Annotated in this window: 50 protein-coding genes (1 of these 50 running past the window's edge); 19 read left to right on the top strand and 31 right to left on the bottom strand. The window is 72.2% G+C overall.

Annotated elements, in window-relative coordinates; genetic code table 11:
- The 4 genes in view from ACWD68_RS19895 to ACWD68_RS19880 are tightly spaced (at most 36 nt apart) and all read left to right on the top strand, a layout consistent with a single transcriptional unit that may run on beyond the window.
- On the top strand, positions 1–534 hold the end of the coding sequence (locus tag ACWD68_RS19895) for an aliphatic sulfonate ABC transporter substrate-binding protein (protein WP_451807782.1). The gene continues 576 nt to the left of window position 1, outside the view; 534 of the gene's 1110 nt are visible here — the last part of the coding sequence; the start codon falls outside the window, past its left edge; it ends in the stop codon at positions 532–534.
- 36 nt (positions 535–570) lie between these two features.
- Positions 571–1359, top strand: coding sequence for an ABC transporter ATP-binding protein (locus tag ACWD68_RS19890; protein WP_451807730.1), 789 nt, complete (start codon positions 571–573; stop codon positions 1357–1359).
- Positions 1346–2248, top strand: coding sequence for an ABC transporter permease (locus ACWD68_RS19885; protein ID WP_451807729.1), 903 nt, complete (start codon positions 1346–1348; stop codon positions 2246–2248). The genes ACWD68_RS19890 and ACWD68_RS19885 overlap by 14 nt, the downstream gene beginning before the upstream one ends.
- Positions 2249–2255: 7 nt before the next feature.
- Positions 2256–3002 (top strand): sirohydrochlorin chelatase, encoded by a 747-nt coding sequence (locus ACWD68_RS19880; RefSeq protein ID WP_266763613.1) that lies wholly within the window; start codon positions 2256–2258, stop codon positions 3000–3002.
- 22 nt (positions 3003–3024) lie between these two features.
- Here ACWD68_RS19880 and ACWD68_RS19875 read toward each other — a convergent pair whose 3' ends face one another.
- From ACWD68_RS19875 to ACWD68_RS19855, 5 genes are all read right to left on the bottom strand, one after another.
- On the bottom strand, positions 3025–3642 hold the full coding sequence (locus ACWD68_RS19875; RefSeq protein WP_451807728.1) for a mycothiol-dependent nitroreductase Rv2466c family protein: 618 nt from the start codon (positions 3640–3642) through the stop codon (positions 3025–3027).
- Between the two features lie 202 nt (positions 3643–3844).
- Positions 3845–4438, bottom strand: a complete 594-nt coding sequence (locus ACWD68_RS19870) for a TIGR03086 family metal-binding protein (RefSeq protein WP_451807727.1) — start codon at positions 4436–4438, stop codon at positions 3845–3847.
- Between the two features lie 10 nt (positions 4439–4448).
- On the bottom strand, positions 4449–5486 hold the full coding sequence (locus ACWD68_RS19865; protein ID WP_451807726.1) for a ketopantoate reductase family protein: 1038 nt from the start codon (positions 5484–5486) through the stop codon (positions 4449–4451).
- A gap of 47 nt (positions 5487–5533) precedes the next feature.
- Entirely contained in the window at positions 5534–5905 is a 372-nt protein-coding gene (locus tag ACWD68_RS19860) for a nuclear transport factor 2 family protein (RefSeq protein WP_451807725.1), read from the bottom strand.
- Positions 5898–6446 (bottom strand): DUF1697 domain-containing protein, encoded by a 549-nt coding sequence (locus ACWD68_RS19855; protein ID WP_451807724.1) that lies wholly within the window; start codon positions 6444–6446, stop codon positions 5898–5900. The genes ACWD68_RS19860 and ACWD68_RS19855 overlap by 8 nt, the downstream gene beginning before the upstream one ends.
- 297 nt (positions 6447–6743) lie before the next feature.
- Between ACWD68_RS19855 and ACWD68_RS19850 the strand changes: the two genes are divergently transcribed.
- Entirely contained in the window at positions 6744–9026 is a 2283-nt protein-coding gene (locus tag ACWD68_RS19850) for an MMPL family transporter (RefSeq protein ID WP_451807723.1), read from the top strand.
- Positions 9027–9144: 118 nt separating this feature from the next.
- Here ACWD68_RS19850 and mgt read toward each other — a convergent pair whose 3' ends face one another.
- A complete protein-coding gene (mgt, locus tag ACWD68_RS19845; protein WP_451807722.1) occupies positions 9145–10344 on the bottom strand; it encodes a macrolide-inactivating glycosyltransferase in 1200 nt (399 codons plus the stop codon).
- A 119-nt stretch (positions 10345–10463) separates the two neighbouring features.
- Here mgt and ACWD68_RS19840 point away from each other — a divergent pair, with 119 nt between their 5' ends.
- Positions 10464–11252 (top strand): MBL fold metallo-hydrolase, encoded by a 789-nt coding sequence (locus ACWD68_RS19840; protein WP_451807721.1) that lies wholly within the window; start codon positions 10464–10466, stop codon positions 11250–11252.
- 81 nt (positions 11253–11333) lie between these two features.
- Here the strand turns inward: ACWD68_RS19840 and ACWD68_RS19835 are convergent, their stop codons facing one another.
- Positions 11334–12299 (bottom strand): CDP-alcohol phosphatidyltransferase family protein, encoded by a 966-nt coding sequence (locus ACWD68_RS19835; protein ID WP_451807720.1) that lies wholly within the window; start codon positions 12297–12299, stop codon positions 11334–11336.
- Positions 12300–12894: 595 nt separating this feature from the next.
- On the opposite strand from ACWD68_RS19835, the gene ACWD68_RS19830 reads away from it, so the two are divergent.
- The gene (locus ACWD68_RS19830) at positions 12895–13758 is read left to right on the top strand and encodes a phosphotransferase enzyme family protein (protein ID WP_451807719.1); all 864 of its coding nucleotides are present in this window, start codon (positions 12895–12897) and stop codon (positions 13756–13758) included.
- 454 nt (positions 13759–14212) lie between these two features.
- Here the strand turns inward: ACWD68_RS19830 and ACWD68_RS19825 are convergent, their stop codons facing one another.
- From ACWD68_RS19825 to ACWD68_RS19810, 4 genes are all read right to left on the bottom strand, one after another.
- Positions 14213–14935 carry an exonuclease domain-containing protein gene (locus ACWD68_RS19825; RefSeq protein ID WP_451807718.1) on the bottom strand — a complete coding sequence of 241 codons (723 nt, stop codon included), beginning with the start codon at positions 14933–14935 and terminating at the stop codon, positions 14213–14215.
- Positions 14936–15040: 105 nt separating this feature from the next.
- A complete protein-coding gene (locus ACWD68_RS19820) occupies positions 15041–16279 on the bottom strand; it encodes an SAV2148 family HEPN domain-containing protein (RefSeq protein WP_451807717.1) in 1239 nt (412 codons plus the stop codon).
- Positions 16280–16398: 119 nt separating this feature from the next.
- Entirely contained in the window at positions 16399–17715 is a 1317-nt protein-coding gene (locus tag ACWD68_RS19815; RefSeq protein WP_451807716.1) for a copper amine oxidase, read from the bottom strand.
- Between the two features lie 56 nt (positions 17716–17771).
- Positions 17772–18587, bottom strand: a complete 816-nt coding sequence (locus tag ACWD68_RS19810; protein WP_451807715.1) for a Tat pathway signal sequence domain protein — start codon at positions 18585–18587, stop codon at positions 17772–17774.
- Positions 18588–18764: 177 nt separating this feature from the next.
- On the opposite strand from ACWD68_RS19810, the gene glgX reads away from it, so the two are divergent.
- The gene (glgX, locus tag ACWD68_RS19805; RefSeq protein ID WP_451807714.1) at positions 18765–20873 is read left to right on the top strand and encodes a glycogen debranching protein GlgX; all 2109 of its coding nucleotides are present in this window, start codon (positions 18765–18767) and stop codon (positions 20871–20873) included.
- A 174-nt stretch (positions 20874–21047) separates the two neighbouring features.
- On the top strand, positions 21048–23576 hold the full coding sequence (treY, locus tag ACWD68_RS19800; protein ID WP_451807713.1) for a malto-oligosyltrehalose synthase: 2529 nt from the start codon (positions 21048–21050) through the stop codon (positions 23574–23576).
- On the opposite strand, the gene ACWD68_RS19795 is transcribed toward treY, so the two are convergent.
- Positions 23536–24699, bottom strand: a complete 1164-nt coding sequence (locus ACWD68_RS19795; protein ID WP_451807712.1) for a cytochrome P450 — start codon at positions 24697–24699, stop codon at positions 23536–23538. The genes treY and ACWD68_RS19795 overlap by 41 nt on opposite strands.
- Positions 24700–25281: 582 nt before the next feature.
- Between ACWD68_RS19795 and ACWD68_RS19790 the strand changes: the two genes are divergently transcribed.
- Positions 25282–26532, top strand: a complete 1251-nt coding sequence (locus ACWD68_RS19790) for a M14 family zinc carboxypeptidase (RefSeq protein WP_451807711.1) — start codon at positions 25282–25284, stop codon at positions 26530–26532.
- A 1-nt stretch (position 26533) separates the two neighbouring features.
- Here the strand turns inward: ACWD68_RS19790 and ACWD68_RS19785 are convergent, their stop codons facing one another.
- The 3 genes from ACWD68_RS19785 to ACWD68_RS19775 form a co-directional block, all read right to left on the bottom strand.
- Positions 26534–26953, bottom strand: coding sequence for a subtilase-type protease inhibitor (locus ACWD68_RS19785; RefSeq protein WP_451807710.1), 420 nt, complete (start codon positions 26951–26953; stop codon positions 26534–26536).
- The gene (locus tag ACWD68_RS19780) at positions 26950–28290 is read right to left on the bottom strand and encodes a M14 family zinc carboxypeptidase (RefSeq protein WP_451807709.1); all 1341 of its coding nucleotides are present in this window, start codon (positions 28288–28290) and stop codon (positions 26950–26952) included. The genes ACWD68_RS19785 and ACWD68_RS19780 overlap by 4 nt, the downstream gene beginning before the upstream one ends.
- A gap of 331 nt (positions 28291–28621) precedes the next feature.
- Complete coding sequence (locus ACWD68_RS19775; protein WP_451807708.1) at positions 28622–29173, bottom strand: FHA domain-containing protein; 552 nt, start codon at positions 29171–29173, stop codon at positions 28622–28624.
- Between the two features lie 194 nt (positions 29174–29367).
- Here ACWD68_RS19775 and treZ point away from each other — a divergent pair, with 194 nt between their 5' ends.
- Positions 29368–31113 (top strand): malto-oligosyltrehalose trehalohydrolase, encoded by a 1746-nt coding sequence (gene treZ / locus ACWD68_RS19770; protein WP_451807707.1) that lies wholly within the window; start codon positions 29368–29370, stop codon positions 31111–31113.
- A 225-nt stretch (positions 31114–31338) separates the two neighbouring features.
- Here the strand turns inward: treZ and ACWD68_RS19765 are convergent, their stop codons facing one another.
- The 5 genes from ACWD68_RS19765 to ACWD68_RS19745 form a co-directional block, all read right to left on the bottom strand.
- Positions 31339–32283 (bottom strand): aminoglycoside phosphotransferase family protein, encoded by a 945-nt coding sequence (locus ACWD68_RS19765; RefSeq protein WP_451807706.1) that lies wholly within the window; start codon positions 32281–32283, stop codon positions 31339–31341.
- A gap of 63 nt (positions 32284–32346) precedes the next feature.
- Positions 32347–33471, bottom strand: coding sequence for an aminopeptidase P family protein (locus ACWD68_RS19760; protein ID WP_451807705.1), 1125 nt, complete (start codon positions 33469–33471; stop codon positions 32347–32349).
- Positions 33472–33567: 96 nt separating this feature from the next.
- Entirely contained in the window at positions 33568–34188 is a 621-nt protein-coding gene (locus ACWD68_RS19755; protein ID WP_451807704.1) for a LysE family translocator, read from the bottom strand.
- A gap of 304 nt (positions 34189–34492) precedes the next feature.
- Positions 34493–35149: a PDZ domain-containing protein gene (locus tag ACWD68_RS19750; protein WP_451807703.1), complete on the bottom strand. Its 657-nt coding sequence runs from the start codon at positions 35147–35149 to the stop codon at positions 34493–34495.
- A 76-nt stretch (positions 35150–35225) separates the two neighbouring features.
- Positions 35226–36122 carry a LysR family transcriptional regulator gene (locus ACWD68_RS19745; protein ID WP_451807702.1) on the bottom strand — a complete coding sequence of 299 codons (897 nt, stop codon included), beginning with the start codon at positions 36120–36122 and terminating at the stop codon, positions 35226–35228.
- Between the two features lie 95 nt (positions 36123–36217).
- On the opposite strand from ACWD68_RS19745, the gene ACWD68_RS19740 reads away from it, so the two are divergent.
- Positions 36218–36961, top strand: coding sequence for a CTP synthase C-terminal region-related (seleno)protein (locus ACWD68_RS19740; RefSeq protein ID WP_451807701.1), 744 nt, complete (start codon positions 36218–36220; stop codon positions 36959–36961).
- Between the two features lie 116 nt (positions 36962–37077).
- Here ACWD68_RS19740 and cyc2 read toward each other — a convergent pair whose 3' ends face one another.
- Positions 37078–39255 carry a germacradienol/geosmin synthase Cyc2 gene (cyc2, locus tag ACWD68_RS19735; RefSeq protein WP_451807700.1) on the bottom strand — a complete coding sequence of 726 codons (2178 nt, stop codon included), beginning with the start codon at positions 39253–39255 and terminating at the stop codon, positions 37078–37080.
- A gap of 409 nt (positions 39256–39664) precedes the next feature.
- Between cyc2 and ACWD68_RS19730 the strand changes: the two genes are divergently transcribed.
- Positions 39665–40894 (top strand): cytochrome P450, encoded by a 1230-nt coding sequence (locus ACWD68_RS19730; protein ID WP_451807699.1) that lies wholly within the window; start codon positions 39665–39667, stop codon positions 40892–40894.
- Between the two features lie 66 nt (positions 40895–40960).
- Here the strand turns inward: ACWD68_RS19730 and ACWD68_RS19725 are convergent, their stop codons facing one another.
- Positions 40961–41854, bottom strand: a complete 894-nt coding sequence (locus ACWD68_RS19725; protein ID WP_451807698.1) for a hypothetical protein — start codon at positions 41852–41854, stop codon at positions 40961–40963.
- Between the two features lie 317 nt (positions 41855–42171).
- Complete coding sequence (locus ACWD68_RS19720) at positions 42172–43368, bottom strand: damage-control phosphatase ARMT1 family protein (protein ID WP_451807697.1); 1197 nt, start codon at positions 43366–43368, stop codon at positions 42172–42174.
- Positions 43369–43777: 409 nt separating this feature from the next.
- On the opposite strand from ACWD68_RS19720, the gene ACWD68_RS19715 reads away from it, so the two are divergent.
- Positions 43778–44737 carry a lytic polysaccharide monooxygenase auxiliary activity family 9 protein gene (locus tag ACWD68_RS19715; RefSeq protein ID WP_451807696.1) on the top strand — a complete coding sequence of 320 codons (960 nt, stop codon included), beginning with the start codon at positions 43778–43780 and terminating at the stop codon, positions 44735–44737.
- An 18-nt stretch (positions 44738–44755) separates the two neighbouring features.
- On the opposite strand, the gene ACWD68_RS19710 is transcribed toward ACWD68_RS19715, so the two are convergent.
- Positions 44756–45421, bottom strand: a complete 666-nt coding sequence (locus ACWD68_RS19710) for a Tat pathway signal sequence domain protein (protein WP_451807695.1) — start codon at positions 45419–45421, stop codon at positions 44756–44758.
- A gap of 710 nt (positions 45422–46131) precedes the next feature.
- Here ACWD68_RS19710 and ACWD68_RS19705 point away from each other — a divergent pair.
- From ACWD68_RS19705 to ACWD68_RS19695, 3 genes are all read left to right on the top strand, one after another.
- Positions 46132–46806 carry a DUF6230 family protein gene (locus ACWD68_RS19705; RefSeq protein ID WP_451807694.1) on the top strand — a complete coding sequence of 225 codons (675 nt, stop codon included), beginning with the start codon at positions 46132–46134 and terminating at the stop codon, positions 46804–46806.
- Positions 46806–47219 (top strand): DUF6114 domain-containing protein, encoded by a 414-nt coding sequence (locus ACWD68_RS19700; protein WP_451807693.1) that lies wholly within the window; start codon positions 46806–46808, stop codon positions 47217–47219. Before ACWD68_RS19705 ends, ACWD68_RS19700 begins: the two co-directional genes overlap by 1 nt.
- Before the next feature lie 167 nt (positions 47220–47386).
- Positions 47387–48628, top strand: coding sequence for a cytochrome P450 family protein (locus tag ACWD68_RS19695; RefSeq protein ID WP_451807692.1), 1242 nt, complete (start codon positions 47387–47389; stop codon positions 48626–48628).
- Between the two features lie 13 nt (positions 48629–48641).
- Here ACWD68_RS19695 and ACWD68_RS19690 read toward each other — a convergent pair whose 3' ends face one another.
- From ACWD68_RS19690 to ACWD68_RS19670, 5 genes are read right to left on the bottom strand one after another with little or no spacing between them, the layout of a single operon-like run.
- Positions 48642–49982 carry a cytochrome P450 gene (locus ACWD68_RS19690; protein ID WP_451807691.1) on the bottom strand — a complete coding sequence of 447 codons (1341 nt, stop codon included), beginning with the start codon at positions 49980–49982 and terminating at the stop codon, positions 48642–48644.
- On the bottom strand, positions 49979–50581 hold the full coding sequence (locus ACWD68_RS19685; protein ID WP_451807690.1) for a GTP-binding protein: 603 nt from the start codon (positions 50579–50581) through the stop codon (positions 49979–49981). Before ACWD68_RS19685 ends, ACWD68_RS19690 begins: the two co-directional genes overlap by 4 nt.
- On the bottom strand, positions 50559–50921 hold the full coding sequence (locus ACWD68_RS19680) for a DUF742 domain-containing protein (protein WP_451807689.1): 363 nt from the start codon (positions 50919–50921) through the stop codon (positions 50559–50561). The genes ACWD68_RS19685 and ACWD68_RS19680 overlap by 23 nt, the downstream gene beginning before the upstream one ends.
- Positions 50918–51331, bottom strand: a complete 414-nt coding sequence (locus ACWD68_RS19675) for a roadblock/LC7 domain-containing protein (RefSeq protein ID WP_266763573.1) — start codon at positions 51329–51331, stop codon at positions 50918–50920. The genes ACWD68_RS19680 and ACWD68_RS19675 overlap by 4 nt, the downstream gene beginning before the upstream one ends.
- The gene (locus ACWD68_RS19670) at positions 51328–52824 is read right to left on the bottom strand and encodes an ATP-binding protein (RefSeq protein ID WP_451807688.1); all 1497 of its coding nucleotides are present in this window, start codon (positions 52822–52824) and stop codon (positions 51328–51330) included. Before ACWD68_RS19670 ends, ACWD68_RS19675 begins: the two co-directional genes overlap by 4 nt.
- 206 nt (positions 52825–53030) lie before the next feature.
- On the opposite strand from ACWD68_RS19670, the gene ACWD68_RS19665 reads away from it, so the two are divergent.
- The gene (locus tag ACWD68_RS19665) at positions 53031–53996 is read left to right on the top strand and encodes an AraC-like ligand-binding domain-containing protein (RefSeq protein ID WP_451807687.1); all 966 of its coding nucleotides are present in this window, start codon (positions 53031–53033) and stop codon (positions 53994–53996) included.
- Positions 53997–54155: 159 nt separating this feature from the next.
- The gene (locus tag ACWD68_RS19660; RefSeq protein WP_451807686.1) at positions 54156–55025 is read left to right on the top strand and encodes a LysR family transcriptional regulator; all 870 of its coding nucleotides are present in this window, start codon (positions 54156–54158) and stop codon (positions 55023–55025) included.
- An 81-nt stretch (positions 55026–55106) separates the two neighbouring features.
- On the opposite strand, the gene ACWD68_RS19655 is transcribed toward ACWD68_RS19660, so the two are convergent.
- Both ACWD68_RS19655 and ACWD68_RS19650 read right to left on the bottom strand, forming a co-directional pair.
- On the bottom strand, positions 55107–56513 hold the full coding sequence (locus ACWD68_RS19655) for a YhgE/Pip domain-containing protein (protein ID WP_451807685.1): 1407 nt from the start codon (positions 56511–56513) through the stop codon (positions 55107–55109).
- Between the two features lie 226 nt (positions 56514–56739).
- A partial coding sequence (locus ACWD68_RS19650; RefSeq protein WP_451807781.1) for a DUF6233 domain-containing protein occupies positions 56740–56894 on the bottom strand: 155 nt, incomplete at its 5' end.

Raw genomic sequence — 56894 nt, 5'->3', positions numbered from 1 at the left:
GTCGTCCGCACCGACAACAAGATCACCCCGGACGCCTACAAGTCCGGCTCCATCGACGGCGCCTGGGTGCCGGAGCCGACCGCGTCCAAGCTGGTCGCCGAGGGCGGCAAGGTGCTGCTCGACGAGTCGGACCTGTGGCCCGACAAGAAGTTCGTGATCACGAACATCATCGTGTCGCAGAAGTTCCTCAAGGAGCACCCGAAGGTCGTCGAGGCGGTCCTGAACGGCTCGGTCGAGACCAACAAGTGGATCAACGCCAACCCGGACGACGCGAAGGCCTCGGCCAACAAGCAGCTGGAGGCCGACTCGGGCAAGGCGCTGCCGGCCGACGTCCTCGACCCTGCCTGGAAGTCCATCCAGATCACCAACGACCCGCTGGCCTCGACGCTGAACAGCGAGGCGGACCACGCGGTGAAGGCCGGTCTCCTGGAGAAGCCGAACCTGACCGGCATCTATGACCTCACGCTCCTGAACAAGGTCCTCGCGGCCGCGGGCGAGAGCAAGGTCGACGACGCCGGTCTCGGCGTCAAGTAAGCCCGGATCCCAGTGAGTTCCCAGGAGGTGACGACCATGGCCACGACGCTCGCCAAGGCCGCCGACGGCGCCGACACGACGGAGTACGCCGCCCGCATCGAGCACGTCTCGAAGTCCTTCGCCGGACCTGCGGGACCCCAGCTCGTCCTCGACGACATCACCCTCGATGTCGCTCCGGGCGAGTTCGTCACCCTCCTGGGGGCCTCGGGGTGCGGCAAGTCCACACTGCTGAATCTGGTGGCGGGGCTCGACAAGCCCTCCACCGGCGGCATCACGACCAACGGGCGCCCCGCTCTGATGTTCCAGGAGCACGCCCTCTTCCCGTGGCTGACCGCGGGCAAGAACATCGAACTCGCCCTGAGGCTCGGGGGAGTTCCCAAGGCCGAGCGGCGCGGCAAGGCCGAGGAGCTGCTCGAACTCGTCCGGCTGAACGGCGCGTACGGCAAGCGGGTGCACGAACTGTCCGGCGGCATGCGCCAGCGCGTGGCGCTGGCGCGGGCGCTCGCCCAGGACAGCCAGATCCTGCTGATGGACGAGCCGTTCGCGGCGCTGGACGCGATCACCCGGGACGTGCTGCACGACGAGCTGACCCGGATCTGGCGGGAGACGGGTCTGTCCGTCCTCTTCGTCACGCACAACGTCCGCGAGGCGGTGCGGCTCGCGGAGCGCGTGGTCCTGCTGTCCTCGCGCCCGGGGCGCATCGCCCGCGAGTGGACGGTGGACATTCCGCAGCCGCGCCGCATCGAGGACGCCCCCGTGGCGGAACTGTCCATCGAGATCACCGAAGAACTGCGTGGGGAGATCCGCCGCCATGGCCAGCACTGAGACGAAAGCCGACGCGGCCGTCAAGGACAACGGCGGGCTGGGCGGTCTGGAGGCCGGCCTCGACGCGCTCGAGTCCTCCGTCGCCGGCCGCAAGTCCTTCGGCACGACGTTCCGGCAGAAGGTGCTGCCGCCGCTCGTCGCGTTCGTGGTGGTCCTGGTGGCCTGGCAGGCACTGATCACCTTCAAGATCGTCGATGACCCGACCAAGCTGCCCTCACCGTCCGACGTCTGGAGCGAGGTCCAGGACGCCTGGCTCCAGGGCACGCTGGTCGACTACATCTGGACCAGCGTCTCGCGCGGTCTGCTCGGCTTCCTGTTCGCCCTGGTGATCGGCACGCCGCTGGGCCTGGTGGTGGCCCGGGTGAAGTTCGTGCGCGCCGCGATCGGCCCGATCCTGTCGGGCCTGCAGTCCCTGCCGTCGGTGGCGTGGGTGCCGCCGGCCGTGATCTGGCTGGGCCTGAACAACTCGATGATGTACGCGGTGATCCTGCTCGGCGCCGTCCCGTCGATCGCCAACGGGCTGGTGTCGGGTGTGGACCAGGTGCCGCCCCTGTTCCTGCGGGCGGGCCGCACGATGGGCGCGACGGGCCTGCGCGGGACCTGGCACATCGTGATGCCGGCCGCGCTGCCCGGCTATCTGGCCGGTCTGAAGCAGGGCTGGGCGTTCTCCTGGCGCTCCCTGATGGCCGCGGAGATCATCGCTTCCTCCCCCGACCTCGGCGTGGGCCTCGGCCAGCTGCTGGAGAACGGCCGCAACGCCAGCTCCATGCCGATGGTCTTCCTCGCCATCTTCCTCATCCTGTTCGTCGGTATCGCCATCGACCTGCTCATCTTCAGCCCGGTGGAGCGGCGGGTGCTGCGCAGCCGCGGACTCCTGGTGAAGGGCTGACCCCGTCATGAGCAGGCCGGAGCGCCCCGTCCTCGTCGTCATCGCCCACGGCAGCCGCGACCCGCGGCACGCCGCGACGGTGCACGCCCTGGTACGGAGGGTGCGCGCCCAGCGCCCCGGCCTGCGTGTGGAGACCGCCTTCCTCGACTTCAACATCCCTTCCGTACAAGGGGTGCTGAACTCTCTGGCGGCGGAGGGCGTTCGCGATGTGGTGGCCCTGCCGCTGCTGCTGACCCGCGCCTTCCACGCCAAGTCGGACATCCCGGCGGTGCTGCGGGAGGCACCGTCGCGGCTGCGCGTACGACAGGCGGAGGTGCTCGGTCCGTCCCCGCTGCTGACGGCGGCGCTCGAGCGCCGACTGTACGAGGCCGGGCTGACGCCCGCCGACAAGTCCTCGACCGGGGTCGTGCTGGCCTCGGCGGGGTCCACCGACCCGGAGGCGATCGCAGTGATCGCAGAAATCGCGCGGGAGTGGCGGCACACCGGTTGGTGCGCCGTGCGGCCTGCGTTCGCCTCCGCATCCCTTCCCCGCACCGAGGACGCCGTCCGGGAACTCCGCGCCCTCGGCTGCGAGCGCGTCGCCGTCGCCCCGTACGTCCTGGCCCCCGGCTTCCTGCCGGACCGGATCGCCCGGGGTGCCGCCGGGGCCGACGTCCTCGCCGATGTCCTCGGTCCCGCGCCGGAGGTCGCGCGGGTCCTGCTGGACCGCTACGACGAGGCCCGGATGCCGTCCTTGCAGGCGATCGGCGCCTGATCCCCGGCTGCCGGGGGCGGGATCAGTCGAAGGCGAGCCCGCCCGTGCGGGTCCTCTTGAGCTCGAAGAAGTCGGGGTGGGCGGCGAGGACACGGAAGCTGTCGAACAGTTCGGCGGCCCTCTCACCGCGCGGGACGGCCCTGAGTACCGGGCCGAACCACACCGTTCCGTCGACATGGATGGTGGGAGTCCCCACATAGGCCTCGGAGTCCCGCTCGGTCCCGGCGTCATGACTGCGGCGCACCGCCTCGTCGTACGAGGAGTCGTGGGCCGCGTCGGCCAGTTCGGCCGGGAGTCCGAGCTCGGCGAGCGACTCGGCGACCACGGCGTCGAAGTCCTTCGCCCCGCGCTGATGGATGCGGGTGCCGAGCGCGGTGTAGAGATCGCGCAGCACCTTCTCGCCGTGCCGCTCGGCCGCGGCCACCGCGACCCGTACCGGACCGATGGACTTGTCCACCAACTCGCGGTACCAGTCGGGCAGTTCATTGCCGATGTTGTGCAGGTACAGGCTCATCGCGTGGAAGCGGAGGTCGAGCGGACGCTCCCGCTCGACCTCCAGCATCCAGCGTGAGGTGATCCAGGCGAAGGGGCAGGCGGGGTCGAACCAGAAGTCGACGCGGGTGGGCGAGGTGGTCGTCATGCCGTCGAGGCTAGTCACGCATTGGCGCAGTGTCCCGGCCCAATCAGCTGCCGAATTCCTGGTCCAATCGACCGTCGAACCGACGCCCCCGCCGCGCCGGACCAGCGGCGGCCGGCCGTGTGCCCCGCTGTCCGCCCACCGGGCCGACAGGGGTCTCCTCGCACGGCCGACCAGGGTCTCCCGCCGCGCCGGACCGGGCTTCCTACGCCGTGGACCAGCGCGGATCGCGGCCGCTGTGCGCGAGGGCGCGCTCGAACAGGGGCACGTCCTCGGGCACCTCCACCGGGTCGGCGAAGCCGTCGTAGCGGCGGTAGAGCTCGGCATGGGTGTCCACCACGTCCAGGACGAACCGTGCCGCGCCGTCCGAGACACGGAACGGCTGACCGGTGGCCGCGGCGACGTCCCAGCCGTGCACCGCCATCTCCTTGACGACCATCGAGGCGATGTCCGCCGCGGGCATCTTCGCCACACCGATGTCGACCTCGCCGTCCCACACGGCGGGGTCGTCCCAGGCGGCGACCGCGCGGTCGAGCTGCTCGGCGTAGGCCTCGGCCCAGCCGGGTTCGGCCGTGAAGTCGCGCGCGGTCAGCTCGTCGGGGAGCTGCCGGCGCAGGGCCCGGTGCTCCAGTCCGTGCGCGGTGTAGAGGACCCAGTGGTTGACCAGGGTGCGGACGTCCCAGTCCGTGCAGTGCGAGGACTCGGACAGCTGCGCCGCCGTGACACCGCGGGCCACGCGGGCGGCCTCGGCGGCACATTCGACCATGTGCGGATACACGTTCTCGTACGGATCGTTCATGGGTTCCACGCTAGGGACGCGGCGCCCGTTCCTCTTGAACAAACGCGACAGCCTCGTCGGCCAGACGTACGAGCTCCGTCACCGGCATCGCCCCCGCCTCCCGGCGTTCGCGCGCGAAGGTGTTGGCCAGCCGCTGGAGCAGATCGTTGAGCGGGGTCGCTACGCCGTGCAGCCGGCCCAGGAGCGCGATCTCGCCGTTCAGGTAGTCGGCCTCGATGGTGCCGGTGCCGCGCTGCAGGGACTGCCAGGAGGAGCCGGCGCCGCGCTCGGAGCCGTCGAAGGACTTGAAGGTGATCTTGCCGGCGCGGGCCCGGCTCTGCTCCTCCTCGCCGGCGTACGCGATACCGGCCGCGTCGAGCACCGCCGTGCCCTCCGCCCGTACCCGCGCGAAGAGCGCCAGGCCCTCCTCGCTGGTGAGGACCCCGCTGACCGCCTCGATCGCGTTGGCGAGATTGCCCAGGAGCTTGGCGTACTGCCAGCGCGCGACGTCCGGCACGACCGGTGCCTCGAAGCGTGCCGTCTCCAGGTCGGCGGCGATCCGGCGGACCGTGTCGTCGGTGCCGTGCGGAACCCGGCCGAGGTGCAGGATGCCGGTGAGCGGGGTGCCGGCAGCCGCGACGACGCCGGGTTCGACGAAGGTGGCGGGCAGCCAGACGCAGACGCCGTACACCCGGCGAAAGCGGCGCAGCGCCAGACGGCGGCTCTCGACGCCGTTCTGCGCGCAGACCACCGGCAGCCGCTCGGCGGCCGTGCCGCCGCCCGCGACCGGGCTCGGTCCCCAGTCCCGCAGGGCCGCCTCGCTGTCCTGGGTCTTCACGGTCAGGACGAGTACGTCGTCGCCGCGCAGTTCCCCGAGCGTCTCCGGTCCGTCGACGGCGGGGAGCCGGTGGACGCGGGGGCCTTCGGGGGTCATGAACCGCAGCCCGTCGGCGCGCAGCGCCGCGAGATGCGCGCCCCGCGCGACGAGGACGACCTCGTGCCCCGCCTCGGCAAGCCGACCGCCGATGGCTCCGCCGACCGCCCCTGCCCCGATGATGATGTAGCGCATGCGACGAGCCTCGCACAGAAGGGTGTAGCGGGCAGCGGGTTCGGGGGTCACCCTTCCACGGGGCCGAACGGGGTGCCCTGGTGGAAGTACAGGAGCCACGCGTTCCCGGTCAGCCGCCACAGTGAACTCCGGTGTGCCCGGCGGCCGTTGTTGTCGGTGTCGAAGGTCAGATGGACCAGGTCGGCGGCGAGCTGGACGCCCTTCATTCGCGAGGTCGTGCTGCGGCTCCCGGTCTCCGTCTCCGCGGCCAGCGCCGCGAGGATCGAGGCACGGTCCCAGATGCGTCCGGACAGGCCGAACTCGTAGAAGTCGGGGTGCAGCAGCGCGCCGACGAGGTCGGGCGAGCGGCGGACCGCCGGGTCGAGCAGGCGCAGTTCGCCCTCGATGGCGGCCTCGACGGCGGCATTGCGCTCAGGCACCGGTCAGTTCCTCCAGTTTGACGACGGTGTTCCAGTTCCGTGTGGTGGCGAGGACGCCCTTGAGCAGCTTGGGCTTCGCCAGGGCCTCCGCCAGCTTGGAGCGGCCGAGACCGTCGGGTGCGTACAGGTAGAGGGCACGGTCCCCGAGGCGGAACTCCTCGGGGAGGAAGGCCGCGGGCTCGACGGAGGCGAAGCGTCCGGCGTCGACGGGGTCCGAGAAGTACGTGACGTGCACCTGCTTGCCCTCCAGTTCGGCGGCCGGGAACGGGCACGCCTCCCGGACGGCCCGCAGATAGCCGCGATCACGGACGAGCACGCCGACGCCGAAGCCGAAGTGCTTCTCGATGGCCTCGGAGAGTTCCCCGGCGAGGGAGTCCTCGTCACCGTGATCGCTGCTGAACACCGCGTTCCCGCTCTGGAGATACGTGCGGACGTCGCCGTACCCGAGTCCTTCCATCAGGGTGCGCAGCTCGGCCATCGGCACCTTCTTCGCGCCGCCCACATTGATGCCGCGCAACAGCGCCGCGTACGTCGTCGTCATCCGCCCACCTTAAAACGGGCGTCGTGCCCCGCGGGGTGGGCACGACGGCCGGGGTGCCACCGGGCCGCCCGGCGGCCTTCATGACGTGGCCGCCCCTGAGCGGCGTCCCCGAGAAGCGCCACTACGTGTAAGGGGCCTCTGTCCTCCCCAGTGCGGAGACCCCGGGGTCCGCGGGGAGGAGCCGGAGTGCCGAGGGTTCACCAGGCAGCACGAGGAGACGCGCTTATCCGCCCCATACCTTCAATACCAAAGGTGGCGACAGGGGGTTGCCACCGCGCACAAGGGGGCTGGCCCGTCATGGGGAACGGAGACACACGGGTGCGGGGCATCGCCGCGCGAGCAGGCGGCTGGAGCGCCCGCCACCGATGGGCGGCCGTCGGAATCTGGGTGCTGTTCGTCGTCCTGGCGATGGGCCTCGGCTCCGCGGCGGGCCGCGTCGACGTCAAGGAGAGCGACCAGCTCAAGGGCGAGACGCACACCGCGGCCAAGATCATCGAGGACGCCGACATCAAGGAGCCGGCCAGTGAGACGGTCCTGATCCAGGCGAAGGACGCGGGCACGAAGGCCACGGACGCCGAGTTCAGGAGCGCGGTCGCCGCGGTCGTCGAGGCGGTCGACGCCACCGGCAAGGTCACGGACGTGACATCGCCGTACGACACGAAGACGATCTCGAAGGACGGCCGCAGCGCGCTCGTTCAGTTCGACATGCGCGGCGACTCCGAGACGGCGGGCGAGCGCGTGGAGCCCGTGCTGAACGCCGTCAAGGGCGTACAGAAGGACCACGCCGGGTTGCGGATCGAGGAGATCGGCGGCGCCAGCATGATGAAGCAGTACGACGACGCGTTCGGCGACGACTTCCAGAAGGCCGAGCTCTCCGCCGTGCCCGTGGCGCTGGGCATCCTGCTGATCGCGTTCGGCGCGCTGGTGGCGGCGCTGCTTCCGGTGGCGCTCGCGGTAACCGCCATCATGGCGACGATGGGCCTGATGGGCGTCGTCAGCCACCTGATGCCGATGAGCGACACGGCCAACTCCGTGATGCTGCTGGTGGGTCTGGCCGTCGGTGTCGACTACTGCCTGTTCTATCTGCGGCGTGAGCGCGAGGAGCGCGAGGCGGGCCGTGACGCCGCCACCGCGCTGCGGATCGCCGCCGCGACCAGTGGCCGCGCCATCATCGTCTCGGGTGTCACCGTGTGCGTGGCGATGGCGGGCATGCTCTTCACCGGGCTCGCCGAGTTCGAGGCGATGGGCCTGGCCTCGCTGATGGTCGTCGCCGTCGCCATGGTCGGTTCGGTCACCGTGCTGCCCGCGCTGCTCTCCCTGCTCGGCGAGCGGGTCGAGAAGGGCCGTCTCCCGTTCCTGCACCGGGCCAAGCGGCGCGGCGCGAACGGCGGCCGGAGCAACCGTCGTCCGGCCGACGAGGGCAGCCGGTTCTGGAGTGCCGTCCTGCGCGTCGTGCTCGCCCGGCCCGCGATCTCCCTGGTCGTCGCGACGGGCGCGCTGCTCGCGATCGCCGCTCCGGCACTCGGCATGAAGACCCAACAGCTCACCCTGGACAAGGAGTTCGGCAACTCGCTGGCGATCGTGGGCACGTACAACCGGGTCAACGACGCCTTCCCCGGCGGCTCCGAGCCGGCCGAGGTGGTCGTCAAGGCGCAGGACATCAACGCCGCCGATGTGAAGGCGGCGCTCACCGACTTCCGGGCGGCGGCGATCAGTTCGGGCGCCTCGCGCGGCCCGGTCGACATCAAGGTGCACGCGGAGCACAACGTCGCCTTCGTCTACGTCCCGCTGGTCGGCGGCTCCGACCAGGACAAGGCGGAGAAGAGCCTGGAACTGCTGCGCGACAAGGTGCGCCCGGAGACACTCGGCAAGGTCGACGGCGTACAGGCCCCGATCACCGGACAGGTCGCGGGGTCACATGACTTCAACGACCAGCTGGTCGGCTCGGTGACCCCGGTCTTCGCCTTCGTGGTCGTCTTCGCCTTCCTCCTGATGCTGCTCTCCTTCCGCTCGCTGACGATCGCGATCACCTCGATCGTCCTCAACCTCCTCTCCGTGGCGGCCGCCTACGGCATCCTGGTCGCGGTCTTCCAGCACGGCTGGGGTGCGTCCCTGGTGGGCGCTGAGGGCGTCGGCGCCATCGTCACCTGGCTGCCGCTGTTCCTCTTCGTGATCCTCTTCGGGCTCTCGATGGACTACCACGTGTTCGTGGTCTCCCGGATCCGTGAGGCACGGCTGCGGGGCCGCAGCACCAAGGACGCGATCCGGCACGGAGTGGTCACCACGGCCGGTGTCGTCACCAGCGCCGCCGTCATCATGGTCGCCGTCTTCGCGATCTTCGGAACGCTGTCCATGCAGTCCATGAAGCAGATGGGTGTGGGCCTGGCGGCCGCGGTGCTCATCGACGCGACGATCATCCGGGGCGTGCTGCTCCCCGCGGTGATGGCGCTGCTCGGCGAGCACAACTGGTACCTGCCGAAGTGGCTGAACCGGATGCCCGACTTCACGCACGACGAGTCGTCCGAGGCCGTCGCGGCCCCGGTGCCGGTGACGATCGAGGGTGAGCGGGCCGGGGTGTAACCGGCCACCGGAACGACCTGCCGGGGTGCAACTCCGCACCTTCCAGGGCCTGTCGGTCCCTCAGGGCCCGTCGGTCTCCTCCTTCGGGGAGGGGGCCGACGGGCCCTTCGCGCGCGGTTCAGGTCCCCGCGCGCAGTTCCGCCTCGATGAGGTCGGCGGCCCGCCGGGGGCCTCCCTCCAGCGCCATCCGCTCGCGGATCTCCCGGAGCCGGCGCGCCACTTCGGGATCGTCGGCCACCGCGAGGACGGCCTCGCGCAGCGTGGCGGCGGTGGCCTCCTCCATGGGGAGGTACCGGGCGACGCCGAGCGTCCGGAGCATGTCGGCGTTGCCGAACTGGTCGACGGCCTGCGGTACGGCCACCATCGGCGTGCCGGTGGCCAGTCCCTCCTGGCTGCCGCCCGCGCCCGCGTGGGTGATGAACGCGTCGGCCTGCCGGAGGACCGAGAGCTGCGGCACCCACGGGCGCACTTCCACGTTGCCGGGCAGCTCGCCCAGCTCCGCCGGGTCGACGAACTTTCCGATCTGCAGCACGACATGCCAGTCCGGCAGGTCTTCGAAGGCCTCGGCGCACGCGCGGTAGAAGGCGGGCTGCTTGGTGAAGCTGGAACCCAGTGACACGAGCAGCACCCGCCCGGCACCGGCGGGGCGCTGCCACTCCCCCTGCGCGGCACGGTCGCCCTGACAGGCCCCGACGAAGGAGTAGCGCCGCTCGTCGACGCGGTCGGCGTTCGGCTGAAGGGCCCGCGGGATGAGGACGAGGCAGCGGTCGGGGCGGCCCATGAAGTCCTCGACGCTCAGGTCCATGCCGTTCTCTGCGATCCAGCCGGCGAAGGTCTCGTAGAACGCCTTGCCGCGTGGGGTCTGCTTGAGCGGTTCGAACAGCGGCCTGCCGACCTCCTCCTCATAGCCCTCCCAGGCCACCAGGTTCGGTGAGAGCTGCACGATGGGGACGCCCCAGCGATGGGCGAGCACCCGGGCGGGATAGGCGGTGATGTCGTACAGCACCAGATCCGGCTCGTCCCCCGCGTACGCCGCCGCGAGCTGCGGCTCGGCCTGCAGGGCGTCCGTCAGGAACGGCTCGATGTTGTCGATCAGCTCGGTCCCCCACGCGTCCGGATCGTCGTCGGTGGGCAGCGTCGAGTTCCACGGCTTCGGCTCCGCGCCGGCCTCGGCGATCCGGTCGGCGAAGGCGGGCGGAATCGCGTACGTGACACGGTGGCCGCGGTCGACGAGTTCCCTGATCACTTCGATGCTCGGGTTCACATGGCCGTGGGCGGCGATGGAGAACATGGCGATATGGGCGGGTCGCGTGGTCATGCACTCAGGTTAAGCGAGACGATACGTCTCGTCCAGCGGATAGGCACCAGCGGTCGCGGCCCACCTGGGGATCGGGTACTACGGAGAGCGGGGCCACCGCGACGAAGGGACGGCTCACCGTGCAGACGCGTCTCGACGAGATCGCCGACGGCATCTACCGGATCTCCACCCACGTCCCCGAGATCGCCCCGCCGGCGGGATTCACCTTCAACCAGTTCCTGGTGGCGGCGGAGGAACCCCTGCTCTTCCACACCGGGATGCGCGCCCTGTTCCCGTCGGTCTCCGAGGCCATCGCGCGCGTGATGCCGGTGGACCGGCTGCGCTGGATCACGTTCGGGCATGTCGAGGCCGACGAGTGCGGCGCGGTGAACGAGTTCCTGGCCGAGGCCCAGCACGCCGAGGTCGCGCACAACACCCTGGGCTGCCTGGTCACGCTCAACGACCTGGTCTCCCGGCCGCCGCGGCCGATGGGCGGGGGAGAGCGTCTCGACATCGGCGGCCACGAGGTGCGGCGGGTCGTCCGCAACATCGACACCCCGCACGTACCCCACAATTGGGAGGCTCGGCTGCTCTTCGAGGAGCACACCCGCACCCTGTTCTGCGGTGACCTGTTCACCCACCTGGGGAACGGGCCCGCCGTCACCACCGACGGTCTCGTCGAACTCTGCCTGGAGGCGGAGGAGTTGTTCCGTCAGATCTCGTGCCTGACCGCGACGACGGCCACGCTGCGCTCGCTCGCGGAGCTGCGGCCCGCCACACTCGCCGTGATGCACGGCTCCTCGTTCAACGGTGACTGCCCCCGCGCGCTGAACGACCTCGCGGACGCCCTCGACTCCCGCTTCGGCCCCGAGGCGGCGTTCGTGTCCCGGCCGAGCGTGCTGGCGGGGCCCCATCCCGGGCTGGAGTGACCCACGCCCGTACGGCGAACCTCGTATGTGGCCGGGGTGTGTGCCGCCCCGGCCACCATGCCGTCCACCCGGAGAGGGGGCTCAGGCGGCCTTGGTCACCGCGTCGCGCTCGAACGAGTTGATCGTGCGCGTGAAATCCCGGGTGGACAGCAGAAGCTTGTAGATGATGGCGAGTTCGAAGACGAGAAGCAGGACCCCGGAGACGACGGTCGCCTCCAGGACGGCGTCGAGAAGCGGACCGATGATGAAGGCACCCATCTGGAATTCGATTCCGCTCACCAGGTGGGGGCGAATCCGGTGCCGCAACAGGAGAGAACGCATCCGCAGATAGGCCGGAAAGCGGCTGCGGAACTCCCGCTGCAGATCGATGACCTGCGGCGACGGAACGGTCGTCGCGCCCTCCGCCCCGGCGGCCGCCTCGGCCCTGCCCATGTCCTGCTCGATGTCGGCCTCGGGGTTGTCGCGCAGCAGGTCCTCCATGAAGGCCAGTTCGGCCTGGTTCTCGGCACGGCGCGCCTCCCGGAGCCGGGACTTGATCTGCTTCCGCATGGAGTGACGGATCTTGAAGATCTCCAGGGAGTTGATGTAGCGCAGGGTGTCGAGTCCCACGACGGCGAGGGCCAGCCAGATGTACAGCGTCTCCCCGCTGCGGTGATACTGCCCGGCCATCAGCGCGATCGCGCACACGGCCACCCGGATGCGGTCGAAGACGAAGTCCAGCCAGGCGCCGAACACCGAGCCCTGACCCGTGAGCCGGGCGAGCTTGCCGTCCATGCAGTCGAAGATGAAGCTGACGTGATAGACGACCGCACCCGCGACGAGCCAGCGCCAGTCGCCGAGCGCGAAGAAGGCCGCCGAGACCAGGCCCAGCAGGAACGCGCCCCAGGTGATCTGGTTCGGCGTGACCCTCGTCCGCATGGCGAGCTGCCTGACCAGCGGTGTGGCGACCGGGTCGACGAGCAGCACGGTCCACCACGCGTCGCGCTTCTTCTCCGTGATGCGCCGTACCTCGGCGAGGTCCGGAATGTCTCGACGTATGAGTCGCATGGGTCAACTTCCTGATGTTCGACTGGAATTAACCTCACGCTAGGAATCCCCTTACCTGAGTTACAAGATCCCCCGCGTGCAACCTTTTCAGGGGGGTAACGGTCCAATCAGAACCCGAGTCCATGGGATTTCCCGGCAGGCCCTGCGTTATCCGAGCGTTATGCAATGACCCGACCGTTATTCAACGTGCGCCAGGACTTCACTGTCTGGGCGCAACCGTGACGGAAGGGCGTCGCGGGACTCGTGGACGGTGACATTCCGGCGGCCCCCTGCCCCCCTTTGCGGCCCTCGGCCGCGCGGTTCCGCTTCGCTGGGATCCGCCTCCCTCACATGCCGTTCCCCTGGCGACATCCGCGACCGGCTGCCGTCGGGCCGCCGAACCGCCCCGGGCCCGCCGACCAGTACCGCGGCCGCTTCGCGCAGGACCGGCCGGCGCCTCCGGCATCACGACCCGCCGGGCGGCACCGCGCGGCTCAGGGCACCACGCACCGGGTCCGACCTGTGGGAATGGGACACTGGCCGACGGATGGCGTGAACCCCACGCCGTCGTACGCGAGGGCAGCGCGGGCGGCGCGCGAGGACACGGAGGCGAGCGATGGACGAGGCACGGGCGCGGGACGTACTGGCCGCGGCGAAGGTGCTGCCGGGGCCGGCGCGGGACGCGTCGCTCCTCGCCCTCGGCGAGAACGCGGTGTTCGCCGCCGCCGACCTGGTCGTCAAGGTGGGGCGCGATGCCGAACTCCTCGATCGCGCGCGCCGGGAGCTGGACATCGCCGTATGGCTAGCCGGGGCGGGGGTCCCCGCCGTGCGGGCCGCCGAGCCGGAGCCGCTGCTGGTCGACGGTCACCCCGTGACGGTGTGGCACCGGCTGCCCGAGCCCGTCCGTCCCGCCGAGCCGCGCGATCTGGCCGCCCTGCTGCGGATCGTGCACGCGCTGCCGTCACCCTCCTTCACCCTGCCGCCCCGCGAACTCCTCGGCGGTGTGGAGCGCTGGCTGCGTCTGGCGGGCGACGCGATCGACCCCGTGGACGCGGCGTATCTGCGGGAGCGGCGCGACGGGTTCGCCGCGGCCGCCGCCGCGCTCGCCCCGCATCTGCCACCGGGCCCGATCCATGGCGACGCGCTGCCCCGCAACGTCCATGTCGGCCCGGACGGACCGGTCCTGGTCGACCTGGAGACCTTCTCCGCCGATCTGCGCGAGCACGACCTGGTGGTCATGGCCCTCTCCCGCGACCGTTACGGGCTTCCCGCCGAGGCGTACGACTCCTTCACCGCGGCGTACGGCTGGGACGTCCGCGCGTGGGAGGGCTGCTCCGTCCTCCGGGGCGCCCGTGAGACGGCCAGCTGCGCCTGGGTCGCCCAGCACGCGCCGGCCGACCCCAAGGCGCTGGCGGAGTTCGAACGCAGGGTGGCGTCCCTGCGGGACGGCGACGAGACGGTGCGCTGGTACCCGTTCTGACCTGACGCCCGGTCGGCCCCGAGACCGACGGCATCGCCCTCCACGCCGACGGCCGCCTCGTCGGCGAGGATCGCGGGTCCCCCGGTCTCGACCCGGCGCGGGCTCCCCTGCACCCGGCGCCCACCAGGGATGTGCCCCGGTGCCGGCTCCCACCGGGTGAAGATCGCGAGTCCCTCCGGTCCCGACCGGCGCGGACTCCCGTGTACGCCCCGGCACCCGCCAGGGACGTGCCCCGGTGTCGGCTCCCACCGGCCGAGATCGCGAGTCCTCCGGTCCCGACCCGGCGCGGACTCCCGTGTACGCCCCGGCACCCGCCAGGGACGTGCCCCGGTGTCGGCTCCCCGTGGCCTCCGGTGGCCGCTCCCCCGCTCCCGGTCACGCGCCGCATCCGCTCCGGGCGGGGCCCGGTGATCCCGGCACCGTGTGCCGCGGCGGGCTGTGTGCGCGGGTCGGGTCAGACTCTGTCGTCCGCCAGGTCCCGCAGTGGCCAGGTGCCGTCCACCACCGCGTCCGCGTCGCCCTTGCGGCGCAGGAAGCTCTGGAAGTCGGCCGCCCATTCCGCGTACCAGTCGATCTGGCGGCGGTGCAGCTCGGCGGGGCCGAGGGCCGCGACCTTGGGGTGGCGGCCGGCTATCGCGCAGGCGAGCCGGGCCGCGGCGAGCGCGTCGGCCGAGGCGTCGTGGGCGGAGTCCAGGACCACTCCGTACTCGGTGCAGACCGCTTCGAGGTTGCGCTTGCCCCGGCGGTAGCGGTCCACGGAGCGGTCGATCGTGTACGGGTCGATGACGGGGGCCGGGTCGATGCCGCCGAGCCGCTCGCGCAGCGACGGCAGTCCGTGACGCCGCAGTTCGGCGGAGAGCAGCGTGAGGTCGAAGGCCGCGTTGTAGGCGACGACAGGGACGCCGGTCCGCCAGTAGGTGACGAGGACGCCCGCGATCGCGTCGGCGACCTCGTCGGCGGGCCGGCCCTCGGTGGCCGCCCGCTCATTGGTGATCCCGTGCACCGCCACGGCGTCGACCGGGATCTCCACGCCCGGATCGGCCAGCCACTCGCGGCGTCCTCCCGGCTCTCCGTCCTTGACCTCGATCACGGCGCCCGTGACGATGCGCGCCTCGCGCGGATCGGTCCCGGTCGTCTCCAGGTCGAAGCCGATCAGCAGCTCCCGGTGCCAGCCCATGGGCGGCCCCCCTTCTTCGTGGTGCTTTCCCCCAGTGGTCTCCACGATCCCATGAGCCACTGACAATCCGAGGACCGCGTTCCGCTCGACCGGAGGGAGAGCCCTTCAGGAGACAGGCCGCGAATCGGCCCAAGCCACCTCGAACTCCTCGCGATAGGTGGGGAAGAGTCCCTCTTCATTGCTTTCGTCCGGTTTGACGAGCCGGCTTCCGCCGCGCAGCACCAGGACCGGCGCCTCCATGCCGCGCGTCCGGCGCAGATACGACTGCACGACCGCGATGCCGTCCGAGCCGTCCCCGTCCACGAGGTAGGCGGTGAAGCGCGGCGTCTCGTCGTAGACCTGGATCTCGAAGGCGTCCGGGTCGCGCAGCCTGGACCGGACCCGTCGCATGTGCAGAATGTTCATCTCGACGGCACGGCTCAACTCACCGCGCCTGATGCCGAGTTCACGCTCCCGCCGTTTGACGGCGCTGGACGCGGGGTTCAGGAACAGCAGCCGCGTCCTGCACCCGGACTCGGCGAGGCGGACCAGCCGGCGTCCGGAGAAGTTCTGCACCAGCAGGTTCAAGCCGATGCCGATCGCGTCGAGCCGGCGGGATCCGCCGAAGAGGTCCTCTGCGGGGAACTGGCGCAGCAGCCGCACCCGGTCGGAGTGCACCCCGACGACGTCCGCGTACCGGTCGCCCACGAGGTCCTCGACGGCGTCCACGGGCAGCCGACGGGCGGAGGGCACATCGCTCCCGGCGCCGAGGATCTCCAGGAGCTTCGACGCGGCCCGCTCGGCCTGGCCCAGCACGGCCTCGGACAGAGCGCGGTTGCGCGACACGACGTTCCGGGTCACTTCCAGCTCGTCCAGGGCCAGTTCGACGTCCCTGCGTTCGTCGAAGTAGGGCTCGAAGCACGGCCAGTGCTGCACCATCAGCTCGCGCAGCTGGGGCAAGGTGAGGAAACTGAGCACATTGTCGTCGGCCGGGTCGAGCAAATACCCCTTGCGGCGGCTGACTTCGCGGACGGCGACCGCGCGCTGCACCCACTCCTGCCCGGCGGGACCCGCGGCGGCGACCACCCAGTCGTCGCCGTGGACGGGTTCGTAAATGGGACGGAGAACAGCGGCCACGACCGCGCGCAGCCGCTGTTCGACCAGGTTCAGCCAGATGTAGGCGCGCCCGGCTCGCTGGGCGCGCGTACGCACCTCGCGCCAGGCGTCGGCGCCCCAGTCCAGTTCCGGTCCAATGGATCCCATTTCCATCGGCCGCGCCAGGGACACCGCGCCGGGCGGGACATCTGTGGAGTTCCCCTCGTGACCCTCGTCACCAGGAGGCAACTCCAGCCCTCCCGAGCCCACCCGCGCACCGCCTTCCGCTCCCCCGAGCACTCCCCAGGGGCCAGGCCCCAATCAACGATCAAGGAAGGGTACTCCGGGAGCGGCGAGCGGTGCAGCCCGATGCACAGGTCGTTTCCCAACTACCTTGGTTCGACATGCCCGTTCTGGTCCGCCAGCTCCGGCGGAGTGAGCGGATTCATAGCGGTGACATCACGCGGGGCGATGGAGAAGCCCTGCCAGTGGACCGGCATGGGCTGCTGGTCCTCGTCGCGTGCGATGTGGTGGAAGCCCACGTTGACCCAGACGACGGGGTGCGTGAGCGTCTGCCCGCCGACCCACTTGTCGACGGATTTGCCGTGCCCGGCACCGCAGTTGCGCAGGTTGTCGCTGGCGAACTGCTCGCACTTGTTGTACTCGGTGAAGTAGACGTCGTGCTTGGTGAAGGCACGGCCGAGGTACTTGGTGGTCGCGCCCGGGACGAGCTCGTAGCTGCGGGCGTGATTGTCCTTGTTCTTGCCGGAGTTGCTGACGAGGCGCCACCAGCGCATGTTCTTGGCGTCGCCCGCGAGTTCCTTGGTGACCTTGGTGACCTTGGTCTTGTTACTCGGCGCCTCGGCACCGCTCGCGGGCGGACTGACCGTGGAGTCGTACTGCTCGACCTTGGCCTTGGACGAGCCGTCCAGGCCGAAGTTGAGCCGCCAGAAGACGTTGTGGCTGTGGCTGGTGGCGTAGTCCTTGGCGCCCTTGCCCAGCGGCCAGCCGCGGCCGTCACCCGCGTCGTAGTCACCGGGCGAGAGGCTGCCGGTGGCGCCGACGTTCATGTTGACGGTGCCGTCGTCCTGGAAGCGCCACTCGGTGATGTACTCGTACCAGCCGACCTTGTTGACGGTGTAGACGAGCAGGTCCTTGCCCTGCTTCTGGAAGACCTTGTTCCCGGTGTCGGCCTCCATCCGGTAGGCGTGACCGCGGGTACGGGTCGTGGTGCACAGGCCCTTGACGTTCGCGTGCTGCGGGTCCCACGCGTCGGGGACCTTGACCGTCTTGATGGCGCCGCCGGGGCATTCGGCGGGGACCATGTCGACCAGGCCCTGACCGAAGCCGGCGCCCGTCAGGTCGCTGTACTCGACCGAGCCGTCGTCGTAGGGGACGTCGATCTGGGCGAGCTTGCCGCTGCTGAGGACCTTGATCGGGGCGGCCTCGCCGGGGGGCTGGTAGGAGATGTCCTCCAGGACGAGCCCGGCCTCGCTCTCGTAGTGCCAGCACATCCGCCACGTGGTGCCGGTGGCGAGCTTCTGCTCGATCCGGTACGCCGCGCTGCAGTCGGCGGCCGGGGCGGGAGCGGCCTTCGGCTGGGCGACGGCCGGTCCTGCGGCCGTCGTCGCGCCGGCGGCCAGGGCGAGCACCGAGAGGCCCGCCGCCGCCCGGCTGCGGGCACGGTTGTTTCTGTTGACGCGCATGAAGAAGTGACTCCTTGCGGAAAGCAGTGAAGGTGGGAAGGAGAGGAGGGCGGCGCTCAGCCGAGCTTGCCGACCTTGCGGGCGCTCAGGTCGATCACCAGGTCCCGGCTGTCGATCCAGGGCCCGTTCTTGACCTTCGGGAAGAGCCGTACGCAGCGGTGCTCGCCGCAGGCGTCGAGGACGGCGGGCTGGGCGCCGGGCGTCGCGCGGTAGACCATGCTGTTGAGCATCAGCTGGTCGGGCGAGGCGAGTTCCTTGCCGGTGGCGTCCTTGAAGTCGGCCTTGAGGCCGGCGCCGAGCGGGTCGGCGATCAGCAGTTCGGCCGCCTCGGTCATCTCGTCGCGGCTGATCGGCGGCTGCACGTCGTGCTGGGTGCCCGTCTTCTCGACCTTCCCGGTGTCGAGGTTGACGGTCTTGGTGACGAGCGTGTCGTCCTTGTAGTCGTAGAACGTGACGTCGGCGCGGCGCGGCGCGTTCGGGTCGTCCAGTTCGGCCGTCTCGGGTTCGGCGAGATCGACGCCGATCCGCTGCGGACCACGCTCACCCTCGACGTTCTCGGTGGCGTTGAACAACTGCCGGTTCACCGCGATCCGCTCGACGCGCTTCATCTCGTCGTCGGTCAGCGGGTCACGGCCCTTGCCCTTCTCGCCCTGGGCCGGAGCCCGCTCGACGACGCCGGGCCGCACCGCTCCGCCCTGCTCCCGCTGCGCCGCCCGCTCCTGCGCGGTCGTGCCGGCGGCCAGGCCCCCACCCTGCTCGTCGGCCCCCGCCGACCCCGGAAGGGTGATACCGACCATCACGGCCGTCCCGGCCACCGCGATGGCCGCACCCGCCACCACCTTGCCCAGATGGCGGTGCACTATCTTGCGCACATTTCCCCCACTCCCCCCGCGTTTTCAGGAGTCGCTCGAGTCCCACTGGTTCGGCATACGAGGTATGCCTGGTCATGGGGTAAGAGGGATGTAAGTCATAGGAGGTTCCATCACTTTCGGGGAGACTCGGCTCGGACTCGCCCCCAGGGGCACGGCACTACTGGAAGAGTCATATCCATGCAGGTCTGGCCTGGAGAGGCATATCCACTCGGTGCCACGTACGACGGTGCCGGTACCAATTTCGCGGTCTTCTCGGAGGCCGCCGACCGTATTGAGCTGTGTCTGCTGCACGACGACGGCTCGGAGACGGCCGTGGAACTGCGCGAGACCGACGCGTTCGTCCGGCACGCCTACCTGCCCGGCATCATGCCCGGACAGCGGTACGGCTTCCGGGTGCACGGCCGGTACGCACCGGAGCGCGGGCGGCGTGCCAATTCCGCGAAGCTGCTCCTCGACCCGTACGCGCGGGCGATCGCCGGTTCCGTCACCTGGGGCGAGGAGGTGTACGGCTATCCGTTCGGGTCGCCCGACAAGCGCAACGACCTCGACTCGGCGCCGCACACCATGTCGTCGGTCGTGGTCAACCCGTACTTCGACTGGGGCGACGACCGGCGCCCCCGTACGGAGTACCACCACACCGTGCTCTACGAGGCCCACGTGAAGGGCCTGACCATGCTGCATCCGGCGCTCCCCGACGAGCTGCGCGGCACGTACGCGGCCCTCGCCCACCCGGCGGTCATCGAACACCTGACGGAACTGGGCGTCACCGCGCTGGAACTGATGCCCGTACACCAGTTCGTGAACGACCACCGTCTGGTCGACATGGGGCTCAACAACTACTGGGGCTACAACACCATCGGCTTCTTCGCCCCGCACAACGCGTACGCCTCCTGGGGCGACCGGGGGCAGCAGGTCCTGGAGTTCAAGTCGGCCGTCCGGGCGCTGCACGAGGCCGGCATCGAGGTCATCCTCGACGTGGTCTACAACCACACGGCCGAGGGCAACCACCTGGGTCCGACCCTCTCCTTCAGGGGCCTCGACAACGCCTCGTACTACCGCCTGGCGGACGACCCCCGCTACTACATGGACACCACGGGCACCGGCAACTCCCTCCTCATGCGCTCCCCGCACGTGCTGCAGCTGATCATGGACTCGCTGCGCTACTGGGTCACCGAGATGCACGTGGACGGCTTCCGCTTCGACCTCGCGGCCACCCTGGCGCGGCAGTTCCACGAGGTGGACCGGCTGTCGTCGTTCTTCGACCTCGTCCAGCAGGACCCGGTGGTCTCCCAGGTGAAGCTGATCGCCGAACCCTGGGACGTCGGCGAGGGCGGCTACCAGGTGGGCAACTTCCCGCCCCTGTGGACCGAGTGGAACGGCAAATACCGCGACACCGTGCGGGACATGTGGCGCGGTGAGCCGCGCACGCTGGCCGAGTTCGCGTCCCGGCTGACCGGCTCGTCGGACCTGTACCAGGACGACGGACGCCGCCCGCTCGCCTCCATCAACTTCGTGACCTGCCACGACGGCTTCACGCTGCACGACCTCGTGTCGTACAACAACAAGCACAACCAGGCCAACGGCGAGGACAACCGCGACGGCGAGAGCCACAACCGCTCCTGGAACTGCGGCGCCGAGGGCGAGACGGACGACGCGACCGTGCTGGCGCTGCGCGGCCGGCAGCAGCGCAACTTCATCGCCACGCTGATGCTCTCCCAGGGCGTGCCCATGCTCAGCCACGGCGACGAGTTCGCGCGCTCCCAAGGCGGCAACAACAACGCGTACTGCCAGGACAGCGAGCTGGCCTGGGTGCCGTGGCCGGAGGACGGCTCCGAACTCCTGGACTTCACACGCGCGATGGTGTGGCTGCGCAGGGACCACCCCGTCTTCCGGCGGCGGCGGTTCTTCCACGGGCGGCCCGTCCAGGGCACCCACGACGAGCTCTCCGACATCGCGTGGTTCACCCCGGAGGGCCAGGAGATGACCCAGCGCGACTGGGGTTCCGCGCAGGCCCGGGCGCTGTCGGTCTTCCTCAACGGCAACGCGATCTCCGAGCCGGGCCCCCGCGGCGAGCGGATCGCCGACGACTCCTTCCTGCTGATGTTCAACGCCTCGCCGAAGTCCCTGGACTTCGTCGTACCGGTCGATCACGGCCGCCAGTGGCAGGTCGTCGTCGACACGTCCCAGCCGGAGGGAGTCGCCCCGGGTACGGGCGCGAAGGTCGCGGCCGGGGACCGGCTGACCCTGGTCGACCGGAGCATGACGGTGCTGCAGCGGCCCGCCTAGGGCGGCTCGTGTCCGGTGGCACGCGCGCGCGGGCTTCCGTCGTGGGGCGCACGCGCGCGGGGCGGGGGCCTCTGCGACCGCGCCTTCGGCCGGGCCACCGGACCGGGCCGCCGTGCGTGCCCATATGCGTGCGCCGATGACAGGAAATCGGGCCGGGCGGGTACGTAGGTTCCCATGACACCTGAGCGTCCCGAACCGGCGATCGCGGACCCGGTCGTCCCCGGCCCGGTTGTTCCCGTCGTACCGACCGCCACGTACCGCCTGCAGCTCCAGCCGGAGTTCCCCTTCCGGAGCGCCGAGGCCGCCGTGCCTTATCTGGCCTCGCTCGGCGTCTCCCACCTGCACCTGTCACCCGTCCTGGAGGCCGTCCCCGGCTCCACGCACGGCTACGACGTGGTGGACCACGCGCGCGTACGGGCCGAACTGGGCGGTGAGGAGGGGCTGCGCTCCCTGGCGCGCACCGCGCGGGAGCACGGGCTCGGCCTCGTCGTGGACATCGTGCCGAACCACATGGCGATGGCCCCGCGCCACAACCACGCCCTGTGGGAGGTGCTGCGCGAGGGGCCCGGGTCGCCGTACGCGCGCTGGTTCGACATCGACTGGGACGCCCAGGGCGGCCGGATCCTGCTGCCGGTGCTCGGGGACCGCCTCGGCGCCGAGATCGGCCACCTGAAGGTCGACGGCGACATACTGCGCTACTACGACCACGTGTTCCCGCTGCGCGAGGGCACCGGGAAGCTGCCGCTGCCCCAGCTCCTCGACGCCCAGTGGTACCGCCCGGCATGGTGGCGGCTGGCCCGCACGGACCTCAACTACCGGCGCTTCTTCAGCATCTCGGAGCTCATCGGCGTGCGGGTCGAGGACCCGGAGGTGTTCGCGGCGACCCACGCGAAGATCCTGGAACTCCTCGACGACGGTGTGATCGACGGACTCCGCGTCGACCATCCGGACGGTCTGGCGGACCCGGACGCGTATCTGCGCCGGCTGCACGAGGCGACCGGAGGACGCTGGACGGTCGTCGAGAAGATCCTCGCGGACGGTGAGCCGCTCCCGCCCGCGTGGCCCGTGGCGGGCACCACCGGCTACGACGCGCTGCGGCACGTCGACGGCCTCTTCACGGACGAAGCGGGCGCGAGCCGGCTCCTCGGCCGCTACCGGCGGTTCGCGGGCCCGCAGGCCGACCGGGGCGGCCACTGGGAGAGCACGGTGCGCCGGGCGGCGTACAAGGTGGTCACCCACGAGCTGGCCACCGAGGTGGAGCGCCTCACGCGCGCGGTGAGCGCCCTGTGCGCCGCGTCCCTCGATCCGGCCCTGCGCGACCACGCCCCCTGGGCCCTGGGCGCCGCGCTGCGGGAGCTCCTGGTCCGGCTGGAGGTGTACCGGCCCTATCCGTCCACGGACGCGTCCCTGGTGGTGACCGAGCGGGCCGCCGACGAGGCCAGGGCCGCGTTCAGGGTGCCCGAGGAGGCGCATGCCGTGGACGTCGTACGGGACCTGGTGCTCGGGCGGGGCGGTGACGGGCCCGAGGCGGCCGAGTTCCGGGCCCGGTTCGCGCAGACCTCGTCGGCGCTGCGGGCCAAGTCCGTGGAGGACACCGCGTTCTACCGCTATGTGCCGCTGCTGTCCGCGAACGAGGTGGGCGGTGACCCGGGCAGCCCCGCGGTGTCCCCGGAGGACTTCCACGCCTACTGCGCGCGCGTGCAGCGCGACTGGCCCGCCACCGGAACCGTCCTGTCGACCCACGACACGAAGCGCAGCGCCGACGTGCGCGCCGCCGTCTCGGTCCTCACCCAGTGCCCGGAGCGCTGGTCCGACGTCCTCGCCGAGGTGGCCCACGACGGGGCGGGGATGCCCGACCCGCAGGTGGCATGGGCCGCCTGGCAGACCGTGTTCGGTCTCGGACCCGCCGACGACGGCGGTGGGCACGAGCGGGAGGGCGGGGGCGGGGGCGGGGGCGGGGGCGAGGGCAGGGGCGGGGGCGAGGGCAGGGGCGAAGGCGCCGGTGCGGCTTACGAGGCGCGGGTCCGGGACGCCCTGTTGAAGCACATCAGGGAGGCCGGAACGCACACCGCCTGGACCGAGCGGGATCCCGCGTACGAGGACGCGGTGGCGACGTTCGTCACCGAGGGGCCGTGCGGGGCCCCTGGCCGGCGGGTGGCCGCCCTCCGGGCCTCCCTGGCACCGCATGTGCGGGCGAACGTCCTCGGGGCAGCTCTCGTCCATCTGACGATGCCCGGGGTGCCGGACGTGTACCAGGGCACCGAGGACGAGTACCGGGCGCTGGTGGACCCGGACAACCGGGGGGCGTTCGCGCCGCGGGACCTGTCCGCGGAGAAGGTGGCGCTCACGGCCGCCGCGCTGCGGCTCCGCGCCCGGCGGCCCGGCGTCTTCGGCGACGCGGCGACGTACGCGCCGCTGCCGGCCGAGGGCCCGGGAGCCGCGCACTGCGCGGCGTTCGTGCGGTCGGGAGAGGTGATCACGGCCGTCACCCGGCTGTCGCTGCTGCTGGCGGAGGCCGGCGGCTGGCGCGACACCCGTCTCGCGCTCCCCGAGGGACGGTGGGCCGATCTGCTCTCGCCGGACTCGCCGGAGCGGGAGTTCACGGGGCACGCGCGCGTGGCGGACCTCTTCGGGAGGTCGCCCGTCGTGCTGCTGGAGCGCGTCAGCGCAGACGCACCGGCAGGGTCCGGGGAGAGCGGCTGATCAGACCCTCGGCGGGAGGCCGGGGTCCCGGCGCCCTGCGGAGGTCCGGCAGGACGCTCAGCAGGGCGCGCAGACCGTGTTCCGCCGTCAGCCGGGCCAGCGGGGCACCCAGGCAGAAGTGCGGTCCCGAGCCGTACGCGAGTTCACCCGGGTCGGTGCGGAAGACGTCGTAGCGGTCCGGGTCCGCGAACCGTGCCGGGTCGCGGCCCGCGGCACCGAGCAGACACGCCACGGTGGCGCCCTCGGGAATCGGGCCGATCGGTTCGAGGGTCCGGCGCGGCACGATCTGCAGCGGCGGATCGCGGCGCAGCGACTCGGCCCAGGCGCCGCCCGTCAGCTCGGGGCGGGTCCGGATCAGGTCCAACTGGCCCGGATGGTCGAGGAGGTTGGCGAGGAACGAGGCGAGCGCGCGTGCGGTCGTCTCGCCGGCGGCGCCCAGCACCGCCCCGGCCAGACCCGTCACGGCCTCGTCCGGCAGGGGACGGCCGTCGGCCCGGACCGCGCACAGCGCGGACAGCAGATCGTCTCCGGGGTGGGCACGGCGGCGGACGACATGGGGGCGCAGGTAGGCGTCGAGTCCGGGGAGGTGGCCGCCGAGGTGGTCGAGTCCCGTGCGGCACCAGGCGTGCACGCGCGCGGTGTCCTCGTAGGGCAGCCCGAGCGCGGCGACGGCCGCCGCGGCGGGCAGCCACTGGCAGAACTCGGCGACGAGATCGGCCTCCCTGCGGGACGCGAGGCGGCGGGCGAGGACGTACGCGGTGCGCTCCACCCCCGATTCCAGGGCGGCCAGCGCGCGCCCACGGAACGCCGGGGACAGGTGGGCCCGGTGGGTGCCGGGCGTGCCGTCCTCCCGGCGGGCCGGTGCGGGTCCGGGCGAGGGCGGGACGAGCCGCGGGTCCGCGAGTGCGGCGCGGACATCGGCGTACCTGCTGATCAGCCAGGCGCCGAACGGCTCGTCGTACACGAGGGGGAAGTCTCGGCGCAGGGTGCGGTAGAGCGGGTGGGGGTCGCGCTCGGTGCCGGGATCGAGCAGGCTCGGCAGGACGGTCGCACGCGCGGACGGCACGCGCGGGGGCAGGTACGGCGCCTCGGACGAGGGGCCCGGGGGCGCGAACGGGGTCACCGGCGAGAGGGACAGGGACGTGTACGGGTTCGGCGGCGGACCCGCGACGGGCGAGAGGTGCCCGGTCAGGAAGCCCGGCGGCGGCGGACCCGCGGGGGACGGGGGAGGCGCGCACGGCGCGGACGGGGGCGGGGGCGGGCCGACGACCGGTGGGCCGGCGGGTTTCGCCGACGGGCGGCCTTCGCCGGGAAGGCCATGAGGACACAGCACCGCGGGCCACCACCTCGGGTCTGCGCGCCGGACCCGCGCGCGGTTGTTCCGAGTCGACCACCGCCTGGCCGGGACCGCAGTTCCCGTACACCCGTACGGGTGAATCGTGTACGTGGCACCGGCTCGCCCGCGCGTGGCGCGCGCGGGCGCCTGCCGCCCTTCCCCGGCTTCCGTCCACGAGCCCCTCCCCCGGTTCTCCGCAGGCCCGGGGGTGCGGTCCGCACCGGACCCGGGAAACCGGCGCATCCGCGACGGTCCATTGCCAGGGGAAAATGCCACCCTGCGCTCCGCGGAGCCGCTCCGTCGCGTCCTTGACAGTTACCCGAGACCGTGGAGTACTGCCAAAAGCGACGCAGGGCGGACCAGTCGGGGGTGAGTCACCTGCCGGAGTTGCGCTATCCCAGTGTGACCGAAATCGTCTCGTCCGCCTGGGCGTTGGCGGCCCACCGACCCGACCTGTGCGTCCTGAGACAAGTGGGCACCTCCCGCGCGGGCAGGCCCCTCCACCTGCTGTCCGTCGGTCACGCCCGGCGCGCGGTCCTCGTGGTGGCCGGGGCCCACGCGAACGAACCGACGGGCGGTTCGACGCTGCTGTCGCTGGCCGAACGCGTGCTGCGCCGACGGGAGTTGCGAAGAGACACCTCCTGGCACTTTCTGCTCTGCGCGGACCCCGACGGGGCGAGCCTGCATGTGACGCCCGCGCCGCGCACCCTGCTCGACTACCATCTGGGCTTCTTCCGTCCGGCCGGACCCGAGCAGCCGGAGTGGTCGCCCTCCGTCCTGCCGCCCGACCGTCTGCCGCCGGAGACCCGCGCGCTGACCCGGGTCATCGACGAGCTGCGGCCCTACCTGCAGGTGACGCTGCACGGGACCGATCTGGGCGGCAGCTGGGTGCAGTTGACCAAGGACATCCCGGGGCTCGCGGAGCCGTTCGCGAAGTCCGCGGCGGAGCTGCGCATCCCGGTCGAGACGGCCGCGTCGGACGCCGCGGGCTGGCCCGCTTCCGGTCCCGGGGTGCATGTGATGCCGGCGCCCGGCTCGGACGCGGCGTACCCGAGCATGCCGGACGACGCCCGGCACAGCACCTGGTACCACGCCCACCGGTACGGCGGTCTGACGGCCGTTGTCGAGGTGCCGATGTGGGCCAGCGACCTGGTGGACGATCCGGCGCCCCACCCCGCCCCGGCGGCGGCGATGCGGCGCCTGGCGCACCGGCTGCTGACCGACGCGTTCCAGGTGGAGGCGGTGCTCGGGCGGGCCCTGCCACGACTGCCGGGACCCGACGGGCCCCTTCTGCGGGCGGCGAAGTGGGCGCTGGGGCTCGTGCCGGGTCTCGCCGCGGACTGGTCGCAGGCGCCCCCTCCGGACACGACGATGGCGTACGTGGGCAGCGTGGACGCGTTCGGCCGGCGGATCCCGCTGCGGGCCGCGTCCATGCTGCTGCGCGTCCTCCAGGAGGCCGGCGACCGCGAGGCACCCCATCTCGAACAGCTGGTGGCCGACTGGAGCGACGCCTTCGCCGAGCGCTTCCGGGCACGCTGGGTGCCGCTGGAGAACCAGGTCGAACACCAGGCGCGTACGGTGATGGCGGCCGCCCGTCACGCCCGCGACACCGCCGCCTGACTCAGCTCGGCAGGTCGAACACCGCACCCGTCTCGGCTCCCATGGCGCAGGAGTTCGAGAACGTGTGCGTGTAGTCGACCCGGCGGCCGTCCCACGCGCCGTACGCCGACACGGTCACCGGCGCGTAGATCATCGGGCACATGGCGCCGGGCCGGGGCGGAATGCGGCCGATGTCGCCCCCGGCGGCGCGGAGTTGCCCGCACGCCTCGGTCGCGCGGGCGTGACCCTGGGGCGGGTCGCAGAGCAGCAGGACGCCGCGGGGGTCGCTGGAGCGGGCGTCGCCCCGGGTGACACCGAGGCGGAGCCAGTTGCCGGACCGTTCCTCGCCGGATGCCGCGCGGGCGGCCGGGGGCGCGCCCGCCAGGAGGAGCGCGACCGGTACGAGCAGGGCGACGCGGAGCGCCGAGAGGGTCTTCTTCATTCCTGGTGCATCGGCACCGTGGCCTGCGCACCCCAGTCCGGGTCACCCGAACGGGAACGCGCACCCGCGCGGCGCCCCGCGAGGTCGAACGCGGCGAGCACCACCCGCGCCTGGTATTCGACCTGGCGTGCGACCGGTATCCAGCGGGCCCCGCAGCCGTCGCGGTAGTCGGCGCACCACGCGTCGATCAGCCGGTCGAGTTCGGGCAGCGCGTCGCACGGGTCGTGCCCGGAGGCGGTGACCAGCTGGTGCAGCAGCCCGGCCGTGCGCAGCGCGACCCGGCGTCCGGCGAGGCGCAGAGCCGTGAGCCGGGCGGTGTCGAGCGGCGGCAGGGCGCGCGCTCCGGCGTCCCGCACGTCGGGATCCCAGGAGTCGGCGAGTCCGGGGCCGACCAGTAAATAGTCGTCGACGGGCGCGAGGAGACAGGTCACGTCCGGCGAACTGCCTAGGCCGGGCCGCACGCGGGCCAGAATGCCTTCCAGGAGCCGTGTGTCGTGCCGCAGCGTGCGGCTGACGGAGCGGAGCACCGCGTCGGGATCGGCCGGGCGCGCCGGGTCCTCGACGGCGCCGACACCCCACATGGGTGCCTCGACGATCGCCGTCACCGTGCCGTGCGGCTGCGGGTGGAACCAGGTGGACTCGACCGCGGCCTCAGTGATGGCGGCGGCCAGGTCTCCCCTGCGCGGCGGCGGGACGCGGTAGACGGCGGGGCCGAGCGCCGGCCAGTACAGGGTGTCGTACGGGCCGAGTTCGCGCGGGATGCCGAGGCGGGCCGCGCTGTGCGCGACGCGCTGGGCGAGACCGGGCAGGTCGCGGGTCAGCTCGACGAAGGCGCCGCCGACGTCGACGCCGTGCAGGGAGCACTGGAGGAACGGCCTCAGCTCGTCCTGGAGGCCGAGCAGGGTGCGGGTCTCCGGCAGGACGGTGCCGTCCGCGCCCTCGGGCAGCCATTCGGGCTGTTCCAGGAAGCCGGGCCGGAAGAAGTGCCGGAAGTAGTGGCCGAGGGTGTACGGGCCGCGGAGCCAGGCCTCGTTGCGGCGCGAGCCGTCCGGGTCGAGGCAGAGCAGCAGGTTCCAGGTGGCGTCCGCGCCCTCGGTGAGCCGGGGGTCGGCGAGTGCCCGTTCGGCCAGCCGCAGGACCGTGGCACCGCCCACGGGTTCGTTGGCGTGCGGTCCGGCGACGACGAGGGCCTGGCGGCTGCCGTGTCCGACGGACAGGAGCCACAGCGGCGTGCCCGCCCGTGAGGTGCCCACGCGGCGCAGCCGGGCGGCGTCGGGGTGCCGGGCGACGAGCGCGGCGGCGCGGACGCCGAGTTCGTCCACGGTCGGGTAGCGCACGAGTGGCGGCAGGGCACACCTCCACTCGTACGGTGCCGTCGGTTCACCTGATGTGCATGGTGTACACACAGTCAGTCACGGCTCCGGGGGTACGTCAACACCGTGGGACGCAAGGGATGTTGCGGAGATCGGCGGGTGGACGCCGGTCCGGGGCGGGAACCGGAACGCGGGGACTCCCCGGGGAACACACCACGCCCCGGGACCGACACACTGCCGGGTGCACCGCGCCTGACCGGACGCCTTCCGCCGCGACACCACGGCCCGACCGGACGCCGGACGCCGCCCGCCTCGGCACCACGACTCGGCCGGGCGTCCTCCGCGATGGCGGGGCTCAGTCCGAAGCGAGGCGGAACAGCATCCGGCCGAAGCCGATCTGGTCGCCGTCCTGCACGACGGACGCGCCGATGACGCGCCGTCCGTTGACGGTCGTGCCGTTGGTCGAGCCGAGGTCGCGCAGCACCCACACGCCGCTCTGCCGGCTCAGTTCGGCGTGCACCCGGGACACCGTCTCGTGGTTGAGGCGCAGCCCGCTGGCCGGGTCCCGGCCGATGCGGAGCGGGTAGGGGTTGCCGGGGTTGGGCAGCTGCAGCTTGGGCAGGCGCTCGGCCTGCCAGGCCCTGCGCAGCCGTACGGTGAAGCCGGAGACGGCCTCCACGGTGCCGAACACCAGCTTCGACCAGCGGCGCTCGGTGGGCAGGTCCGCGGTGAGCACGGCGAGCTCGTCGGACCGGCGGGCGGCCAGTGCCAGCTCCATGCGGCGGATGAACGTGTCGTGCGAGAGGCGGCCGAGGGCGACGCCGTCGCGGAGGGACTTGAGCGCCCGGTCGCGCTCCGCGTCGGACAGCCGCGCGGGGTACGTGTGGAACTCGAAGGACGACGTCACGATGGTGATTGTCGGGCAGTAACGACGGGGTGTCCAGAAGAGCCCGAAACGGTGCGAGGGGCCGAGTGGAGCCGTTCACGCGGCCAAAGGGCGACGAACACGCGGCAAAAGGGTGGATCCGAAAGCGAATTGATCTCCGGTGAAGCACCATGGACGGGCCAATGTCACGGCGAGCCGACAAGGGGGAACCGTCTGTGCGATTCGAAGTGTGGGCGCCGCAGGCCGACCGGATGACACTCCATTGCGCGGGTGTCACGAGCGCGTTGGACCGCGATCCCGAGCGTGCCGGGTGGTGGACGGGCCACGCGGACGCGCAGGAGGGGACCCGGTACGGGTTCTCGGTGGACGACGGCCCCGTGCTGCCCGACCCCCGCTCGCTCCGGCAGCCGGACGGCCCCGACGGACTGAGCGCGGTGGTCAACCAGGGGCGGTACGCGTGGCGCGCCGAGTGGCCCGGCAGAGCACTGCCGGGCGCGGTGCTCTACGAACTGCATGTGGGTACGTACACGCCCGAGGGCACGCTGGACGCCGCGGCTGAGCGGCTCGGGCATCTGGCGGAACTAGGCGTCACACACGTCGAGTTGATGCCGCTGTGCCCGTTCCCCGGCCGGCACGGCTGGGGCTACGAGGGTGTCTCCCTGTGGGCCGTGCACGAGCCTTACGGCGGCCCCGAGGCGCTGAAGCGCTTTGTCGACCGGGCGCACGAACTCGGCCTGGGAGTCGTCCTCGACGTCGTGCACAACCACCTCGGCCCCTCCGGCAACCATCTTCCCGCGTTCGGGCCCTACTTCACGGACACCCATCAGACGCCCTGGGGCTCCGCCGTGAACCTCGACGCGCCCGGCTCGGACGAGGTGCGCGCGTACCTCGTGGGCAGCGCGCTGGCATGGCTGCGCGACTACCGGATCGACGGACTGCGCCTGGACGCGGTGCACGCGCTGCGGGACACCCGTGCGCTGCACTTCCTGGAGGAGCTGTCGACGGCCGTGGACGCCCTCGCCGGCGACCTGGACCGGCCGGTCTTCCTGATCGCCGAATCGGATCTGAACGACCCGCGGCTCATCACCTCCCGCGAGGAGGGCGGTCTCGGGCTGCACGCCCAGTGGAACGACGACTTCCACCACGCGCTGCACACCACGCTCACCGGTGAGACGCAGGGCTACTACGCGGACTTCGGCCGCGCTCCGCTCGCGGCGCTGAGCAAGACGCTGACGTCGGGCTACTTCCACAACGGCACGTACTCCAGCTTCCGGGGACGGCATCACGGCCGCCCGTTCGACCGTGCGCGCGTCTCGGCGCAGCGGCTGCTCGGCTACGCGCAGACCCACGACCAGATCGGCAACCGCGCCCAGGGGGACCGGCTCTCGGCCTCCCTCTCCCCGGGGCTGCTGGCCTGCGCGGCGGCGCTGACGCTGACCGCGCCGTTCACGCCGATGCTCTTCATGGGCGAGGAGTGGGCCGCGGGCACCCCCTGGCAGTTCTTCACCGACCACACCGACCCCGAACTCGCGGAGGCCGTACGGCGCGGCAGGCGGCGGGAGTTCGCGGCGCACGGCTGGGCCGAGGAGGACGTCCCGGACCCGCAGGACCCGGCGACCCGGGACCGCTCCTGTCTCGACTGGTCGGAGCCCGAGGCGCCCTCGCACGCGCGCGTGCTGGCCTGGTACCGCGAACTGATCGCCCTGCGGCACGGTCAGGCCGACCTCTCGGACCCCGATCTCGCGGCGGTCAGGGTCGCCCACGATCCGGGCGCCCGCTGGCTCGCCGTCCGGCGCGGGGACGTCCGGGTCGCCGTGAACCTGTCCAAGGACCCCACGGCGATCCCCCTCGGCATCCGCCGCGCGCGGGTCCTCGCGGCCTGGGACCCGGTCGAAGCACCGGGCGCGGACGGGGTCCTGAACGTGCCGGGCGAGTCGTGCGTGGTGCTGGCACAGGCGTGAGGCGCTCGGCGCAGCCGCCCACGCGGGGCGCGCTCGGTACAAAGGTCGTCCGGGGCGCGCTCGGCGCAAGGGTCGTCCGGGGCGCGCTCGGCGCGGGCGCTCGTGCGGCGCGCCGGCGCCGCAGCCGAGACGCTCCCCGCCCCACGTCGGCCACTCCGTACGGGCATCGGGCACCCGCGCGGACCCCACGCACTCCCGCGCCGGCGGACGCCCGCCCCCCGCGCCCTACGGCACGTCGTCCGGTCCGTCCCGCAGATCCGTGACCCGTTCCAGCAGGATCGACTCCCAGGCGCGCCGCAGCCGGGCCTCCAGGAGCGGGACGGGAGTGTCGTCGCGGGCGCGGCCTCGACGGCGGCCGGCGAGCCGGACGACGGTGTCGCAGCGGGACAGCCACAGGCCGCGCAGGCAGGGGCGGGCGCCGTATCCGGCGAGCGTGGCGGCGCGTACGGCCGCGGGGGCGCCGACGGCCGCGGCGAGCCCGGCGATGTCCTCGGCGGGATCGCCGAGGACCGCGTCGGTCCAGTCGAGGACGCCCCGCACGCGCCCGTCGGGGCTGACCACGAGGTGGTCGCCCGAGAGGTGGTGGTGCACGAGGACCGCGGCGCCGGTCTGCGCGCCGAGCTGGACGGCGGCGGGCGCGGCGAGCTGGGCGAATCGCGCGGGGTCGAACTCCTCGGCGGGGAGCCGCTCGGCGGCGCGTATCGCGGCGGCCCGCAGGGTCTCCAGGGAGCGCGGCGGGGTGCGCGGCACACCGAGCGTCTCGGCCTGGCGTACGGGGACCTCGCGCAGCCCGGTCAGCAGCCCCGCCAGGTCGGCCTCGCCGAGGGCCGAGACGTCCTGCTCCTCGCCGGAGACGCCGGGCACCTTGGTGTCGAGGGTGTAACTCAGTCCGCTCGCCCACTCGCCCCGCGCGACACTCACCGGGACGGCGACCCCGATGAGCGGGCGGACCAGGTCGCGCAGCCGCAGCTCACGGCGTTGGCGCAGCGAGGCGTCGCGGTTCTGGGTGAGCCGCAGCACATGGCGTCGGCCCACCCACCAGGTGGAGTGCCCGCCCTCCTCCGCGACGGGCCGCACCTCCGGTCCCGGGCCCGCCGCGGTGTCGTCGGTGAGCAGTGAGAGGACCAGTCGGCGGACTGTTTCCGTGGTCGGTGCCGGTGTCTGGGTCATGGTCGCGCCCTTGTCGTCCGGGTGCGGGGGCGAGGCGGTTGCCGCGCGGTCGACGGTCGCACGTCAGTCGACGATCACCATCTCGCGGGATGTGGTGTTGAGGCGGCGTCCGCCGTCATCGGTCACCGTGACGATGTCCTCGATCCGGACCCCGAACCGGCCGGGCAGATAGATGCCCGGCTCCACGGAGAAGCACATGCCGGGGACCAGGGGCTGTTCCTCGCCCTCGACCATGTAGGGCGGCTCGTGGGTGGTGACGCCGATGCCGTGCCCGGTGCGGTGGATGAAGTGGTCGCCGTACCCGGCGTCCTTGATGACGGCGCGCGCCGCGCGGTCGATGTCCTGGCAGGCGGCTCCGGGCCGCACGGCACGGAAGCCGGCCTCCTGGGCCTCGCGCACGATGTCGTGCACCTTGCGTTCCTCGTCGTCCGGATCGCCGACGTGGACCGTGCGGGAGGTGTCGGAGCCGTAGCCCTCCTTGAGGCCGCCGAAGTCCAGGACCACCATGTCGCCGTGCTCGATGACACGCTCGTCGGCCTCGTGGTGCGGGTTGGCCCCGTTGGGGCCCGAGGCGACGATGGTGAAGTCGACCTGGGAGTGCCCGAACCGGCGCAGCAGATCGGCGAGGTCGCCGGAGACCTCCGACTCCCTGCGGCCCGCGAAGGAGACCTTCCGGATCTCCTCGAACGCCGCGTCCGCGGCCGCTCCGGCGGCCGCGAGCCGGTCCAGTTCCGCCTGGTCCTTGACGGCCCTGAGCATCGGCATGGCCTCGGTGAGCGCGGTGTAGCGGCTGTCGGGGAGCCGCTTCTGCAGGCCGAGCAGGTGCAGGGCCCAGCCGTTGTCGCTCACCCCGAAGCGGCCGGCGCGCTCCAGGAGGGGCGCGGCCACCTCGTAGGGGTCCGTGCCGTCGGTCCAGTCGTGGAGGGTCAGCGCGGGTGCGCCGGCCGACTTGGCCGCGTCGGGCGCCTCCAGGGTGGGCACGACGAGGGCCGGTTCGTGTCCTGCCCGCAGTACCAGCAGGGTGAGCCGCTCGGTCTCCACCGGGCGGTACCCGGTCAGCCACACCAGGTCGGGCCCCGGCGCGACCAGGACGCCGTCGAGACCGGCGTCGGCCGCGGCGTCGGCGGCGCGCCGCATACGGGCCTCGTAGTCGCCGGCGGTGAAGGGCGCGGGTGTGGCGGTGGTCATCCATGCCTCCGTGTGTCCGGAGTTCCCCCAGGGGGCTACGGCAGCATCCTGCCCCTCCGGTGGGGTGTGCGCGAGCCGGTTGTGCCTGCCCGCCGGTCAGCTCTCCAGGGCGAGGCGGGCTCCCAGGAGCAGCAGGACGCCTCCGGAGACCTGCTCCAGGCGCCGGCGTACGCCCGTCCGGGACAGGACGGCCTTCATCCGGCCGACGAACCACACGTACAGGCCGTAGTAACCCACCTCGTAGACCGCCCAGAGCGCGGCGAGGCCGAGCATGGTGGGCAGGTGCGGGGCGCCCTCGGGCACGAACTGCGGCAGGAAGGACATCGCGAAGACGGCCGCCTTCGGGTTGGCGAGGTTGAGCAGCAGCCCGCCCCGGTAGGACGCCCAGCCACTCTTCTCCGGGCCCTCCCAGCCGCCGTCGGCGGTCCCCTTGTCGCGACGCGCCCGCCACAGCGTCTGGACGCCGAAGCCGACGAGCACGACGGCACCGACGATCCGCATGACGTCGTACGCGATCTCGGAGGCGGCGAGCAGCGCGGTGAGGCCGAGGGCGGCGACGGCGCCCCACACGAAGACGCCCGTCTCGTTGCCGAGCACGGTCAGGAAGCCGGACCGCCGGCTGCGCAGCGACTGCTTGATGATCAGCACGGTGCTCGGGCCGGGCGAGGCGGCGATCAGCGTGCAGGCGCCGAGGAAGGCGAGGAGGGTGCTCAGCATGCGGCCATCCTGGCGGCCCGCGGCCCGCGTGGCCAGCCCCTTTTCCCCGAGTGCCCGTCAGGTGCGAGTCACTCCCCGGGCATGCGCCGGCGCCTGGGGCCGTCCCCACGGCCTCCCGCCGGCGCCGGGCCGGCCTCGCTTCCCGCCTCCCTCCGAGGGCGAGGCCCCCGGAGCACGCGGACGACGGAGCAAGCGGGCCACGGAACACTCGGGCCACGGAGCACGCGAACGACAGTCCGGCCGGCCGCGGGGCCACCCCGCGTGCGGCGGGACACCGGAGCGGCGTCCGTCCGGGCCGCCCGCCTCAGGTCACGATGCCCGGGAGCGCCGTCAGTTGTCGGCGGTCGCCGTTCGCGTGGCGCACGCCGAGGGCGACCTCCTTGCCCGGCTGCGCGTCCGCCACCGCGCGCGCGAGGTCGGCGGCCGAGGCGACCTCGGTCCCGCCGAAGGAGGCCAGAACATCGCCGCGCACCAGGCCCGCGGTGTAGCCGGGACCCGGGATGTGCACCCCGACGACCAGCGCGCCTCCGCCCTGGGGGGCGTCGACGGCCTCGATCCCGAGGGTCGCCCGGCCGGTCTCCCGCTCGGACCGCCCCGACGGGATCGGGCTGCCGCTGCCGGACTCGGTCGTGGAGCCACCGGACCGCGGCAGCCCGGAGGTTCCGGGGGTCTGCCGTGTCTGCACAGCCGCACCGGCCCGCTTCTGCAGGTCGGCCAGTCTGCTCATGCCGATCACCGTCGTGCCGACCGTGCCGAGCCCCACGCCGGACAGGACCAGCACCGACCCGACGAACAGGCTGAACAGCAGGGTCATCAGCCGCCTGCCGCGGCGCCGCGCCGCGTGCGGGCGCCGGACCTCGCCGGGCGGACGGCCACCGCCACCGGCATCGCCGCCACCGCCACCGCCACCGCCCGGATCCTGACCGGGCATCGGCTTGGGACGCAACGCGGTCTGTTCCATGGGTCGCCTCCGGCAGATGTTCTACGGACCGCCTTCGGCCCTTGCTCTACCCCGGCCTCCGGCGCGCGACGATTCCCTAACGAGTGAGACTGTCATCCCCGTTCGAGCATCCCCGTTCGAGAAGTCTGTCCGCCATGGCCGCCGCCGCTCCGCGGGGCGATCCGCCGTGTACCAGCTCCGTACGGTGCACGACCCGGGGCGCGACGAGGGGCACGGCGGCCCCTCCGGGCACGCCGGTGGCCGCGGTGCGCGGCAGGAGGGCGAGGCCGTGGCCCGCGACGGCCAGGGCGGTGAGGGTGCGGAGGTCCGTGCCGTCGTAGCGCAGCGCCGGGCGGAATCCGCCACCGCCGTTCGCGGCGCGCAGCTGGTCCAGCGGCAGGGCGGAGCCGGGGGCGTCCAGCCAGCGGGCGTCGACCAGGTCGCCGAGGCGCAGGCCCGCGCGGCTGGCGAGCGGATGGGACGCGGGCAGCAGCACGCAGACCGGTTCCTCGCTGACGCCGTGCGTGGTCAGCGGGGCCACGTCGGGCAGCCGGAGGGGGTCGCTCGGCGCGGCGAGTCCGTCGACGAGGCCCAGGTCGGCCGTGCCGGTGGCGACCGCCGCGGGGACCTCGTCGCGGGTGAGGACGCGCAGGGTCACGCCCGCCGCGGGAAGGGCCGCGACCGTACGCGGTCCGAGGGCGGTCGGTGTGACGGCGAGCGTCAGCCCGTGCTCGGGCGCGGCCGCCATCCGCGCCACATCGGCGCGGGCCGCGTCCAGGCGCAGCAGCAGCGGTCGCGCGTGTTCGAGGAGCCGCTCGCCCGCCGTGGTGGGCGCGACGGGCCGCCGGGTGAGCAGGGGCGCGCCGAGGTCCTGCTCCAGGACGGCGATCTGCTGGGAGACAGCGGACTGGGTGTAGCCGAGCTCGCGCGCGGCCTCCGAGAAGGAGGCGAGCCGCGCCACGGTGACATACGTACGCAGGAGATGCGGGTCCATGCGCTCCAGGATTCCGCATCCCATCAGCGGTGCTTATCGAAGGTGCAGAAATCATCGTTGGACGTGAACCGGGGGCCACCCACAGCATGAACGGCATGACCACGAACACCGCGCCCACCGCCAGGGTCGCCCTGGTCGGCGACCGATCCCCCAACGTCGTCTCGCACACCCGTGTCCCGCTCCTGCTCGACGCCCTCGCCCGGCGCGACCGGATCGTGCTGGACGCCTACTGGATTCCGTCCGAGGACGCGGGGGACCCGGAAGCGGTACGCGGCTTCGACGCGGTGTGGGTGCTCCCGGGCAGCCCCTACCGCAGCGAGGCCGGTGTGCTCACGGCGATCCGCACGGCACGCGAGGGCGGCATCCCGTTCCTCGGCACCTGCGGCGGCTTCCAGCACGCCCTGCTGGAGTACGCCCGTGACGTCTGCGGCCTCACCGGCGCCGCGCACGCCGAGAACGACCCCGGCGCCGACACCGACGACCTCCTGATCGAACCGCTCGCCTGCTCGCTCGTCGGCCACGAGGCCACCGTCACCGTCGAGCCGGACTCGCTCGCCCAGGCGGTGATCGGCTCCGAGCGGACGGTCGAGCGCTACTTCTGCGCCTACGGGCCCGCGCGGCACCTCGACACACTGCGCGCGCACGGACTGCGGTTCAGCGGGCACGACGAGGACGGTCACGTCCGGATCGCCGAACTCCCGGACCATCCCTTCTTCCTGGCCACCCTGTTCCAGCCGGAGCTGGCCGGGGACGGCTCGCGCCCGCACCCGGTCCTGAGCGCGCTGGCACGAGCCGCGGTGGCCCACGCCGGCCTCGCACCCGCGGGCGGTCCCGCCTGAGCACCTGATCCGCCTGGGCGCACGCACGACCGGGTCGCCCGCGCCATCGCGGCGGACCCCCCGGCCTCGCGGAGCAGGTCCGCGCGGTCACCTCGGCCTCCGACCGTCGGAACAACTCAGAGCGAGGCGGGCTCCGCGCGCCAGGCGAACGGCAGCGCGGGCGCCTGGTCCGGCACGAATCCGTGGGCTCTCCGGGCCAGATCCGCCGCGCCGTAGCGGCGGCAGTCCTGGTGCCACTTCAGGATTCCGGCCAGCCAGTTCTGCAGCTCCACGACATAGCCCCGCATGATCCCGCGCACCTCCTCCGAGAGCTTGAAATCCTCGTACAGGAGGGGCAGTTCGTGGGCGGCGACATGCTGGAACTGCTCCATGCGCCGGGTCATCAGGTCATGGACGACGCCGAGCGCGGTCGGGTAGTCGCAGCCGAAGAAGTTCTGCACGACGAGGATGCCGTTGTGGACCTCCCCCTCGTACTGGATCTCCTTCTGGTACGAGAAGACGTCGTTCAGGAGCATCGCGTAGTCCATGGCCGCGTTCTCCAGCGACCGGACAGGGCCGCTGCGGTAGACCTCCGGCGGAACCGCCGGGCCGTGGCCGAGGCGGCACAGGCCCATGGTGAGTTCGGAGCCGAAGGTGGCCCGGCGCATCTCCAGGTAGTCGACCGGGTCCGGGATGCGGTTCTGGATCTGGTTGGACAGCTCCCACAGCCAGCTCTCCGTCATCACGTCCACCGCCGCGCGCAGGGTGGCCCGCCCGTCCGGGCTCATCTCCGCGGTGGTTCGCCGCCACAGGTCGATCAGGCCGCGTTCCATGCCGTTGACCGGGGCGGGGGGCTCCTCGCCGTGGACGGGCATGCACGCCGAGAGGCGCGCGGTGGTCAGCCTGGCGGCGGCCAGGTCGCGGCGGTTGCCGAAGAGCAGCGGGTAGTAGTCGTCGCCGTAGGTGCCCCAGGCCAGCCACTGCGAGCTGAGGTCGAGCGCCTCGGGTGTCGCGTCGGGGTGGATGCCCGCCGCGCAGAGCGGCAGGTCGTAGGCGATGAGTTTGTCCTCGTCCCAGACGCCCTCCTGAAGCATCCCCGTGGTGTGCATCCACGTGCCGAGGCGGCCCCGGGCACCCGCGAGGTGCGGGCTGAGGGTGACCTGGAACGGCATGTGGAAGTCGGGGAGCAGGGAGGGGCCGACCTTCTGGAACGGGACGTGGGTGTACGCGCGCAGCCGCTCCGCGCCGGCCGCCGAGAGCAGCGCGCCGATGTCCGCGGCGGACGTCCCGAACCCGCCCGTGCCGAAGGGGCGCGTCTCCTCGACGGCGCCCTCGTTCATGTAGCGGCTGGAGCGCATGTGCCACTCGTGGCCGCCGGACTGCCAGTCCTGGAGGCCCTGCGTGTACGCGGCCACGGCGCCGACCTCCTGAGGGGTGAGTCCCTTCTCGACGGCCAGCGCGGGTACCTCGGTGAGCGCCGTGTGCTCGAACTGGTGGAGCCGTGAGGTGAGGATGTCGTTGACGGTCCCGGCGGCCTGCTGTGTGGTGCAGCCGAAGAACGTCTCCAGGACGAGGACGCCGTTGCTCAGCTCGCCCTCGTCCTCGACCTCCCGCTGGTAGGAGAAGAGGTCGTTGCGCAGGTGGACGCCGTCGGAGAACGTCTCCATCAGGACGCGCAGCGGCCTCGACTCGGCGACGGACGCGGGCACTTCGGCGGTCGCGTACTCGACGAGCCCCGCCGACCAGGGGGCGCCGCCCACTTTGCGGCGCATCTCGATGTACTCGACGGGGTTGGCGATCCGCCCTTCGTTGATGTTGGACAGCTCCCACATCGACTCGTTGAGCAGATGCTCGGTGGAGACGGCGAACCGCCTGCGCCACTCCGTCGACATCGAGGGCACGGTGCGCGCCCACAGGTCGGCGAGTCCGGCCTCGACGGGGTTCTCCGGCCCGGGCACGGGAGTCGACAGGTCGAGCGGCATGAAGAGGGGCAGCCGGTCCAGGTAGGCCTTGCCGCCGGCGCGGTCCTGGGTGCGTTTGAAGGTCTCCAGGAAGTGGTCGTCGAAGAAGAACACCCACACGTACCAGTCGGTGATGAGGGAGAGGGCCGGTCCGTCGCAGTCGGGGTGGGTGTACGCGCACAACAGGCCGTAGTCGTGGGCGTCGAGGTCGGACTGCTCCCAGATGCCCGAGCCTTCCAGCATGCCCATTCCGCGGGCCCACTCGACCGAGTGGGCCCGGGCCTCGTCCAGATGCGGGTTCAGCCGGGCGGTGTACGGCATGTAGAAGTGCGGGAGTTCGAACGGCTGCGTCATGGCCGGGCCCTACCCATGGCCCCGCGCGGACATCCGCAGGCCAGGACATGATCACACCATCGCGTGAATCGGTGCGAAAGCCGCACACCGCGGCGCCTTCGTCCGGGTGGGGGCCGCCCCGCCCCCTTGCCGACCCGGTGTCCGCCCGCCACCGTGGCCGTATGACCTTCCTCGCGCTCCCCCGTGCCGTGCACGGCGACGGTGCCCCCGCCGTGCTCACCGGAACCGGTCCGTCCGTCGGCCGAGCGGTGTCCGCGCAGGCGTGGCCGGCCTCGGCCGCCCGCCCGTACGCTCCGGTGGATCCACGCCTCCGCGCGGGGCGGGGGGAGTGCCCCGACGGGCGTTGCGGTGGGCGCCCGTGTCGGGCGTGAGTGCCGTGCCGGGGCCGGGCGTGCCTCCCGTTCCGGACGTGTTCGACCCGCGGCGGTACGCCGACGGGGTGCCCCACGCCGCGTACCGCGTCCTGCGCGATCACCACCCGGTGGCCTGGCAGGAGGAACCCGAGGTGCTGGGCTGGCCGGCCGGTCCCGGGTTCTGGGCCGTGACCCGGCACGCGGACGTGGTCCGGGTGCTCAAGGACTCCTCGACGTACTCCTCGCACGTCGGCGCGACCCAGATCCGTGATCCCGACCCCGCGGATCTGCCGTTCATCCGGCGCATGATGCTCAATCAGGACCCGCCGGAACAAGGTCGGTTGAGGCGTCTGGTGAGCCGGGCGTTCACCCCGCGCCGCATCGAGCACTTCGCGTCCGTGGCGCGCGAGCGGGCCCGCACGCTGCTCGGGCGGGCGGCGCGGGAGGCCCGGTCGGGCGACGGCACCAGTGACCTCGTCGCCGCGGTGACCGACGACTACGCCCTGCTCAACCTCACGGATCTGCTCGGCGTACCCGAGCGCGACCGCGGGCTGCTGCTGCACTGGACGCGGCGGGTGATCGGCTACCAGGACCCCGACGAGGCGGGCCCCGCGGTCCTCGGCCCGACCGGGAAGCCGGTCGATCCGCGCTCCCCGGCGATGCTGCGGGACATGTTCGCCTACGCGCGGGAGCTGGCCGATCTCAAACGGCGCCATCCCGGCGACGACGTGCTGACCACCCTCGCCACCGATGCCGAACTCGCCCCGGCCGAACTGGAGATGTTCTTCTTCCTGCTCACGATCGCGGGCAACGACACCGTGCGCGGCGCGGCCCCCGGGGGTCTGCTGACGCTGGCGGAGCATCCGGAGGCGTACGAGGGACTGCGCTCGGGCCGCCACCGACTCGGCACGGCCGTCGAGGAGTTGCTGCGTGTGCACCCTCCCGTGCTCACCTTCCGCCGGACGGCGGCGGTGGACACGGAACTGGCCGGCCGGCGTCTGCGCGCGGGCGACAAGGTGGTGGTCTTCCACGCCTCGGCCAACCACGACGAACGCGTCTTCGCCGACCCCCACCGGCTGGACCTGTCCCGGGCCCCGAACCCCCATGTGTCCTTCGGCGACGGTCCGCACGTCTGCCTAGGCTCCCACTTGGCCCGGCTCCAACTGCGGGTGCTGTACGAGGAGACCGTGCGGGCCATGCCCTCGCTGCGCACCGCGGGGCCGCCCGGACGCCTCGTCTCCAACTTCATCAACGGCATCAAGTCCCTCCCTCTGCGGGTGACTTGACGGAGGGACCGGCGCGCGGGATCACTGGACCGGGCACTCCCGCGCGCCGCCCATCTCGTGGTCCGGTCAGTCGGAGCGGAGGTTCTCCAGTGTCGAGCGGGTGTCGGTCTTCACCCACCGTGAGACATCGTCGACCTCGGGCGGAGTGGCCGTCTCGTAGGAGGACGTGTAGACGCTCCAGCTCATCTGGTAGGTCATCCAGCCGTCGCGCACCGCGAGGATCACCGCCCGGCTGCCGCTGGTTCCCGAGCCGGACGTGGTGTCTTCGGTGACGAGATAGGCCTCGTCACCAAAACCGGACACCTTCTCCACCTCGTAGTCCTCGTAACGCTGGTTGTACTCGGACCACACAGCGGTGAACTCGGCGGAGGGATCGGTCGTCTTGTGGAGATCCACCTGTACCGAGAGATACGCATCGGAGTAGGAGGAACTGGATGACTTCTTCAGGGAGATGCTGCAGTAGCTCTCGTCGATGGCCTTGTGCTTCAGCGAGTTGTGGGTGGGCGCGCTGTCCTCCTCGGCGTACTCGGTCCTCAGGGCGGTGTAGTCGACCGCGGAGCAGAGATTGGCCTTGGCCCGGTATCCCGCGAGATCGGGGTCGTCGCCGAGTGGACGGAGAAGGAATATCCCGCCGGCCCACAGCGCGGAGGCGGCCACCGCGCCGACCACCGCCCACAGCACCGCGCGCCCCGCGGTGCCCTTGCCGGCGGGCGGCGGGGGAAAGCCCGGTGGTTGCCCGTACGCGTACGGCTGGGCCGGAGCATAGGCGGGAGGCCCGTAACTGCTCGCCTGGCCCGGGACTTGGTACGGGTTGCCCGGCGCGGGTTCGGGTCTCGGCAGCGCCGACGGCTGGTGGTGCGCCTGCGACTGGTTCGCGGGGGCGGGCGGAGCGGTGGAGCCGGGTGGAGACGACGCCTGCGCCTGGGGCTGTACGGGGACGTCCTCGGGCCGATCCTGCATCCTGTGCTCCTTCTCCGAAGTCGTCGGGCGTGCGATCAAGCCTGCGGAACGGACGCTGCGCTCGGCGCCGACCGGGTGGCGGTGTCGACAGGTGGCCCGGTCTCGGTGGAGCCATGGGCCGGCGGGACAGAGAGCGATGGGGCGATCGGTCGCCGTGAGCAGACTTCCGGGCCGGACGGTGGAGCCGGGTTACCACCGCACGTGAGTGACTCAACAAGTCGATTCTAAAGGGCGGTTCGACAGAAGTGACCTTGCTTCATCGACCGTTGCACAGTCGTTGATCTCACCGGAGACAGTCAGGACGGAGCGTGTCGCCGCTAGCGTCTCGCCTGGATCAGCGCGTGCGTGCCGCTGGTGCGCCAGCGGTGGTCCTCCGCGGCGTCGAGAGCCGCCTCGACGGTCGAGGTGAGTCCGACGACGACATCGGACTTGAGGGTTCGCAGTGCCGCCACCGGGCCGGGGAAAGAGGCGGTCGCGACGGCGAAGGGAGTGGTCGCTGGGTAGAGGCGGTCGCCGATGAGACGGCGGTAGTTCAGATCACCCTTCAGCAGGGTCACGTCGGCCGCGGCGAACTCCCGCCGGAGGTCTTCGGGCATGTCCGCGTACGGCAGCGGGGCACAGGCGAAGGGGTGGGCGCGGACGGTGAGACGGCCCTCGGACAGGGCGGCCCAGAGGCGGCTCCCGGCCTCGCCCGCCGCTCCCTTCGCTCCGGTGAGGCGGCGCAGGGCGTCGAGGACGTCCGCGGTCGTGGCGTCGGAGACGTAGTACGGGTACGGCTTCACCTGCAGGGTGGCCCGCTCGACCCGGCCGTGGCGGAGCAGGTGGTCGATGAGGAGCAGGTCGGGGACGAGTTCCCGGCCCGCGTTGTCCGCGACCAGGCAGAGGGTGCCGCCCGCGAAGAGCGATCGCAGCGCCTCTCCGTCGTTCGCCACGAGCGGGGAACCGGCCGTCGTCCCGCCCTCCGTGCCGGCCAGCCGGAAACCGAGATCCGCCCGGTTGCCCCACAGGGAGCCGTGCAGCAGCGCCTCCTCCCGCTCCTCGGCCGGACGTCTCGCGAGGTCGTCCAGCGCCGCGAGTTCCTCCTCGGCCTCCGGGGTGTCCAGTTCGGCGAGCTTGAAGGGGCGGAAGGGGTCGATGCCCTGCCATGGCCCGGGCGTGAAGTAGCCGACGGCTTCGAGAAGTCGGCGGTAGAAGTAGCTCTCGGCCCAGAGGAAGGGGACGTCGAACCAGGACCGGCCGTAGTGCTCCCGGCCGCCCCAGGCATCCCACTGCCCGCGGTCCGCGGCCGACGCCGCGAGGGGTTCGACGACACCCTCGGCGCAGTTCCTGAGCAGGGCGTCGAGCGCGTGGCGCTGTTCGGGGCCGTACGGGAAGGCGTCCGCCACCTTGCGGATGAGTGCCGGATGCCGCTCGGCCAGCACGCTCCAGGGGAACGAGCCACGCACCGCGCTGACGACCACCGGCGCGTCGTCGGGACCGGCGGCGGGGCGGGCGGATGCGGCGGGCTCAGGCATGCCGCTCACCGTACCGGCCGGGCAGAAGGGGCCGTCCGACGCGCGTGCGCGCCGGGCGGCCCCTCCCCCCGTAGAGCCCAGCGGTCGGCCTGGTCGGTCGGCTTCGAGCTGTCGACCGCGCGGTGTGCTGCGCGGCCGTGTGCTGGACACGGGGCTCGCAGCCGCCGCGGGCGGTCGCGCTGAACGATAGGCAGGCGGTGGGTGCGAGGGATAGCGGGAAAACCCTCGATCGGACCGCGAATCGGCTCCCGTCCGCCCCCGGTTCGCCGAGATGGTCCCGTTTCACACGGATCGCGCATCTGAACGCACGGCACTGCGGCCCCGTATTGCACGGTGCCCCGTGCGAGGAGTGCGTCCCGGCCGCGCGCGGTGGCACGCCGCTTCGCCGACGCACCGAGGAGACCTCCGGATGTCCGCCTACCGCACCGCAACCGCGGCCGCTGTCGCCCTGGCGGCTCCGCTGCTCCTCGCGACGTTGGCCGCGGGGCCCGCATCGGCGCACGGCGCGCCGACGTCTCCGGTCAGCCGGGTGGCCGCGTGCTCGCCGGAGGGCGGCAGTCTGATCCGGACGGCGGCCTGCCGGGCGGCGATCACCGCGAACGGCGCGCCCTTCACCGCGTGGGACAACCTGCGGGTGGCCGGCGTCAACGGCCGGGACCGCTCGGTGATCCCGGACGGGAAGCTGTGCAGCGGCGGCCTGCCCGCCTACAAGGGTCTCGACCTGGCCCGCGCCGACTTTCCGTCGACGCGTCTGACGTCCGGGGCGGCCTTCACCCTCAAGTACAGTTCGACGATCCCGCACACGGGGACCTTCAAGCTCTTTCTGACGAAGCCGGGTTACAGCCCGACGCGCCCCCTGAAGTGGTCCGACCTGCCGGAGAAGCCGTTCGCCACGGCCACCGACCCGGCGCTGGTCGACGGCGCCTACCGCATCAGGGCGAAGCTGCCGTCCGACCGCACCGGCCGCCAGATGCTGTTCACGATCTGGCAGAACTCCAGCACGTCGGACACCTACTACTCGTGCTCGGACGTGGTGTTCTCCGGCGGGAGCACGGCGTCGAAGCCGACTCGGAGCGCGGGGACCTCGGGGAGCACCGGGAGCGCTTCCGACGGCAAGAGCACCAAGGCCCCGTCCCGGTCGACCAGGTTGGCGACCTCGCCGCCCAGCCCCGATCCGTCGTCCCCGGCCGCCGGCTCGCCCGCCCCTGTCATCAGTTCGTCCTCCGGGGACACCGGTACCGATCACCTGACTCCCGCCGCCGACAGCACCTCGGGCGGCGGACCCGCCCTCCCCCTGGTCGCGGGGGGAGCGGCGGCCGCGCTGCTGCTCACCGCCGGCATCGCCGTCACCCTGCGACGCCGGCGGTGAATCCGCGCCCGGTGGGCGTCAGTTGACGAACACCACCGGGCTGTCCGGCTGGCTGGTGTCGGTGACGGGGGCGTACTTCGCCGTGAAGAAGCCGTTGGCGAAGCACAGGGACGAGCCGGAGAACTTGGTGAACTGCTGGTTGGCGAAGGTGATGCTGTTGTCGGCGTTGCTCGCCGTGCCGGACAGACTCGGCGCCCGGTAGACGCAGGTCAGGGTGCCCAGCAGGGAGCGCAGCTTGACCGTGGTCTGGATGGTGGAGCCGGCGGCCGGGGTGACCGTGACGGTTCCGTCGGAGCCCACCGCGGTGCTGTACGGCAGGTTGTCCACCGTGATGCTGGTGACACCGAGGACGCCGATGACGTTGCTGCTGCACGAGCTGCTGTCGAAGGTGTGCCCGGTGAGCGACTCGGTGGCCGTGCCGGGGGCCGCCGGGTTGTCGGTGGCGGTCGCGGTGAACGTCGACGCGGAACAGGAGACACCGCTCGTGCCGGTGCTGCTGGAGTAGAGCGTGGCCGTGGTGCCGCTCGCCAGCGAGGCCTTGAGGACGTCACCGACGGCGACGGGGGTTCCTCCGGCGCTGCCGGTGGTGAGCACGGGGACGTCGTCCGCGGAGGCGGGGACGACGGCGGACGCCGACAGGGCCGCGACGACGCCGACGAGGGCGAGCAGGGATCGAGTACGCATGGGGGGTGCCTCTTCTCCGATGGGGGTGTGGGTGCCTGACCGCGCCGGGGGCGCGGGGGTGCGGGTCGAGAGGGTGGCGCGGGGGTGCGGGGCGGAACGGCCGCGCGGGGGTGCGGGTTCGATGCGCCGGCGCGGGGTGCGGGGGTGGTGCGAGGAGGGACCGCTGCCGGTCCGTGACACCTTCTCCGTGCGTCACGGGCCGGCAGCGACAGCCGGGCGACCGGTACGGCCCAGGGGGGAAGGCGACCGTGCCGGTGCCGCGGGGACGGGGAGCGGCCGAGGGTGCGCGCCGCTTCGGCGTACGCACCTGGGCTGCTCCGGAACACGCCATGACCGCCCCGTGCAGAACGGGGTCCGGGAGGTGACGGGCGCGTCGGCCTACGGATCCGGCGCCACGGATCCGGGGAAACAAGGGAGAGTTGTAGACCTGATGGATGGTCAACGTCAAGGCGTAGCAAGGAAGTTGAAGGTCAACGCGACCTCGCCGTCGACGCGTGTTCACAGGTGGGGCACAACTGGCACGGTTTTCCCACAGGTCCCTTGACCCTGCATGTAACCCCCGGTAACTTCCTCGACGGCTACTGCTGCGTAACGAGAAAGCCCTTGCAACCGCCGGGAGGCGCGAGGAGGCGTGCGCCGCAGCCGCTGTCCGCGCCAGGACAACGCGCCACTGGAGCCCGACCCGCATCGAATGTGCCCAGGGAGCAGACATGGCCTCGTCCCCGGACGCCACGGCGTCCAACGGTTCCACGCCCGAGACCCCGGAAAGCGGTTCAGCCGCCGACGGACAGAACAGACGCGGACGGGTCCGTCTGCGCCGCGCCGCCGTGATGGCGCTGCCGGCCACCGCGGTCGCCGCGGGGTTGATGATCCTCACCGCCCAGGGCGCCCTCGGCGTCCAGTTCGCCATCTCCGGCATGCCGTTCACGGTCACCGCCACCGAACTGAACGGCACCGGCTTCGAGCAGTTCGGCGGCCTCGACAACATGGCGGAGGACAGCCCGAACGCCGGCGACACGGGCGGCCAGGTTCTCATCGTCACCTCGGCGATCAAGAGCGCGACCCTCACCAAGCTGTGCCAGAGCGTCGACCTGGGCGGCACGAACCTGCTCATCACGGCGGGCAGTGGGGCGGACAAGGTGCAGGCGAGCCACCTGACCACCGACTCCACGGAACTGTCCGGCGACGCCTCCTTCGACAACATCGAGATCGGCAACGACGCCAGCACCCTCGACAAGGCCGGGGTCCAGGGACCCAAGGGCGTCTTCAGCCAGCAGGCCGACACCGTGCGCATCGCGAACCTGCGCCAGACCAACTACGCGACCACGGCGGCGGTGTTCAAGCTTCCCGGCCTCAAGCTCCGCTTCAGCGAACAGGGTTGCTGATGAGCTCCGAAGTCCGGACGGACGACTCCCGGAGCCTGAGGGACGGATTCCGGCAGTGGCGTGCGCACCGCCCCTTCTGGGGCGGACTGCTGCTCGCCCTGGCGGGAGCGGAGATCCTCCTCACCGAGAAGGCGTCGCTGAAGGTCGTCATGCACATCGGGATGCAGGGCCTGGCGGGCTATCTGCTCCCCACCATGATGCTGCTGTGCGGCCTGCTGATCCTCTTCAATCCGGCCCAGCGCCTGTTCTACTCCCTGCTGGGCATCCTGCTGTCCCTGGGCACCTGGCTCACCTCCAACCTCGGGGGCTTCTTCATCGGTCTGCTCCTCGGAGCCGTCGGCAGCTGCCTCACCTTCGGCTGGCTGCCCGACCAGAAGCCGCGCAGACGGCTGCTGCGTCGCGGACACGCCTGAGGCGGGCGGCACGGCACGGACCCGTCCCCTCCGCAACTTGCCTGTACGCGCAGGGAAGTTGACACCGTACGCATCCGACACCCGGTGGGTCTCGATGGGACCCCGTGTGCTCGCGTAGCGTGACGCGGGGTATGCCGAATTGGGGTTCGAGTGCCGGGAGGCTCCTGATGGGTAATCCAAGTCCCTTAGTGATCGACGCGACCGGACGCGACATCCACGAAGAGGGCGCCCGGATCCGCGACGGCGGACCGCTGGCCCGGGTGGAGCTTCCCGGTGGCGTGGAGGCCTGGGCGGTGAGCGGCCCCGAGCTGCTGAAACGGCTGCTCACCGATCCCCGGGTGTCCAAGGACGCACGGCAGCACTGGCCCCTGCTCGCGAACGGCACGATCACCCCGGAGTGGCCCCTGTTCACGTGGGTGGCCGTGCAGAACATGTTCACCGCGTACGGCGGCGAACACAAACGCCTGCGCACGCTGGTCTCCAAGGCGTTCACCGCCCGCCGGACGGCCGCGCTCCAGCCACGTATCGAGGAGATCACCCGGCGGCTGCTGGACCGCGTGGCGGAGGCCGGCCGCGGCTTCCAGGTCGTCGACCTGCGCGAGGAACTCTGCTACCCGCTGCCGATCCAGGTGATCAGCGATCTGTTCGGGCTGCCCGAGGAGCGGGGCCCCGAGCTGCGGCCACTGGTCGACCGCATCTTCGACACCTCCGCCGACCCGGGCGAGATGACGGCCGCCTACGAGCGGATGTACGTCGTGCTGGCCGAACTCGTCGCCGCCAAGCGGGAGTCGCCCGGCGACGATCTGACCTCGGGACTCATCGCGGCCCGCGAGGAGGACGGCACCCGGCTCAGCGAGCAGGAACTGCTGGACACACTCGTCCTGATGGTCAGCGCCGGTCACGAGACGACGGTCAACCTCATCGACAACGCCGTGCACGCCCTGCTCACCCGGCCCGAGCAGCTCCAACTCGTCCGAGAGGGCCGCGCGACCTGGGACGACGTGGTCGAGGAGACCCTGCGCGCGGACGCGCCGGTCGCGAACCTGCCGCTGCGCTACGCCGTGGAGGACATCGTCCTCTCCGAGCTCGGCGGCCCCGACGGGACCGTGATCGCCAAGGGCGAGGCGATCCTCGCGGCGTACGCCGCCGCCGGTCGCGATCCGGAACGCCACGGGAAGGACGCCGACCAGTTCGACGTCACCCGCGCCGACAAGGAGCACCTCGCCTTCGGCCACGGCGTGCACCACTGCCTGGGCGCCCCGCTGGGCCGGCTGGAGGCCCGGATCGCACTCCCGGCTCTCTTCGACCGGTTCCCGGGCCTGCGACTCGCGGTCCCGGAGGAGGAGTTGCGGCCGGTGGACTCCTTCATCTCCAACGGCCACCGCTCCCTTCCCGTCCGTATTTCCTAGCGACCGGGCCGGTTCACTCGCCGCGCCACCAGGCCGCCAGTCGCGCCCAGCCGCTCCGCGGGCGGTCGGGCGCGGAGGCCGGGGGCTCGGGGGCGGACGCCGGGAAGGCCGCGGCCGGCGTCCGCCGCTCGTCCTCGGACCGTCCGGCCGCCGGGGGCGGGCGGGAAGCCCACCGGCAGCACGGCGAGCGCGCGGTGGAAGGGACCGGGACGCCACTCCAGCTTCTCGACGGGACCGCCAGCTCGATGTCGGGGATCCGGTCGAGCAGCTTCTCGACCCCGACGGCCGCGATCAGCCGCGCCGGGCCCTGCGCCGGGCAGTTGTGCGGGCCCGCGCTCCACGCCAAGTGGGCGCGGTTGCCCGTGCGCTGACTGCTCGTCAGAGCCGGATCCGTGTTGGCCGCGGCGAGACTCACGACCAGCGGATCCCCCGCGCGCAACGGTGTGCCCTCGTACACGACGTCGTGCCGCGGGTAGTGCACGGCGTAGTTGGCGATCGGCGGATCGGTCCACAGCACCTCGTCGAGGGCGTCCTCCACCGGCAGAGTGCCGCCGGACAGGTCGCCCGCGAAGCGGTCGTCGGACAGCAGCAGGCGCAGGCTGTTCGCGATCAGGTTCTGCTGCGGTTCGGTGCCGGCGCCCATCAGCACGACGAGCGTGTGGACCATCTCCTCGTCGGTGAGCGCGGCCGGGTGCTCCATCAGCCAGGACGTCATGTCCGGCCCGGGCCGCCGCCGCTTCAGGGCGACGAGGTCGAGCAGGGTGGTGGTGAGCAGTTCGTTCGCCTTCTCCGCATCCACCCCGTCGAAGATCCCGGACATGCCCTCGACCAGCCGGACGCCGTGGCCCGCGGGGCAGCCGAAGAGATGGTTGAAGACGAGCAGCGGCAGGACCTGGGCGTATTCGCCGAGCAGATCCGCCGTGCCGAGCGGCGCGAACCGGTCGATGAGGGTGTCGGCGCTGCGCTCGACATAGCCGCGCAGGGTGCTGGGCTCGACGCGGGCGAGGCTGTCGGTGATGGCGCCGCGCAGCCGCAGGTGCTCCTCGCCGTCGGTGAACAGGGCGTTGGGCCGGTACATCATCATCGGGACGACCGGACTGTCCATCGGCACCGTGCCGTCGGCCAGGTCCCTCCAGTGGCGCGGGTCCTTGGAGAAGGTCTCCGGACTGCGCAGGACGTGCAGGGCGGCGTCGTACCCGATGACGAGGGTGGCCCGGACGCCGGGCGCGAGTTCGACCGGCCCGGTCTGTCCGGCCTCCCGCAGCCGCCGGTAGACCGCGGCCGGATCGGCCGCGAACTCCGGTCCGTACAGGGACTGGTGGGCCGGGCAGCCGGGGGGCGGTACGGCGGTCACGCGTGCTCCAGTTCGCCGGTGCGGTTCAGGAGGTATTCGACGAGCGCGATCAGTGCCTCGGTGGAGGAGACCGGGTCGCGGGCGTCGCAGCGTACGAGCGGGGTGGAGGGCAGCAGGTCGAGCGCCTCGCGCACCTCGTCGAGCCCGTGTCCGGGCCCGTCGTCGAAGTCGTTCAGGGCGACGGCGTACGGGAGCCCCAACTCCTCCAGTACGCCCATGACGTCGAAGGACTGGTCCAGGCGCCGGGTGTCGGCGAGGACGAGCGCGCCGAGCGCGCCCCGCGTCATGTCCTGCCAGAGCTCGGTGAATCGCTGCTGCCCCGGGGTTCCGAACAGATAGAGCACCAGGGTGTCGTCGAGGGTGAGGCGGCCGAAGTCGAGGGCGACCGTGGTGGTGGTCTTGTCCCGCGTACCGGCCAAGTCGTCGACGAGCGAGCCGGCTTGGCTCATGACCTCCTCGGTGCGCAGGGGCCGTATCTCGGACAGCGCGCCGACGAAGGTGGTCTTGCCGACCGCGAAGTGGCCCACCACCAGCAGCTTGACGGCGGTCCGCACGCCCTCGGGCAGATACATGGTCTCAGAGGCGGGAGCGGAGCCCATCGAGCACCTCCTGGAGGATGCGGGTGTCGGACGGCCCGGCGGTGGGGATCGGCGCGCGGGTGACGAGGTGGCCGCTGTCCATCAGGTCGGCGATCAGCACCTTGGTGACGCTGACCGGCAGCTCCAGGTGGCCTGCCACCTCGGCCACCGACAGCGCCCCGGGCCGGCACAGCTCCATCAGCCGCCGCTTCTCGGGGCTCAGCCCGGTGAGCGGCGGGCCGGCGGCTGCGATCAGGAGCGTGACCAGGTCGAGTGTGTTGCGCGACGGGTGCGAGCGGCCGTCGGTGACGACGTACGCGCGCACCAGCCGCTCCCCCGGGCGCCGCCTGGGCGGTGTCATGCCGGACTGCCGGTGTCCTGCCGGGCCGGGCTGGTCAGCTCCTTGCCGAGCCGGTCGACCAGCTTGTGCATGCGGTAGGTGACGGCCTCCATGTCGACCTCCTCGGTCGTGGACACCGCGAGATGGGCCCCCTCGCCCGCGGCGACGAGGAAGACGTACCCGTGCGCGAACTCGATCAGGGTCTGCCGCCACGGTGTGTTCGCGCTGCCGCAGAACTCGGCCGTGCTGCGGCTGATCGACTGCACGCCGGACAGGCCCGCGGCCAGTCGTTCGGCGTCGTCCCGGCCGATGTCGGCGGAGTGGGCGCGGAGCATGCCGTCGGCGGACAGCAGGATCGCGTGCCGCGCTTCCGGCACCTTCAGGACCTCGTCGAGCATCCACCCCAGCTCGTTGGTCTTGGGCGCGGTCATCCCTGTGTGTTCCCTTCGTTCTCGTGGCGGGTGTCGTACGACGTCACGGGGGCGTCCGTCGGCGTCGCGGGGGCGTCCGTCGACACCCCGGGGGCATCGGCGGGCGTCGCGGGCGCGTCCGTCGGCGGGAGGGCTTCCGGCCCTCCGGGAAGGTCGGGCAGCCCGGGATCGTCGGGCGTTCCGGTGGTGTCCCGCGCCGCGCGGCCGAAGCGGGTACCGCGTGCGAACGCGCCCATGCGCCGGGCGTTCTCCTCGGCCGACCGTGCGCTGACGTCCTCGGCGGGCACGGCAGCGGGCTGTTCGGCGGGGGCCGCCTGCTGCGGGCCGCGGCGCCGCCGCTTCGGCAGGCCGCCGGCCGTCGTCGTCTCGACGGGCTCGGCCGCCCGGAGCGTGGGACGCGCGGGCTCCCCGGGTGCCGCCCCGGGACCCGCGGGCCGCCCGGCCGCCTGCGCGGGCTCGGCCGGCGGAACCTCGGGTGCCGCGGCCACGTGCGTGAGCAGCGCCGCCGGCAGGAACACCACGGCGCGGACACCGCCGTACGGGGACCGCGTGTCCACCGAGACGCTGAACCCGTACCGTGCGGCGAGTACGCCGATGACGGCGAATCCGAATTGCGGCGGATCGTCGAGCCGGGTCACGTCCACCGCGTCGCGGCCGGTCAGCAGCGCGGCGGCCTGCTCGGTCCCCCGGCCGTCCATGCCGACGCCGGCGTCGTCGATGACCACGCACGCACCGTTGTGCACGGACTGGACGGTGACCTCGACCGTGGTGTTGGGCTGCGAGTGGCGTGCCGCGTTGTCCAGGAGTTCGGCGACGGCGAGGACCACCGGTTCGACCGCGCGGCTCTCGACGGCGATGTCGACCTGTCCGTTGACACGGATGCGGCGGTAGTCGCGGACCCGGGAGGTCGCGCCGCGCACCACCTCGATCAGCGCGGAGGTGCTGCGCTGCCGTCCGGGCCAGGAGCCGCAGAGGACGGCGATCGCCTGGGCGCGGCGGCCGAACTGGGCGTTCGTGTGGTCGATTTCGAGCAGGTCGCGCAGGACGTCGGGGTGGTCGTGCCGGTCCTGCATCTCCGCGATGGACACCTGCTGCTCGTTGGCGAGGGCCTGGATCGAGCGCATCGACGCCTTGAGCGCGGCCTTCGCGGACTGGTCGGCCCGCGCCTGCGCGTGGTCCACCGCCTCCGCGAAGCGTTCGAGGACGCTGTCGAGGTGCTTCGCGAAGTCCGTGTCGGCCAGCCGGGCGTCGAGCAGGCCCCCGCCGGGGGCACCCGTGGGGGCGTGCTGGTGCGGGGCGGCCTCCAGGGCGGGGAGGCGGACCGCGACCATGCGGCGCAGCTCCTCGTCGCGGGCCCGCAGGTCGTCCGCGAGCGCGGCGGTCCGTCGGCGCTGCCGCGTGGTGATCCCGCGCTGGCGCAGCAGCAGCACGGTGACGGCGAGCAGGCCGGCGGCCAGGCACCAGGACGCGGCCTCCGGTATCCGTTCGGTCATGGTCCTCAAGTCCTCGTACGCAGAGACGCGTTGCTGGGGTGGAAGCGGGAAAAGTGAGGGGTGGGGCGCGAGGGGGCGCGGCGCACGACGGTAGCCGCGCGTCGGCGCCCGCGCTTGCCCCGGCGCGCAAGGAAGTTGCCGTCATGCGCACCGGCTGTGTGCACTAGGCTGACACCGTGTAACTGTTCTCAGTGGCACGGGAGTTGATGGTGTCGTTGCCCGCGGGAAGCTACCTGGTGGAGACCCGGTCGACGGGTGCGGTGGAGCCACAGGAGCGGGCCGACTTCTGGAGCGAGCACATCGGGTCGTACCAGTCCCGGATGGGCTACCGGTTCGGCCGCACCGACAACTTCCGCGGCGAGACGGTCCGTCAGCGCACCGAGACCTATCAGCTGGTCAGGTTCCGTTCGGACGAGATCGAGTACAGCAGGACCGCCCGCCAGGTCCGCGAGGACCCCGACGGTGACTACCGATTACTGCTTCCGCTGACCGGGGGGATCGTCCTGCGCCAGGACGGCCACGAGGCACGGCTGACCCCCGGGACGGGCACGCTCGTCTCCTTCGGGTTGCCCTTCGAATGCCTCCAGGACGCCTCCACCCAGGCGTTCGTCCTCACGATCCCGGCCCGCGAGGTGGACGGCCCGCTGAACCGCAAGTCGCCGCTGGCCACCCGCCTCGACCTGACCAGGGGGCTCGGCCGCGTCGTCGGGTCGATGCTCGACGGTCTGTACGCCGAGCGCGCCGATCTCACCGACTCCCAGTTCGACGCCGTGTCCGACCGCGTGGTCGAGCTGCTGCGCATGCTCGCCACCGGAGACGGCCGCCCCGACGGAGCCCGCCATCTGACCGGCGTGGAGACGGTGGTCCGCCGCCACGTCCGCGAGCACGCCGCCGACCCCGGCCTCACCGGTACGTCCATGGCCCGCGCCCTCGGCTGGTCGCTGCGGCAGATCCAACTGGCACTCCAGCACGCGGGTACCACGCCACGCGACCTGATCCGCGAGGAGCGCCTGCGCCTGGTCCGCGAACGCCTCCGGTGCGGCGACTGCGAACACCTGACCATCACCGATCTGGCCTACGCCTCGGGGTTCTCGTCGGCGAGCGCCCTGAGCACCGCGTTCCGGCAGCGCTTCGGGGTGAGCCCCCGGGAGATGCGCAACGGCACCCGTTGAGCCGGGTCCCCGGACCCGGCCCTCCCCCATCCACCGCGTCGGCACCGCGTCGCCACCGCCTCGGGAACCCGTCGGGACCCGCGCGGACGATCACGGCCTGGGACAATCGGCGAAGGGCGGGATCTCGGTCGGAGACGGGCTGCGGCTTCGGGAGTGGAGATGGATCTGCGGCAGATGGAGGTCGTGGTCGCGGTGGCCGAGGAGGGCGGTTTCACCGCGGCGGCCCAGCGGCTGCGCGTGGTGCAGTCCGCCGTGTCGAGCGCGGTCCTCGCACTGGAACGGGAGCTGGGCACCCCCCTGTTCGACCGCACCACGCACCGGGTGTTCCTGACCCCGGCGGGCGAGGCCTTCGTCCCGGCGGCGCGCGCCGCGCTGCGGGCGGCGGAGCGGGCGCGGGCGAGCGTCGACCTGGTCCGTGGACAACTGCGGGGCAGGATCACGATCGGCACGACGCAGGGTGTCTGGGCCGGCCTTCACCGGCCGCTGGCCGCTCTGCGCGCCGAGCATCCGGGCGTGGTGGTGCGGTTGCGGCAGACGGCCGGGCCCGACATCCGTCAGGCCCTGCGCGAAGGCACCGTCGACCTGGCCGTGGTCGCGCTCGACCGTCAGCCGCAGCGGGGTCTGGTGACCCGGCTGCTGTCCCACGAGGAGATGGTGCTGGTGTCCGCTCCGGGGCGGGCGCTCACCGGAACGGGCCCGGACGGCACGATCACCCTCGCCGAGACCGCCCGGCTGCCGCTGGTGGACTTCGCGCCGGGCCGGGCGATCCGCCTCTGCGTGGACCGGGCGTTCGGTGCCGCCGCCGTGGAACGGGAGACGACGTTCGAGGTCGACGACATCGTCGCCGCGGCCGAACTCGTCCGGGGCGACCTGGGCGTCTGCGTCATGCCCGCCTCGATCGCCGCGCAGTTCCCCGACCTCAGCACCCACGCCTTCGCCCGGCACGCACCCCACTGGAAGATCATGACGGTCCACTCCCGCGGCGACACCCCGCCGGCGGTCGCCGCCCTGCTGCGGCACATGCCCTGAGGGCTCGCCGCTCCAGGCGTCCCGGAGGGGGCGATCGGTCAACCGCCGGTTCGGTGGCGGTGGGGTGGGACGGGGTGCCGGTCAGGCTGACCGGACGGGATGCGGGGCGGGCTGCGGGGTCAGGCGGTCCAGGCCCTTGCGGTCGTAGTAGCGGGTCATCGCGAAGCCGAAGAGGAGGGCGAGCACGGCGCCGATGCCGATCATCATCCAGGCGCGGTCGAGGCCGGCGTCGGCCCGGGCGTCGAAGAAGAGGATGGCGCGCACGCCGTCGCTGAGCTGGCGCATGGGCTCGAAGACGGACAGGAAGCGGTAGAACCCGGGGACCGCCTGGAGCGGGACGGTGGCGCCCGAGGACGGCAGGCCCAGCACGATGAACACGAACATGGAGACCAGTTGTCCGATCCCGCCGAACGCCGCGTTGATCGCCTGGACGCCCAGTCCGACGGCGAGGCTCGCGCAGTAGGAGTAGATCCACAGCAGCGGCAGGTGGGTGGCGTCCATACCGAGGATCGCGACGGTGGCCAGCATGACCAGGGAGACCGTGAGCACGGTGATCCCCGCGGTCATGGCCATCTTCAGGAGGAGGGTCTGGGTGCGGTTGATCGGCACGGTGGGACGGCGGGTGTGCCAGGGCCCGATCTCGCCGTCGGCATAGCCGAGGGCCGTGTCGACGCCGGTGCTGATGAGGTTGGCGCCGAGGAACCCGGCCAGCACGAGGAGCAGGGTGTAGTAGAACGCGCTCAGTCCGAGACCGCTGTGCTCACCGATGGGGTGCCCGACCCGGGTGACGACCTGGACGGGGTCGGCGAGAAGCAGCCGGGTGGTGGGGTCCGCCTCCGCGGTGGCGGGGGACGCCGTCAGTTCCTTGCCGATGGTCTTGGAGGCCTGCTGGGCGGCCGCGGTGGTGATCCGGCTCGCGAGGGACGAACCGAGGCTGCCCATACCGGGGTTGGTCAGCACCGTCATGGTGGGCCGGACCTTGGCGTTCGCGGTGGTCAGCGCGGCGAGGGAGTCGGTGAAGTCCCTGGAGACGACCAGGGCGCCGTAGATCTTGCCCGAGGAGAGTTCGTCCTGGGCCTGCTCGGGAGTGAGCCTGCGCCAGTCGGCCGTGCCGGAGGTGTCGTCGGCGACGACGGCCGCGGTGACCTGGCTGCCCACGTTCTGGCGCTGGCCCGGAAGCGGCTTGCCCGTGTCCGCGTTGACCAGGCCGATCGGCAGGTCGTGCAGATGCCGGTTCGGGCTGACGATGCCGCCCATGTAGAGCAGCGACAGCAGCAGCGCGAGCAGCCCTGTCAGCACGGTGGGCACCAGCCACAGCTTCGGGCGGCGCAGGAGCACGGCGGCCCGTGCCTGGGCGGGGGCACTGACGTCGTCACCCCGGTCGGCGTCCGTGTCACCACGGCCTCCGTTGCCCGGGGTGGCACCGCTGCCGGCGCCCGTGGCGTCCTCGTTGCCGTCGTCCACGGGGTGATTGCTGTCGGCGTCCATGGTTCTCCGTAGGTTCCGGGGCGGCACGGGAGCGGCGTGGGCGCGGCCCCCGGCCGGGGAGTCCGGGGCCGCACACCAGGTCAGGATCGGCTGTGCGCGGGTGCCACGGACGGCGACTCGCCGGACCGGCACCAGGGGCGCACGGCTTCACACCCGGGCCCTACGACGGAGTCCCGACGCACCGGCTCCACCCCATCGCCGTACGACCGCGTCCTGATGAGCCCGTTCACGCCACCGCCGTACGACCGCGCCATCGGCGTACGGGCTGTACCGGCCCACGGCGGTCCACCTGCTCCACACCCGCACCCGTAACCAGATCCGTGTCGGGGCGGCAGTACGGGCATGCCGTGACGCCGTCTTCGGTGAGCGCCCTGAGGGCCT

Source organism: Streptomyces sp. NPDC005141 (assembly GCF_053599975.1).
Note: the sequence above shows the minus strand (reverse complement) of the source record. Positions and strands in the feature narration are given on the sequence as shown.

Coding starts and splice junctions, on each gene's coding strand:
- ACWD68_RS19725 (WP_451807698.1), bottom strand. CDS start 41,854: ATGCAGGATCGGCCCGAGGACGTCCCCGTACAGCCCCAGGCGCAGGCG.
- ACWD68_RS19685 (WP_451807690.1), bottom strand. CDS start 50,581: ATGGGCTCCGCTCCCGCCTCTGAGACCATGTATCTGCCCGAGGGCGTG.
- ACWD68_RS19680 (WP_451807689.1), bottom strand. CDS start 50,921: ATGACACCGCCCAGGCGGCGCCCGGGGGAGCGGCTGGTGCGCGCGTAC.
- ACWD68_RS19875 (WP_451807728.1), bottom strand. CDS start 3,642: ATGACGACCACCTCGCCCACCCGCGTCGACTTCTGGTTCGACCCCGCC.
- ACWD68_RS19870 (WP_451807727.1), bottom strand. CDS start 4,438: ATGAACGATCCGTACGAGAACGTGTATCCGCACATGGTCGAATGTGCC.
- ACWD68_RS19675 (WP_266763573.1), bottom strand. CDS start 51,331: ATGACCGCGCCCAAGACCAACGAGCTGGGGTGGATGCTCGACGAGGTC.
- glgX (WP_451807714.1), top strand. CDS start 18,765: ATGCAGGTCTGGCCTGGAGAGGCATATCCACTCGGTGCCACGTACGAC.
- ACWD68_RS19755 (WP_451807704.1), bottom strand. CDS start 34,188: ATGCTGAGCACCCTCCTCGCCTTCCTCGGCGCCTGCACGCTGATCGCC.
- ACWD68_RS19890 (WP_451807730.1), top strand. CDS start 571: ATGGCCACGACGCTCGCCAAGGCCGCCGACGGCGCCGACACGACGGAG.
- ACWD68_RS19710 (WP_451807695.1), bottom strand. CDS start 45,421: ATGCGTACTCGATCCCTGCTCGCCCTCGTCGGCGTCGTCGCGGCCCTG.
- treY (WP_451807713.1), top strand. CDS start 21,048: ATGACACCTGAGCGTCCCGAACCGGCGATCGCGGACCCGGTCGTCCCC.
- ACWD68_RS19750 (WP_451807703.1), bottom strand. CDS start 35,149: ATGGAACAGACCGCGTTGCGTCCCAAGCCGATGCCCGGTCAGGATCCG.
- ACWD68_RS19785 (WP_451807710.1), bottom strand. CDS start 26,953: ATGAAGAAGACCCTCTCGGCGCTCCGCGTCGCCCTGCTCGTACCGGTC.
- ACWD68_RS19825 (WP_451807718.1), bottom strand. CDS start 14,935: ATGGGCTGGCACCGGGAGCTGCTGATCGGCTTCGACCTGGAGACGACC.
- ACWD68_RS19830 (WP_451807719.1), top strand. CDS start 12,895: ATGGACGAGGCACGGGCGCGGGACGTACTGGCCGCGGCGAAGGTGCTG.
- ACWD68_RS19665 (WP_451807687.1), top strand. CDS start 53,031: ATGGTGTCGTTGCCCGCGGGAAGCTACCTGGTGGAGACCCGGTCGACG.
- ACWD68_RS19655 (WP_451807685.1), bottom strand. CDS start 56,513: ATGGACGCCGACAGCAATCACCCCGTGGACGACGGCAACGAGGACGCC.
- ACWD68_RS19865 (WP_451807726.1), bottom strand. CDS start 5,486: ATGCGCTACATCATCATCGGGGCAGGGGCGGTCGGCGGAGCCATCGGC.
- ACWD68_RS19740 (WP_451807701.1), top strand. CDS start 36,218: ATGACCACGAACACCGCGCCCACCGCCAGGGTCGCCCTGGTCGGCGAC.
- ACWD68_RS19745 (WP_451807702.1), bottom strand. CDS start 36,122: ATGGACCCGCATCTCCTGCGTACGTATGTCACCGTGGCGCGGCTCGCC.
- ACWD68_RS19885 (WP_451807729.1), top strand. CDS start 1,346: ATGGCCAGCACTGAGACGAAAGCCGACGCGGCCGTCAAGGACAACGGC.
- ACWD68_RS19670 (WP_451807688.1), bottom strand. CDS start 52,824: ATGACCGAACGGATACCGGAGGCCGCGTCCTGGTGCCTGGCCGCCGGC.
- ACWD68_RS19855 (WP_451807724.1), bottom strand. CDS start 6,446: ATGACGACGACGTACGCGGCGCTGTTGCGCGGCATCAATGTGGGCGGC.
- ACWD68_RS19660 (WP_451807686.1), top strand. CDS start 54,156: ATGGATCTGCGGCAGATGGAGGTCGTGGTCGCGGTGGCCGAGGAGGGC.
- ACWD68_RS19705 (WP_451807694.1), top strand. CDS start 46,132: ATGGCCTCGTCCCCGGACGCCACGGCGTCCAACGGTTCCACGCCCGAG.
- ACWD68_RS19850 (WP_451807723.1), top strand. CDS start 6,744: ATGGGGAACGGAGACACACGGGTGCGGGGCATCGCCGCGCGAGCAGGC.
- ACWD68_RS19880 (WP_266763613.1), top strand. CDS start 2,256: ATGAGCAGGCCGGAGCGCCCCGTCCTCGTCGTCATCGCCCACGGCAGC.
- cyc2 (WP_451807700.1), bottom strand. CDS start 39,255: ATGACGCAGCCGTTCGAACTCCCGCACTTCTACATGCCGTACACCGCC.
- ACWD68_RS19760 (WP_451807705.1), bottom strand. CDS start 33,471: ATGACCACCGCCACACCCGCGCCCTTCACCGCCGGCGACTACGAGGCC.
- ACWD68_RS19695 (WP_451807692.1), top strand. CDS start 47,387: ATGGGTAATCCAAGTCCCTTAGTGATCGACGCGACCGGACGCGACATC.
- ACWD68_RS19835 (WP_451807720.1), bottom strand. CDS start 12,299: ATGCGACTCATACGTCGAGACATTCCGGACCTCGCCGAGGTACGGCGC.
- mgt (WP_451807722.1), bottom strand. CDS start 10,344: ATGACCACGCGACCCGCCCATATCGCCATGTTCTCCATCGCCGCCCAC.
- ACWD68_RS19715 (WP_451807696.1), top strand. CDS start 43,778: ATGTCCGCCTACCGCACCGCAACCGCGGCCGCTGTCGCCCTGGCGGCT.
- ACWD68_RS19720 (WP_451807697.1), bottom strand. CDS start 43,368: ATGCCTGAGCCCGCCGCATCCGCCCGCCCCGCCGCCGGTCCCGACGAC.
- ACWD68_RS19700 (WP_451807693.1), top strand. CDS start 46,806: ATGAGCTCCGAAGTCCGGACGGACGACTCCCGGAGCCTGAGGGACGGA.
- ACWD68_RS19815 (WP_451807716.1), bottom strand. CDS start 17,715: ATGCGCGTCAACAGAAACAACCGTGCCCGCAGCCGGGCGGCGGCGGGC.
- ACWD68_RS19765 (WP_451807706.1), bottom strand. CDS start 32,283: ATGACCCAGACACCGGCACCGACCACGGAAACAGTCCGCCGACTGGTC.